General features: G+C 54.5%; 50 protein-coding genes, 1 tRNA gene and 1 other RNA gene (1 of these 52 running past the window's edge). 45 read left to right on the top strand and 7 right to left on the bottom strand.

The genetic code is table 11. The features are described from left to right. A protein-coding gene (locus ACY1JZ_RS19580; RefSeq protein ID WP_462630612.1) for a M1 family metallopeptidase crosses the window boundary here: on the bottom strand, positions 1 to 964 show its start. It extends 1112 nt beyond the left edge of the window; 964 of the gene's 2076 nt are visible here — the first part of the coding sequence; its start codon is at positions 962 to 964; its stop codon lies beyond the left edge, outside the window. 157 nt (positions 965 to 1121) lie between these two features. Here ACY1JZ_RS19580 and ACY1JZ_RS19575 point away from each other — a divergent pair, with 157 nt between their 5' ends. The 20 genes from ACY1JZ_RS19575 to ACY1JZ_RS19480 all read left to right on the top strand — a co-directional run bounded on the left by ACY1JZ_RS19575 (position 1122) and on the right by ACY1JZ_RS19480 (position 21410). After that, positions 1122 to 1634, top strand: a complete 513-nt coding sequence (locus ACY1JZ_RS19575; protein WP_462630610.1) for a YwhD family protein — start codon at positions 1122 to 1124, stop codon at positions 1632 to 1634. Positions 1635 to 1863: 229 nt separating this feature from the next. Continuing rightward, positions 1864 to 2517: a TetR/AcrR family transcriptional regulator gene (locus tag ACY1JZ_RS19570; protein WP_462630608.1), complete on the top strand. Its 654-nt coding sequence runs from the start codon at positions 1864 to 1866 to the stop codon at positions 2515 to 2517. Then, a complete protein-coding gene (locus ACY1JZ_RS19565; protein WP_462630606.1) occupies positions 2514 to 3320 on the top strand; it encodes a DUF4097 family beta strand repeat-containing protein in 807 nt (268 codons plus the stop codon). The genes ACY1JZ_RS19570 and ACY1JZ_RS19565 overlap by 4 nt, the downstream gene beginning before the upstream one ends. A gap of 27 nt (positions 3321 to 3347) precedes the next feature. Next, the gene (locus tag ACY1JZ_RS19560; protein ID WP_462630604.1) at positions 3348 to 3809 is read left to right on the top strand and encodes a ribosomal maturation YjgA family protein; all 462 of its coding nucleotides are present in this window, start codon (positions 3348 to 3350) and stop codon (positions 3807 to 3809) included. Positions 3810 to 3960: 151 nt separating this feature from the next. Further along, a tRNA-Leu gene (locus ACY1JZ_RS19555) sits at positions 3961 to 4047 on the top strand. Between the two features lie 198 nt (positions 4048 to 4245). Then, positions 4246 to 4956 (top strand): stalk domain-containing protein, encoded by a 711-nt coding sequence (locus ACY1JZ_RS19550; protein WP_462630602.1) that lies wholly within the window; start codon positions 4246 to 4248, stop codon positions 4954 to 4956. A 244-nt stretch (positions 4957 to 5200) separates the two neighbouring features. Further along, on the top strand, positions 5201 to 5896 hold the full coding sequence (locus ACY1JZ_RS19545; RefSeq protein ID WP_462630600.1) for a response regulator transcription factor: 696 nt from the start codon (positions 5201 to 5203) through the stop codon (positions 5894 to 5896). 3 nt (positions 5897 to 5899) lie between these two features. After that, entirely contained in the window at positions 5900 to 7144 is a 1245-nt protein-coding gene (locus tag ACY1JZ_RS19540) for a sensor histidine kinase (protein WP_462630598.1), read from the top strand. Positions 7145 to 7248: 104 nt separating this feature from the next. Beyond that, a complete protein-coding gene (locus ACY1JZ_RS19535) occupies positions 7249 to 7935 on the top strand; it encodes an ABC transporter ATP-binding protein (protein WP_462630596.1) in 687 nt (228 codons plus the stop codon). Further along, positions 7932 to 10589: an ABC transporter permease gene (locus ACY1JZ_RS19530; RefSeq protein ID WP_462630594.1), complete on the top strand. Its 2658-nt coding sequence runs from the start codon at positions 7932 to 7934 to the stop codon at positions 10587 to 10589. The genes ACY1JZ_RS19535 and ACY1JZ_RS19530 overlap by 4 nt, the downstream gene beginning before the upstream one ends. Before the next feature lie 64 nt (positions 10590 to 10653). After that, entirely contained in the window at positions 10654 to 11013 is a 360-nt protein-coding gene (locus ACY1JZ_RS19525) for a DUF4180 domain-containing protein (RefSeq protein WP_462630592.1), read from the top strand. A 488-nt stretch (positions 11014 to 11501) separates the two neighbouring features. Next, complete coding sequence (locus tag ACY1JZ_RS19520) at positions 11502 to 12740, top strand: stalk domain-containing protein (RefSeq protein WP_462630590.1); 1239 nt, start codon at positions 11502 to 11504, stop codon at positions 12738 to 12740. Positions 12741 to 12922: 182 nt separating this feature from the next. Next, positions 12923 to 13924 (top strand): beta-ketoacyl-ACP synthase III, encoded by a 1002-nt coding sequence (locus ACY1JZ_RS19515; protein ID WP_462630588.1) that lies wholly within the window; start codon positions 12923 to 12925, stop codon positions 13922 to 13924. Further along, positions 13914 to 15119 (top strand): ATP-grasp domain-containing protein, encoded by a 1206-nt coding sequence (locus ACY1JZ_RS19510; protein WP_462630586.1) that lies wholly within the window; start codon positions 13914 to 13916, stop codon positions 15117 to 15119. The genes ACY1JZ_RS19515 and ACY1JZ_RS19510 overlap by 11 nt, the downstream gene beginning before the upstream one ends. Then, the gene (locus ACY1JZ_RS19505) at positions 15116 to 16108 is read left to right on the top strand and encodes an NAD-dependent epimerase/dehydratase family protein (protein ID WP_462630584.1); all 993 of its coding nucleotides are present in this window, start codon (positions 15116 to 15118) and stop codon (positions 16106 to 16108) included. The genes ACY1JZ_RS19510 and ACY1JZ_RS19505 overlap by 4 nt, the downstream gene beginning before the upstream one ends. Then, positions 16105 to 16959 (top strand): MBL fold metallo-hydrolase, encoded by an 855-nt coding sequence (locus ACY1JZ_RS19500; protein WP_462630582.1) that lies wholly within the window; start codon positions 16105 to 16107, stop codon positions 16957 to 16959. Before ACY1JZ_RS19505 ends, ACY1JZ_RS19500 begins: the two co-directional genes overlap by 4 nt. After that, positions 16956 to 18281, top strand: a complete 1326-nt coding sequence (locus tag ACY1JZ_RS19495; protein ID WP_462630580.1) for a F390 synthetase-related protein — start codon at positions 16956 to 16958, stop codon at positions 18279 to 18281. Before ACY1JZ_RS19500 ends, ACY1JZ_RS19495 begins: the two co-directional genes overlap by 4 nt. Next, positions 18278 to 19630, top strand: a complete 1353-nt coding sequence (locus tag ACY1JZ_RS19490) for a GNAT family N-acetyltransferase (RefSeq protein WP_462630578.1) — start codon at positions 18278 to 18280, stop codon at positions 19628 to 19630. Before ACY1JZ_RS19495 ends, ACY1JZ_RS19490 begins: the two co-directional genes overlap by 4 nt. Positions 19631 to 19679: 49 nt before the next feature. Further along, positions 19680 to 20570: an SDR family oxidoreductase gene (locus ACY1JZ_RS19485; protein WP_462630576.1), complete on the top strand. Its 891-nt coding sequence runs from the start codon at positions 19680 to 19682 to the stop codon at positions 20568 to 20570. Between the two features lie 72 nt (positions 20571 to 20642). Beyond that, the gene (locus ACY1JZ_RS19480) at positions 20643 to 21410 is read left to right on the top strand and encodes a M50 family metallopeptidase (RefSeq protein WP_462630574.1); all 768 of its coding nucleotides are present in this window, start codon (positions 20643 to 20645) and stop codon (positions 21408 to 21410) included. A 162-nt stretch (positions 21411 to 21572) separates the two neighbouring features. Here ACY1JZ_RS19480 and ACY1JZ_RS19475 read toward each other — a convergent pair whose 3' ends face one another. The 3 genes from ACY1JZ_RS19475 to ACY1JZ_RS19465 are packed head-to-tail and all read right to left on the bottom strand — an operon-like array spanning position 21573 to position 26062. Further along, positions 21573 to 22625 (bottom strand): sugar ABC transporter substrate-binding protein, encoded by a 1053-nt coding sequence (locus ACY1JZ_RS19475; protein WP_462630572.1) that lies wholly within the window; start codon positions 22623 to 22625, stop codon positions 21573 to 21575. Next, a complete protein-coding gene (locus ACY1JZ_RS19470) occupies positions 22603 to 24246 on the bottom strand; it encodes a response regulator (protein WP_462630570.1) in 1644 nt (547 codons plus the stop codon). Before ACY1JZ_RS19470 ends, ACY1JZ_RS19475 begins: the two co-directional genes overlap by 23 nt. Beyond that, a complete protein-coding gene (locus tag ACY1JZ_RS19465) occupies positions 24221 to 26062 on the bottom strand; it encodes a cache domain-containing sensor histidine kinase (RefSeq protein ID WP_270167386.1) in 1842 nt (613 codons plus the stop codon). The genes ACY1JZ_RS19470 and ACY1JZ_RS19465 overlap by 26 nt, the downstream gene beginning before the upstream one ends. Before the next feature lie 357 nt (positions 26063 to 26419). Between ACY1JZ_RS19465 and ACY1JZ_RS19460 the strand changes: the two genes are divergently transcribed. The 5 genes from ACY1JZ_RS19460 to ACY1JZ_RS19440 all read left to right on the top strand — a co-directional run bounded on the left by ACY1JZ_RS19460 (position 26420) and on the right by ACY1JZ_RS19440 (position 32371). Then, complete coding sequence (locus ACY1JZ_RS19460) at positions 26420 to 27448, top strand: ABC transporter substrate-binding protein (protein ID WP_462630733.1); 1029 nt, start codon at positions 26420 to 26422, stop codon at positions 27446 to 27448. A 234-nt stretch (positions 27449 to 27682) separates the two neighbouring features. Next, positions 27683 to 29191, top strand: a complete 1509-nt coding sequence (locus ACY1JZ_RS19455; protein WP_270167388.1) for a sugar ABC transporter ATP-binding protein — start codon at positions 27683 to 27685, stop codon at positions 29189 to 29191. 3 nt (positions 29192 to 29194) lie between these two features. Next, positions 29195 to 30226 (top strand): ABC transporter permease, encoded by a 1032-nt coding sequence (locus ACY1JZ_RS19450; protein ID WP_270167390.1) that lies wholly within the window; start codon positions 29195 to 29197, stop codon positions 30224 to 30226. Further along, positions 30223 to 31203, top strand: a complete 981-nt coding sequence (gene yjfF, locus ACY1JZ_RS19445) for a galactofuranose ABC transporter, permease protein YjfF (protein WP_270167392.1) — start codon at positions 30223 to 30225, stop codon at positions 31201 to 31203. The genes ACY1JZ_RS19450 and yjfF overlap by 4 nt, the downstream gene beginning before the upstream one ends. Positions 31204 to 31327: 124 nt before the next feature. Then, on the top strand, positions 31328 to 32371 hold the full coding sequence (locus tag ACY1JZ_RS19440; protein ID WP_462630567.1) for an ABC transporter substrate-binding protein: 1044 nt from the start codon (positions 31328 to 31330) through the stop codon (positions 32369 to 32371). Between the two features lie 48 nt (positions 32372 to 32419). Here ACY1JZ_RS19440 and ACY1JZ_RS19435 read toward each other — a convergent pair whose 3' ends face one another. Further along, positions 32420 to 34528: a transglycosylase domain-containing protein gene (locus tag ACY1JZ_RS19435; RefSeq protein WP_462630565.1), complete on the bottom strand. Its 2109-nt coding sequence runs from the start codon at positions 34526 to 34528 to the stop codon at positions 32420 to 32422. Positions 34529 to 34775: 247 nt separating this feature from the next. Here ACY1JZ_RS19435 and speE point away from each other — a divergent pair, with 247 nt between their 5' ends. Both speE and speB read left to right on the top strand, forming a co-directional pair. Beyond that, positions 34776 to 35603 (top strand): polyamine aminopropyltransferase, encoded by an 828-nt coding sequence (gene speE, locus ACY1JZ_RS19430; protein WP_270167398.1) that lies wholly within the window; start codon positions 34776 to 34778, stop codon positions 35601 to 35603. A gap of 18 nt (positions 35604 to 35621) precedes the next feature. Further along, positions 35622 to 36491, top strand: coding sequence for an agmatinase (gene speB / locus ACY1JZ_RS19425; RefSeq protein ID WP_462630563.1), 870 nt, complete (start codon positions 35622 to 35624; stop codon positions 36489 to 36491). A 422-nt stretch (positions 36492 to 36913) separates the two neighbouring features. On the opposite strand, the gene ACY1JZ_RS19420 is transcribed toward speB, so the two are convergent. Further along, positions 36914 to 37756, bottom strand: a complete 843-nt coding sequence (locus tag ACY1JZ_RS19420; protein ID WP_462630561.1) for an AraC family transcriptional regulator — start codon at positions 37754 to 37756, stop codon at positions 36914 to 36916. A gap of 136 nt (positions 37757 to 37892) precedes the next feature. On the opposite strand from ACY1JZ_RS19420, the gene ACY1JZ_RS19415 reads away from it, so the two are divergent. Then, on the top strand, positions 37893 to 38333 hold the full coding sequence (locus tag ACY1JZ_RS19415; protein ID WP_462630559.1) for a YwiB family protein: 441 nt from the start codon (positions 37893 to 37895) through the stop codon (positions 38331 to 38333). Between the two features lie 2 nt (positions 38334 to 38335). Further along, a complete protein-coding gene (gene argS, locus ACY1JZ_RS19410) occupies positions 38336 to 40027 on the top strand; it encodes an arginine--tRNA ligase (protein ID WP_462630557.1) in 1692 nt (563 codons plus the stop codon). 53 nt (positions 40028 to 40080) lie between these two features. On the opposite strand, the gene ACY1JZ_RS19405 is transcribed toward argS, so the two are convergent. Beyond that, the gene (locus ACY1JZ_RS19405; protein WP_462630556.1) at positions 40081 to 41223 is read right to left on the bottom strand and encodes a S8 family peptidase; all 1143 of its coding nucleotides are present in this window, start codon (positions 41221 to 41223) and stop codon (positions 40081 to 40083) included. A gap of 556 nt (positions 41224 to 41779) precedes the next feature. Here ACY1JZ_RS19405 and rpoE point away from each other — a divergent pair. From rpoE to ACY1JZ_RS19325, 16 genes are all read left to right on the top strand, one after another. After that, positions 41780 to 42334 carry a DNA-directed RNA polymerase subunit delta gene (rpoE, locus tag ACY1JZ_RS19400; RefSeq protein ID WP_462630554.1) on the top strand — a complete coding sequence of 185 codons (555 nt, stop codon included), beginning with the start codon at positions 41780 to 41782 and terminating at the stop codon, positions 42332 to 42334. A gap of 692 nt (positions 42335 to 43026) precedes the next feature. Continuing rightward, positions 43027 to 44631, top strand: a complete 1605-nt coding sequence (pyrG, locus tag ACY1JZ_RS19395) for a CTP synthase (protein ID WP_270167413.1) — start codon at positions 43027 to 43029, stop codon at positions 44629 to 44631. Positions 44632 to 44940: 309 nt separating this feature from the next. Further along, entirely contained in the window at positions 44941 to 45339 is a 399-nt protein-coding gene (locus ACY1JZ_RS19390) for a response regulator (RefSeq protein ID WP_270167414.1), read from the top strand. A gap of 449 nt (positions 45340 to 45788) precedes the next feature. After that, on the top strand, positions 45789 to 46643 hold the full coding sequence (gene fba, locus ACY1JZ_RS19385; protein WP_462630552.1) for a class II fructose-1,6-bisphosphate aldolase: 855 nt from the start codon (positions 45789 to 45791) through the stop codon (positions 46641 to 46643). Positions 46644 to 46895: 252 nt separating this feature from the next. Continuing rightward, positions 46896 to 48149 carry a UDP-N-acetylglucosamine 1-carboxyvinyltransferase gene (murA, locus tag ACY1JZ_RS19380; RefSeq protein WP_270167419.1) on the top strand — a complete coding sequence of 418 codons (1254 nt, stop codon included), beginning with the start codon at positions 46896 to 46898 and terminating at the stop codon, positions 48147 to 48149. 52 nt (positions 48150 to 48201) lie between these two features. After that, positions 48202 to 49539: a transcription termination factor Rho gene (gene rho / locus ACY1JZ_RS19375; RefSeq protein ID WP_270167421.1), complete on the top strand. Its 1338-nt coding sequence runs from the start codon at positions 48202 to 48204 to the stop codon at positions 49537 to 49539. An 18-nt stretch (positions 49540 to 49557) separates the two neighbouring features. Continuing rightward, a complete protein-coding gene (locus ACY1JZ_RS19370) occupies positions 49558 to 50805 on the top strand; it encodes a radical SAM family protein (protein WP_270167423.1) in 1248 nt (415 codons plus the stop codon). Between the two features lie 122 nt (positions 50806 to 50927). Then, entirely contained in the window at positions 50928 to 51125 is a 198-nt protein-coding gene (gene rpmE / locus ACY1JZ_RS19365) for a 50S ribosomal protein L31 (RefSeq protein WP_270167425.1), read from the top strand. A 75-nt stretch (positions 51126 to 51200) separates the two neighbouring features. Further along, positions 51201 to 51608: a hypothetical protein gene (locus ACY1JZ_RS19360; protein ID WP_270167427.1), complete on the top strand. Its 408-nt coding sequence runs from the start codon at positions 51201 to 51203 to the stop codon at positions 51606 to 51608. 45 nt (positions 51609 to 51653) lie between these two features. Beyond that, positions 51654 to 51920, top strand: an RNA gene (gene ffs / locus ACY1JZ_RS19355) — signal recognition particle sRNA large type. Between the two features lie 186 nt (positions 51921 to 52106). Then, positions 52107 to 53585 carry an ATP-binding protein gene (locus tag ACY1JZ_RS19350; RefSeq protein WP_270167429.1) on the top strand — a complete coding sequence of 493 codons (1479 nt, stop codon included), beginning with the start codon at positions 52107 to 52109 and terminating at the stop codon, positions 53583 to 53585. A 220-nt stretch (positions 53586 to 53805) separates the two neighbouring features. After that, positions 53806 to 55584: a DNA polymerase III subunit gamma/tau gene (dnaX, locus tag ACY1JZ_RS19345; RefSeq protein WP_270167431.1), complete on the top strand. Its 1779-nt coding sequence runs from the start codon at positions 53806 to 53808 to the stop codon at positions 55582 to 55584. Positions 55585 to 55627: 43 nt separating this feature from the next. Next, complete coding sequence (locus ACY1JZ_RS19340; RefSeq protein ID WP_270167433.1) at positions 55628 to 55939, top strand: YbaB/EbfC family nucleoid-associated protein; 312 nt, start codon at positions 55628 to 55630, stop codon at positions 55937 to 55939. 15 nt (positions 55940 to 55954) lie between these two features. Further along, positions 55955 to 56554 carry a recombination mediator RecR gene (gene recR, locus ACY1JZ_RS19335; protein ID WP_270167435.1) on the top strand — a complete coding sequence of 200 codons (600 nt, stop codon included), beginning with the start codon at positions 55955 to 55957 and terminating at the stop codon, positions 56552 to 56554. 168 nt (positions 56555 to 56722) lie between these two features. Continuing rightward, entirely contained in the window at positions 56723 to 56998 is a 276-nt protein-coding gene (locus ACY1JZ_RS19330; RefSeq protein ID WP_270167437.1) for a DUF2508 family protein, read from the top strand. Beyond that, a complete protein-coding gene (locus ACY1JZ_RS19325) occupies positions 56995 to 57258 on the top strand; it encodes a pro-sigmaK processing inhibitor BofA family protein (protein WP_270167439.1) in 264 nt (87 codons plus the stop codon). Before ACY1JZ_RS19330 ends, ACY1JZ_RS19325 begins: the two co-directional genes overlap by 4 nt. Positions 57259 to 57671 lie beyond the last annotated feature (413 nt).

Genomic DNA, 57671 nt, shown 5'->3' with positions numbered 1-57671 from the left:
CATCTGCATAGAATTGGTAGGTTTTGGTCTTCCCGTCATCGGTCGCCGGCTGACTGGGAAATCCGGTGGCGGCCACGGTATAACCGGAAGGCACACTAATCTTGACGTTATAGATGCCAAAATCGCTATAAAACTCCGAATTGCCGTGATACTGATGAATATTCCAACCCTCTTGAGCGCGTCCGCGCGTACCGGCTGTCTCGAATTTGGCTAGCTTGGGGAACCATTGACCAGCCATAATGAAGTCGCCCGCATAGCCCATACGGGCAAAGACCTGCGGGAGCTTCACCTGAAAGCCAAGGCTCAGCGTAATGGAGGCGCCTGGAGGCACTGGCTCCGGCAGCCGCAGCTTCGCCAGGGTACGATCCTGCTCATTGCCATCGTCGGGCTGTACATAGTGAAGGCGGGGGAGCAGGCTCTCGCCCTCGGTCGTCGTCAGCGATTCCAGCTTCATGAAGCCATAGCTGCCAGCGGTTGCCTTGTCCTGCCGCAGCTTGCCGCCCGACTCGCGCATGAAGGTCGTTCGTGGAGATTCAAAGGCATTCGGATACAGATGGAAATACAGCTCGGACACCTCCCGCTTGCCCGGATTCGTCCAGGTGACGGTCTGCTGCCCATGCAGCAGCTTCTCATCGTTGTGCAAATGCACATTAATATGATACTCTGCAACGCGAGTGCTCAGCGGCTCCGGCTTGGGCGGGGGCACGGGCTGCTCGGTAACCGTGGCTTCAGCCATACGGGAGGCAGGTGGGGCAGGCTCCGGCTTGGCTGCGGCCGGGAGAAGCTCAGGCTTCGGGTGGAGCATGGTGCTGTCGGCAAGGCTTGAGGCGGGCGGGGCTGCGGGCGCGAAGGCATACGTATAGGCAGACTGCCAGGCGTCGCCAAACCCCTGCTGGAGTGAAGCTCCGATGAGTATGGCCATCAGGATGGCGGCTACTATTCCTTTGGTTCGGCGTGGGATCATTCGTCTATTACCTCCCGTTGACAAGCATCTACAGCATGTATATGTTGGCTTTTCACGGAATATTAGCTAAAATGGAATTATTGTGAGGACAGCCTGCGGCCTGGACATTCAGGAACCGCAGTGGCATATACAATGCAAGGGGAAGGGTGTGTCTGTTATGACGGAGCAAGGCAACCAGCCGGAGAAGAAGGAGAAGAAGTCACTGGCGCTCAATGTCGTCAGCAAGAAGGAGCATAAGGGCTTTGGCGCAGGCTCGATCGATCTGAATTCGGTATCCTGCATTATAATAGATGGCGATGAAGCTTACATCGATATTGGCGCGATGCATGCGAAGAGCAAGGTGGAGCGCGGCATCAAGTTCAGCACCAACCGTGAGGACGTTCCGAATGGACGGCAGTGCTGGATCGTCTGGGTAGCTGTTGATCGTACAGAAGAAGGCTCCTACTATGCCGGTGCGACTGCATGCGAGATGTGGATTGATTCCGAGGCGCGCCGCGGCTGGAAGATTCTCGCTGATCATGTCAATCGTCTCGACTATGCGATCAAGCGTCGCATTCTCGTGGATAACCTCGGCGATAAGGAGCAGGGACTGCTGCGTGATCTGCTGATGAAGCATAACGAGGAGTGGTGGAGCCGCTCTGCAGCGCTCCAGGAGGCGCTCGGGGGCTGATCAGCGTCATCATCTGCCAGATACGGCGGATGCACCGGGCTGAACACAGGTGATAGGACAGGCATAGCCGTGATAGCTGCCAGATGGCGGCGATCACGGCTTGTTTGACAGAAAGAGCAGACCCTGAGATGGCGTGCAGTCACCGCTCGTCGCACACCGGGTTGACATAGCGGCTGGGAATATGCAACTATTATTCATACCAACGGTCGGTATGAATGGGAGTGACGAGATGGCACGAAACAAGTTTCCGGAGCAGACGCTGGAGCACATCTTGGATGTGTCGGCAAGGCTATTTACGGAGAAGGGGTACGAGAAGACGAGTATACAGGATATTATCGCCGCGCTCGGCATGTCCAAGGGAGCGATCTACCATCACTTCAAGTCGAAGGAGGACTTGCTGGCGGCGGTCATGCAGCGGCAATTTGATGCTTCGGCGGCGCTGCTGGAGCAGCTTGTGCGCGAGCTTCAGGCTCCGACAGCACGTGAACGTATGGTGTTGCTGCTGGAGGGTCTGCTGGCCGACGACAAGACGCATGCGCTGGATGCGGTATTGGGCGCGCAGATTCATCAGCCTTCATTTGTTGTGTCCGGGATGAAGCAAGGCGTGATGCAGGATGCCCGGATTATCGCTGGGCTGATTGAAGAGGGGAATCGGGACGGCTCATTGCATTGCCCATTCCCGGAAGCATGTGCAGAGGTCTTCATGCTGCTGATGAATATATGGGCCAATCCGGTGCTGTTCCAACGACAGGAGCAGGATACCGAGCGGCGGCTTGTCTTCCTGCAGGAGCTGATGAAGGGGATGGGGGCTGATGTGATGAGCGATGCGCTGATCGCTCGCATGCTGGAGCGACATCGAGCTATGGGGGGATACGCCACATGAAGGATGCTGCACAGATGATACGCAAGGAATGCCGCTTCGAGCAGATCGACCAGTTGGAGCTGTCATGGCTGACAGGCGAAGTGTCCATCCTCCCAGCAGAGGGGGCATGTCTAGAGGTGGTGCAGCGAGCAGGGCGCGGATTCCCTGAGCGGCTGCTGCTGCGTTGCGAGGCGAGCGGGAGCCGTCTATCCATTATCGATGGCAGACAGCGGTTGCTGGGCGTCGGACTGCATATGCAACCGACGATGCTGGAGATTCATGTGCCGCGCCGTCAGCTCCGCGAGCTCGCGATCCAGTGCACAGGGAGCCGACTCCGCATCGAGTCATCGCAGGCCGATCAGTGTGAGCTGCACCTAAGATCGACCCGGGCAGAGCTGTCTGGCCATGCCGGGCGGCTGAATATTCGCGCGACTGGCGGACGAATCGAAGGCGAACGTCTTGACTGCGAACAGCTCGGATTGCAGGCCATCTCTACGAGCACCAGGCTGCAGGGCAGCTTTGCGGAGCTACAGCTCAACTGTACAGGACGCGGCGTCCTCGTTGGTTCCAATACCGCCCCTCGGCGAATGGAGATAACTGCGACTGGAGCCAAGGTAGAGGTAGCGATACCGGACAATGACGGATTCACGATTCATGCCGGCAAGCTGCCAGGGAAGCTTCATAGCGACTTTCCCCTGAAAGTGTCCGAGAGGGAGCAGGGGGTCAGTCCTTCGCGAGGAATAGGGCGCGTCTATATGAATGGCTCGCGAAGCTATATAATGAATGTACGCGGTGGACAGATCAGGCTTGTCCGAAAGCCATAGGCAATCTGTAGAAGAGAGGGCGAAGGGATGAAGGGGGAACGTGGTGAAGGTACGATGACGGTTCGTCAGGCAGCAGAGCGCGGCGAGCTGCAGCCGGGGATATGGAGAGCGCGTCTTCTCTATATGGTGGTCACCTTGCTCATCATGGCTGCAGGTCTTGCCTCCAGGCGGTTCAGTGCGCTGCTGCCCGATTGGCTGGCAAGCCATCTGGGCGATGCACTGTGGGCAGCGATGGTGTATTATGGTATCCGTTGCCTGCTGCCGCGACATCGACCAATATCCTGCCTGATGCTCGCCTTCTGCTTCAGTTATGCAATTGAGTTTAGCCAGCTATATCAAGCGGAGTGGATTCTGGCACTGAGGAGGACAACACTTGGCGCGCTTGTGCTGGGACATGGCTTTTTGGTGGCGGACCTTGTCCGTTATGCGGTGGGTATCCTGTGTGCTTATGCGGCCGACGTGATCGCAAGGCGGCTGAACGAAGGCTGAGACGGGCATCAGAGAGATGGACGGGGGTGAACCTTGCTCTTCCAAAATATTTTATGAAAAACCCTTGCTTTTTTTTCGTATATGCGGTATATTCTTTATTACGGTGATGCGATTCAATCGCCGAATGCTCTACAATATAGAGCACCTATATGCGGTCGTGGCGGAATTGGCAGACGCGCTGGATTCAGGTTCCAGTGGTAGCAATACCGTGGAGGTTCGAGTCCTCTCGACCGCACCACTTACAAATGAACGAGCTCTTGAATGGTCCATGTGACGGTTCAAGAGCTTTTTTGCATGCCTGGAATGTGCAAGGTGTTGCTAATGACCTGTGCAGATAAAACTTTTGAACTGTAATCATATATGATATTGTATATATAATTCTCTTATTTTACTTTTTTATGGGAATCAATTCACTCATATAAGGAGAGGTTGACTTTTGACGAAGAAATGTGCTCTGGTGGTTATTGCTGCTATGATTTTTGGTTTAACCGGTGCTGTTTATGCTGCCGATAGGATTACTATTTTAGTTCATGGAAAAAAAGTAAGCTCTGATGAAGTGAAAATTGAGAACGGAACAACATTTGTTCCGTTGCGGGTAATTGCGGAGAGCTTGGATCAAAATGTGACATGGGATTCAAAAACCAAAACAGTCACCATTGAAGAGAAAGAAAAGCAACAGTTTGTTGAACGTCTTGTTATTCAGAAAAATTGGGATATTTTTGTTGAGGAAAAGCCCGGAGACTCCGATGGAGCCAACCAAGCGCTTATTCATAATTTACAAACCATTTATGCCAAAGCATATAGGGGCTTTTTTGAAACATCTACGGGCGAACCTGAAATGAAAACCGAGGAAGACTTCAGCTTCATAAAGGAAAGCCTTGCAACAAAAGAAGGTTCAACTGATACGAATTTTAATTACGTGAGGCTCATTCAAAAACCATATATCCCCCAAACCGGTGAGAATGCTCCGCCACGAAAAGATTTAATCTTTTTCATTGATGTAACAAATCCAAAAGATCTCTATCTAGCTGTGCAACATCCTGAAAAGCTTAAGGAATGGAAGGTGTACCTGATCGAAGATTACGGCAACTGGTTTCAAAAAGAACTGGATACATACCTTTGGTCCACACGTGGATTTGTGTATTAGATTTAAGGAGAGCTCTTGAATGGTCCATGTGACGGTTCAGGAGCTTTTTTTGCATGTATATGTGTAGAATATCAATTAAGCATGCGACCTGATCGGAACGAGAGCTATGTGCTATGATCTGAGTAGAATTTCGCTATAATGATAGTGATGTCGGATGAATCGCCGATCAATCCCCCCATTCAACATATGCAAACGAATAGAAGCACACGATGCATGTAAAAATAATGAAAAGTCGAGGTGCATCATGAATCGAATATTACTTGTTGAAGATGATGAGCATTTGGTGTTTGGTATGGAATATACGTTAACGAATGAAGGATATACCACTATCGTTGCGGGTAGCGTAGCAGAAGCCGCTACAGCATTCAAGGAAAACGCCTTCGATCTTATTTTGCTAGATGTAAATCTGCCCGATGGTTCGGGGTATGACCTCTGCAGGGAAATCCGGAAATCGTCCCAAGTTCCTATCATTTTCTTGACGGCGCTGGATGAGGAGGCAAATGTGGTCGTAGGTCTGGATATGGGAGCAGATGATTATATGACCAAGCCGATTCGGACCAAGGAGCTTCTATCTAGAATGAAGGCTGTATTAAGGCGCAATCAAAAAACCAAAGACGAAGTAAATCGGTGGACAACAGGCGACATTGAGGTCCGGGTTCTTGAAGGCACTGTGTTCAAAGGCAAGCAAGAGATTCTGTTGACCGCGCTCGAATACCGACTGTTATTAATGTTAATCACTCACCCCAAACAAATCTGTAGCAGAAGCAGCCTGCTTCACAGTCTATGGGATGCGTCAGGAGAATTTATTGATGACAACACCCTTTCGGTTCACATCAGACGGCTAAGAGAGAAGGTCGAGGATGTTCCAGCTGTACCGAAATATATAACTACCATTCGAGGGGTCGGATACAAATGGAATGCAGATGTCATAGGACGATGAGCCATGATTGAAGTCGTTCGTAATCCAGAGTGGAAGTCGGTCGCCGGTAAAGTCATTGCACTACAAGTTGTGTTAGCTGTACTTGTGTTTATGTTTATGAGCCAGCAAGTCGGGCGGATCAATGAAGCCATCGTGAATCAGAATGCCGCGCTGATCGGGCGCGTTATGGAGAAGGAGCCGCAACTGGAGAATGAAATCATCCGCTTCATTACTCAGGGACCACAAGAAAGTGAAATCATAGCAGGCAAAAGGATGTTAGCACAATATGGGTACGACGACGCGATGTCAGTTGAAGACCAGCCCGCTCTTTCCGGTCGCTCATTGCCGATGATGACGACGGCTCTCGTATTGTTATTTGGTATCCCACTTATGTTGTTATTGCTTTGGGAATATCGCAAATTGTTCGGCAAGATCAGGACGGTCGCCGCCGCCGCGGAGGAGGTTGTCGAGCGTCAATTCGATAACCTGCTGCCTGAGAATGATGAGGGGGACTTTGGATATTTAGGCCGCAGCTTCAATACCATGGCGGAGAGGCTGCACAACAGCCTCGAACAATTGAAGCAGGAGAAGAGCTTTCTGCGCAACCTGCTCTCTGATATTTCACATCAGCTTAAAACACCGATCGCATCCCTCATTATCTATAATGAGAATTTACTGCATGATCCCCATATGAAGAAAGACATGCAATTGAAATTTCTAGAACGGAGCCAACAGCAGTTGGAGCGAATGGATTGGCTCATCATCAGTTTATTGAAGCTGGCTCGGGTCGAGGCGGGTGCAATCCTGTATCACAAGGAAGAGACTCGATTAAGAGAGCTGATTGAGGCTGCTGTACAGTCGTTGCGCCCGTTATCCGAGCAGAAGAGGCAGAGCATCAGTATCCGCGGCGGCGAGCAGACCGTCATACGGGCGGATGCGGAGTGGCTGACAGAAGCGTTTATTAATGTAATTAAAAATGCGCTGGAGCATACCCCGGAATACGGGGAGATCAGGATCGTCATGGAAGAAAACGCACCATTTGTTACGCTCAGCGTTCACGATAACGGAGAGGGTATTTCCCCGGAGGACTTACCTCATATTTTCAAACGATTTTATAGCGGGAGACGCACAACAAAGCCACAGAGCGTTGGCATCGGTCTGTCCTTAACCAAGTCCATAATTGAAGGTCAAGACGGTATCATAACGGTGGATAGTAAACCAGGAGATGGGACGGAATTCAAGATGGTGTTCATTAAAGGGAGCAGGTGAAGAGGAAGCTTACGGAAACGTAAGCTTCCTCTTCACTGTATCGTAAGCTTCGGCGCTTATAATAACAATCATAAACGAGAAACATAAGCTTGGGAGGGTTACAGGTGGAAATACTAAAAACGGTTAATTTATGCAAAACATATGGAAGCGCAGAAGCTAAGGTCGAGGCGTTAAGAAACGCAAATCTCTCCATTCAGAAAGGAGAATTTGTAGCTATCGTAGGGGCCAGTGGTTCGGGCAAGAGCACGTTAATGCATCTGCTGGGCGGGGTGGACCGACCGTCAAGCGGACAGGTCATCATCGATGGTACGGATCTTCATCATAAAAGTGAAGCGGAGCTGGCGATATTCCGAAGACGAAAGATCGGATTTATTTTTCAGTCTTATAATCTGATTCCGGTACTAACAGCAGAGGAGAATATCAAGTTGCCGATGTTATTGGAGAATAAGCAAGTAGATGAGACCTATACAGAGGAATTAATAGGGATATTAGGTCTCGCCAAGCGAAGGGGACATCTTCCATCCGAATTGTCAGGCGGACAACAGCAGAGAACGGCGATTGGACGTGCATTAATTAATAAGCCCTCGATTATCTTAGCGGACGAGCCGACAGGGAATCTGGATAGTAAGAGCAGCAAGGAGATTATGGACTTACTCACATTCTCCGTTAAGAAGTATCATCAAACATTGATTATGATTACGCATGACCTGAACATTGCCAAATCCGCAGATCGAGTCATCACCATCGGAGACGGCGTTCTTCGAGAGTCAAATGAGGTGAATGAACGTTGAAAAGCTATGCAGGTCTTACCGGAAAATATATCATGGGCCAGAAAAAAAGAGCGCTGCTCACGGTCATGGGTATTGTATTGTCGGTTACGCTGCTCACATCCATTGGAACCATCGGCCTCAGCTATTGGGATAAGTTAGTTAGACAAACGACCCAGGATTTTGGGGATTACCACGTTTCCATTAATGACATCACTGGAGAATTGGTCCCGAAGGTCATCCACAACGCTACCATAGCAAGCGCCGGCGTTGTCAGTAGAGAAGGCTATGCGGTCATTAGCGAAACCAAAGAGAAGGTACGGCAGGAAGACCCGTATGCTGCGCCCTACCGCTACTTGAATATCAAAGACTATGATGCGAATGCAATGACCATGCTACAGGTGCAGTTGGATTCGGGCAGGCTTCCAGAGACTTCCAAAGAAATCATCCTATCAACATCAAGTCTAGGTTACTTTCCTAATAAACCAAAGCTTGGGGACACGATTAAGCTTGATCTTGGAATCCGAGAGGTAGCCTCAACCGGAAAAGCCCTGAAGATTAACGGCCTTGGTGATTATGGCTGGAGTCTGGATGAGACCTTTCAAGCGCAATCAGAACGGGAATATACTGTTGTCGGCTTGATGGCGACACCGGCGACCGGGAATTGGTCTAGCAGATACATCTTCCCTGCGATCACTTTTGATGATAACACCACTATCGACAATCAGAATGCGTACTTTATTTACATCAAGATGAAATCGTTAGATGGGATCAAAGAAAAGACGGAAGGTCTGATGTCCACGTTAGCGCTGAGTCATGTTGAAGAAGACTCTGCCAAGCAGTTGGGCAGGGATTCTTCTTATGGAAATGTAAGAATTGAGTACAATAATGAGCTGCTCAAATTGTATGGCAAAAGCATCTATGAGGGTGTGAATAACAGCCTAACTCTGGTGCTCGTTGCAGTCATTGCGATTATTATGGTGTGTACGATTGCCGTCATCTATAATGCCTTTCATATTTCTGTACTGGAGCGGATTTCCCAGTTTGGGATGCTCAGATGTATTGGAGCAACGCCAAAGCAGATTCGTAAAATTGTGATGCAAGAGGGAGCTCTGTTGAGCTTAATCGGCATACCGATCGGTCTTCTCGCAGGAACCTTATTTATGAAGGTGCTGTTCTACAATATCAGCTTGTTAACCTTAGGCTTCTTAAACGATATGAGAATGGTCATCTCCATACCCATTCTGGTCGTTGCTAGTGTGCTCGGCTTGCTGAGCGTATACTTCTCTGCGATTGGGCCGGCCAAACAGGCTGCTCGCGTATCTCCTCTGGAAGCGATAAGAAACACGGGGAGCACGAAGGTTGAGCATATCAGACAGGTCAACAATTCCAGGCTTGTTAAAAGGCTGTTTGGCATCGCAGGGCAGTTTGCCAGCAGGAACTTGCGACGGAACAAGAAACGGTTCAGAATTACAGCCTTCTCCATGATTATCAGCATTGTTTTATTTATTGTCTTTAGCGGTGTGGCTGATGTCATGCGGCAAGCGACGCAGATTACCGGTGCCCAGTATTCCTACTCGCTGTTCTATGATAGTCCCACAGGAGGAATAGAGGATCCGGTGTACGAGCATATCGCTCAGCTTGATGCTGTTCAACAGGCTTACAAATTTTACAATAGCCAGCTGACAGCCATTATTCCTAAAGACAAGATTAATCCTAAATATTATGAGTTGAGTAAAAATCAATATACTGTGGCTGAAGAGGAGGGGTACCGAACGGATAATAACTTCCTTGTGTCTTACGGAAATAATGGTTTGGATGGTCTGAAATCCAAATTGAAGGCCGGGAAGATCGATAAGGAGACAATCAACCAAGAGAATGGTGTAATTGTTCAACAAAAGATAAGCATGACTACCGAAAGCGGCAAACAACTGATTATGGATCAAACCCAGTTTAAAGTCGGAGATCGTATCAGGATTGGCGTGATGGACGGAAAGCATAAAGAATCCCAGACGGTGACAGTGGTTGGAATCGTCGATGAGGATTTGCTGTCGAAGAAATATAATAGCAGTCAGGTTCTTACCTTCATCACGACTCCAGATGTATATTCTAAGATTACGGGGAGCGACGTATACTCCAGAATCTTCATTCTTGCAGATCCGAATGTATCCAACCTGCCTATCACGAATTATTTGAAATCATTAAATGAACAGGACGCCGGATTTAACTACCAAGATCGAGTGGCGGAGAATGCCAAGGCGCAAAACGACGCAATGACGTTCAGCATCCTGCTGTATGGCTTCATCGGGGTCATTGTTCTCATTGCGTTCTTGAACATCGTGAATACAGTCAGTACGAATCTGATTCTACGGACAAAAGAGTTTGGAGTTCTCAAGGCCATCGGCATGACTCAGCGAGAAGTAAGGAGAATGATTATTCTGGAAGGCGTATTTTATGGTTTATATGCCTCTGCGATCGGATTAATCATAGGAAATGCTCTTCATTATGGTTTACATTATCTATATTCCGGTACGATAGAGACGGCCTGGGAGATTCCGTGGTATAGTAATTGTATCGCTATGGCGGGTGCGATGATTACAACACTCGCTGCAACGATTTGGCCGATGCACAGGTTAAATAAAGTCAATATTGTCGAGGCATTTCGGCGGGAGAATTAGCACGCAGAGACGACCCTCAAGAGCCTATGGCTAGAAAGCAAGTAGAGGAAGAGGGAGGGCAGCCATGGAATACAAAGTCGTGAATCATGAAGGTGGAAGCTATGTGGAGGTGCTGTCGTCCCCAGTCCCGCTTCGTACCGAGCAGGATGCCGTGGATCTCGTTGCGTTGTGTATGGAGCATCAGGTAGACCTGCTGTTGCTGCATCGCAATGTTCTCGCGGAGGATTTCTATGCACTGCGGACGGGCATAGCGGGACAGATGATTCAGAAATGGATCAACTATCATGTGAAGACCGCGGCCGTCGCCCCGATCGAGCTGATACAGCAAGGCAAATTCAAGGAGATGGCAGCAGAGTCCAATAAGAGCAAGCACTTTGGCATCTTCGAATCGGAGCAAGAGGCAGAGCACTGGCTGATGCAATAGGCTCCTATTCAGGGGATGCTGCATCGGAAGGTATTGGCAATATAGAGTCGGATGTGTATACAGGGTCTTGCTACCCACATTGAAGCACCCCTAGGACTAGCGGGGTGCTTCTTTCTGTTTGGGCTGACTTCAGTCTAGCGTGATCCAACGGCGCTTTGCAGGATGTCCTCATCCAGCGCTGCCATTGCTTGTAGCATAGTGCCAGGCTTGCAATGGTCTTGTAGTCGGATGTTTTGCCTGCCGCTGGTATGGTTTCTATTGTTCTTGGGACACTTGCGCCACATTGATTATGGTTCTTTGGAACTTCATATACTAGGCATTAAGAATCAAAATCAATCGGATTTATGGTCATCTATTCCAGTCTATTTATAATAGAAGATACAAGGTAAGTACGGGGCAAGACACGACCAGGTGCCATGATGATGGAGCACAGCAGCAGATCTCTAGCAGACGCACAAAAATACGACCAGTATAGCGGGGAATCGTCCATGAAAAAAATCATCTACGCAATAATGAGCTTATTCATCCTGGCGGGGGCTGCAGCAGTGCCTGCTGTAGTGTCCGCTTCGCCGCAGGCTCTGTTGACGGCTGCTCCGGCAACGGTCACAGCGGATATATTGAATATTCGGGACGGAAGCAGCCTGGAGCATACGGTGGTTGCCAAGCTGGCGAGAGGCTCTGCTGTAACGGTGCTGGCAGTAGATGGAGACTGGTATATCGTTCGACTTCAGAATGGGAAGACCGGCTGGGCCTTCAGCGACTATGTGAGCATGTCGCAGCCTCTGAAGAGCACGGCGGGAACGGGGAATGCGCCGGGGAGCGGGCTGGGACAGTTCTATCGACTGACCTATAATGGCACCGAAATTTCCTTCCCTGATGCGCAACCATTTATGGATAGCCAAAGCCGGGCCTTGGTGCCGGTGCGATTTTTGGCAGAGCTGATGAATTTCGAGGTGAAATGGGCTGATCAGGGAGGCGTGAGCACCATTATCCTGGTAAGAGACGGCCTGCAGGTGGAGCTGGCACTTGGTGGGACGGCGGCTGTCGTCAACGGGACGGAGCGGTCGCTTGATGCGGGAGCCGTCATGATCAACAAGCGCACCTATGTGCCACTGCGGTTCATGTCGGAGCTGGCGGAAGTTCAGGTCGCCTGGGACGCTGCAACCAATACGGTAGCGCTGACCAGCAAGGCTACTACTGTCAAGCAGCAGCAGGATGCGGTACCTGCTGGAACCTGGTCGATCTTGTCTGCGCCTCGCGCAGGTGTGGATCAGGCCAAGGCATGGGCCAGGGCGAAGGGGGCCTCCGAGCTATTTGTGGACTTGGCTGATGTCGTCTGGAGCGAGGCCACTGCGGCAGGGGTAGACCCGCTGCTTGTCTACGCCCAGGCTGCCAAGGAGACCGGCTACGGCAAATTCGGCGGTGTGCTCGATGCCAGCTTCATGAACACCTCAGGGCTGAAGACCAATAACGGTGGCGCGGACAATGAGCAGTCGGCGCATCAGCGCTTCGACAGTTGGCAGGCTGGAGTTCAGGCTCAGGTGGATCATCTCGCGCTGTACGCGGGCGCTCCTGGCTATCCGAAGGCCAATTCGAACGACCCTCGCCATTTTCCTTATCTGCTGGGAGTGGCGACCACTGTCGAGCAGTTAGGGGCGAAATGGGCGATCAGTCCTACCTATGGTCTGGAAATTGTGCGTATGATGACGGAGGTTATAGAAGGCTAGCTATGATATACAGCTCCGAGGGCGATATGCTCTCGGAGCTTTGTTGTGTACACCGATGCTGGCTCCTGCCATCGATTGGCTGAGAAGACGGATAGGCAGGTGGGTGAATATGCAGTAAAATATAGGGACTATGAACATCAATACGATACACGCTCGGCTGTGATCGTTGGGAGAGGGCATGGATGCAGCTTAGAAAAGTGAAAATTATCGGCACGGGAAAATATTTGCCGGGGCGAATGGTAACCGATGAGGAGTTGGATCACAAGCTGAATGCTGCTGCGGGCTGGGTTGGCAGCATGACTGGCGTCGGGACAAGACATTATGCGGAGGATGGCGAGACGGCCTCTGCGATGGGAGCCCAAGCGGCAACCGCTGCACTGGAGGCGGCCGGTCTGGAGTTCGCGGACATCGACTGTCTCGTATGTGCGAGCGGCACGAAGGAGCAGCCGCTGCCCTGCACCGCCGCACTCATCCAGCAGGCGCTGGGCCAGGAGCATTCCGGCGTCCCTTGCCTGGACATCGACTCGACCTGTCTGAGCTTCATGGTCGGCATGGATGTGATGTCCTATATGATCGCGGCTGGACGTTACCGGCATGTGCTGATCGTCTCCTCCGAGATCGCTTCACGCGGACTCAACTGGGAGCACAAGGAGAGCGCGGCGCTGTTCGGCGATGGGGCTGCTGCAGTAGTGCTAGGCAGCGCTGCGGCATCGGAGCGCTCGGCCATTCTGCATACAGAGCTCAATACGTATAGCAGTGGGGCGCGGCTGTCTGAGATTCGCGGCGGTGGCTCTGCGCTACATGCCAAGCATCACACGGCTCTGACGGCTCCCGACTACCTGTTCCAGATGGACGGGCAGGGAATCTTCCGTATGGCGTCGCGGCTGCTTCCGCCCTTCGTGGACAAGCTGCTGGAGCGCTCGGGTACTGCGATGGAGGACTTCCAACTGGTCATCCCGCATCAGGGCAGTGCGATGGCGATGCGTCTGCTGCGCAAGAAGCTGGGCATCGGCGAGACGCAGATGATGGACATTACCCGCCATCATGGCAATACGATCTCCGCCTCCATCCCCATGGGATTGCATGAAGCGATCATCCAGGGAAGGATCAGCCGCGGTGACCGGCTGCTGTTGATCGGCACGGCAGCCGGTCTGACGCTGGGAGGAATGGTCATTGATTACTAAGCCGCTGCGGGTGCTTCTGACCGGAGGACGCGCTCCGGTCACGCTGGAGCTGGCACGGATGCTGCATGATGCAGGCTGCGAGGTCTATGTGGCCGAGAGCGCAGCCTATCATCTGTGCCGGGTGTCCTCCGCCGTCGCAGCCAGCTTCCGCGTGCCTTCGCCCCGCAGCGAGCGGGAGGGCTACATTGCGGCACTGACAGCGCTGATCGAGCGTTGTTGCATTCATCTCCTCGTCCCGATGTGTGAGGAGATTTTCTATATCGCCGAAGGGATAGCACGGCTTCCGCAGCATTGCCGGGTGCTGGCGGACAGGACGGAGCTGCTGGCGAAGCTGCATCACAAATACAGCTTCGCCTGCCTTGCGGAGCTTCACGGGTGCCGTGTGCCCAGCACTCGGCTTATCACCGGGGAGGCGCAGTGGCGGCATGCGGTGCGGGAAGCGCAGGATGGCGCGCTAGTGCTCAAGCCGGCCTACTCGCGGTTTGCAGCGCGGGTCATCATGCCACAGCAGCTCCGATGCTCTGCGGGGGGCAGACCCTGCCCTCCTGCTCCGCCGGGGCTGTCGCCCGCGCGAGCGTGGGTGGCGCAGCGCTATGTGCCGGGGAGGGCGATCTGCACGTTCTCGCTAGCAAGCGAAGGGCAACTGCTCGCTCATGCGGCCTATGAGAGCAAGTATAGGACAGGTGCTGTGGGCGCCAGTGTGCACTTCATGCAGTTGAATCATCCGAAGGCGCTGGCATGGGTTCGCCGTTTTGTGGAGGCGATCGGGCTGAGCGGGCATGTGGGCTTTGATTTCATCGATGGCGAGGACGGTGTACTGTATGCCATCGAATGCAATCCCCGGGCTACGAGCGGTCTGCATCTGTTTCGGCCGCTAGCTGAGCAATATACGGCGGCGATCCTGTCCGGGCAGCAGAGTGATGGGGGATTGCTGCAGCCTCCGCCGGGCAGCAAGGCGATGCTGACGCTGCCGATGGCTGCTTGCGGTCTCCGGCTCGCAGCACAGCCGCGTCAGTGGCGGGCTTGGCTTGACGCGTGGCGCGGCACGCCCGATGCCGTATATCGGCGTGGCGACTCGCGCCCGGCGTGGGAGCAACTGCGCATCGTAGCGGATGCGTGGCGACGCAGCCGGAGCAGCGGGCTGAGCATGACGGAAGTGTTAACGGACGACATAGAATGGAACGGTGAGCGATGACAGAAGTATTGGTAACCGGAGCGACCGGATTCTTGGGCGGGTATGTCGCCCGCAGGCTGGCGAAGCTGGGTTGGCGCGTCACAGGGATGGGACGGAGCTTGTCCGCAGGCCGCGACCTGGCTGAAGCGGGCATTGCCTTCGTCCCTGGCGATCTGCGTGATGCTGATGCTGTACACGCGGCGTGCAAAGGGCAGCGCTATGTCCTGCATTGCGGTGCACAATCCGCGCCATGGGGGGCGTATCGTGAATTTTACGGGTGCAATGTGGACGGGACACGCCATGTTGTAGATGGCTGCCACAGGCAGGGTGTCGAACGGATGGTGCATATCTCGACACCTAGCGTATATTTTGATTACCGTCCACGGCTCGATATTCGTGAATCGGACCCGCTGCCGCGCCGTCCTGTGAATCATTACGCGGCGACGAAGCTGCTGTCCGAGCAGTTGGCGCTGCAGGCACATGGCGAGAGACTGCAGACGGTTGTCCTCCGTCCGCGCGCGATCTTCGGGCCGGGCGACCAGACCTTGTTCCCGCGGCTGCTGAAGGTGAATAACGGCAGAGGCATTCCGCTGCTCAACAGGGGAGAGGCGTGGATTGACCCGACTTATGTCGGCAATGTGGCGGATGTGATGCTGCTCTGCTGCGCTGCTCCGGCTGCAGCGATGGGGCAGGTCTATCACATCTCGGGCGGGCAGCCGATGCTGTTCCGTGAGCTGCTGTCCGCATTGTTCGAACGGCTGGACATCCCGCTTCGCACTCGCTCCGTATCGTGGGAGGCTGTATATGCGGCAGCAGGGCTTCTGGAGCTGGCGCATCGGCTGATCCCGATGCTGGGCGAGCCGCTGTTAACCCGCTTCACAGCCGGTTCGGTCGCCGTCTCGCAGACGCTGGATAGCTCGCGGGCCCGCGAGCAGCTCGGCTATGAGCCCCAGGTGTCGACATTGGAAGGGCTGGAGCGCTTCGCCAGATGGTGGAGGGAGCAACGATGATCACCCGTCTTCCTGTCAAGCTGACGCTGCGGTCAGCCGGCTCCTGCCTCCATCCCGAGGCGCTAACCTTGCGCGGCGGTACACTGCGCCCTGTAGAGTTCCTGGCAGGCTATGCCTGTATCGAGCATCCATTGCATGGGCCGATTCTGTTCGACACTGGCTATAGCTCTCGCTTCTTCGCAGAGACGGCGCGGCTGCCAGCTTCGCTATATCGTCATATTACGCCTGTCCGCTATGAGGATCGGCAAGGCGCAGCCAGCCAGCTCCTCGCTGCTGGCATCGAACCGGAGCAAGTGCAGTATGTGGTGCTCTCACATTTCCATGCCGACCACATCGGCGGCGTTCGCGACTTTCCGCAGGCGCAATTCATCTATGCTTCCGCCGCTTATGAGGCAGTGCGCCAGCTTCGCGGGCTGCGCGCTGTACGTGCGGGATTTCTGCCTGGTCTGCTGCCGGATGATTTTGCTCGCCGCTCTCTTCCCTTCAGTGATGGAGAGGCTGTCGAATGCTTTGATGCAGACTTTCCCCTGCAGCGGGGCTGGGACCTGCTAGGAGATGGAAGCCTGCTTGCTGTCATGCTGCCTGGGCATGCGGCGGGCATGATCGGGCTATTCGTCTCCGATACGCAGCACGATTATCTGCTGTGTGCGGATGCGGTATGGTCCAGCCGCGCTTACCGGGAGCAGCGTCTGCCGCATCCGCTCGCAGGCCTGATCATGTCCAGTCGCAGGGACTATCAGCGCAGCTTCGCGCTGCTGACGGAGCTGCATCAGCGTTATCCACGGCTGCGCATTGTGCCTAGCCATTGCCGCGAGGCACTGGCGGCCTGGGGATCGGAGCAGAGCGAATGAGCGGAATCAGCAAGGCAACGATATTAAGCTATTATGCGCGCACGATGCTGCGCCGCCGCTGGAGCAGCCGCAGTGCGCTAGAGCAATGGCAGGAGCGACGCATCCTCCGCCATGTCGCCAAGGTGCGAGCGGCCTCCCCCTTCTACCGTGACTGGTGGAGCGGCATAAGGGACGAGGACTGGCGCAGCTTTCCTGTCATCGACAAGGCGATTATGATGGAGAACTTTGATCGGCTGAATACGGTGGGCATCCAGCGGGATGAGGCGCTGGAGCTGGCGCTGCGAGCGGAGCACACCCGCGACTTCCAGCCAACGCTGCGGGGCATCACCATCGGCCTGTCCTCGGGCACCTCGGGAAGCCGCGGGCTGTTCCTGGTGAGCCCACAGGAGCAGGCGGCCTGGACAGGCACGGTGCTCGCCAAGCTGCTGCCGCGCGGGGTCTGGCGTCAGGAGCGGCTTGCCTTCTTCCTGCGGGCGAACAGCAATCTTTACGAATCGGTTCGCAGCGGACGGCTGCAATTTGAATATTTTGATCTACTGGAGCCGCTTGAGCTTCATATCGAGCGGCTTCAGTCTTATCAAGCCGGGGTGTGGATTGCGCCGCCATCGATGCTGCGGCTGCTGGCGGATGCCAGGCGGCAGGGGCGGCTCACTGCCCGGCCACACCGACTGATCGGGGTGGCCGAGGTGCTGGACCCGCTCGACCGCGAGGTTATCGAGCAGGCATTTGCCCAGCCGGTGCATCAGGCTTACCAGTGTACAGAGGGCTTTCTGGGGGCGACCTGCAGCCATGGACGGCTGCATCTCAATGAGGATGTCGTCCATATCGAGAGGGAATACGTCGACCGTCAGCAGCGGAGGTTTGTGCCGATCGTGACCGATTTCTCGCGCTTCGCCCAGCCGATCATTCGCTATCGTCTGAACGATCTGCTCATCGAGGCGGAGCGGGCCTGCCCGTGCGGCTCGCCTTATCTCGCCCTGGAACAGATCGAGGGACGCTGTGACGATCTGCTCTATTTTCCTGAGGAGAACGGCACGCTGCTGCGTCCTGTATTTCCAGATTTCATCACGCGCGCGGTAATTGGCGCTTCTCCTGCGATCGAGCATTACCATGTCATCCAGCATCATCCGAAGAGTCTGGAGCTTCGGCTGCAAGTGCATCCCGAGAGCGCCGAGGAAGAGGTGCGAGCGCAGGTTGGCGTAGCATTATCGAGGCTGCTCGCGAGAATGGGCTGCTGCCTGCCGGTTATTCACTATTCGCCATACATGCCGATGGGCAGAGGAGCCAAGCTGCGCCGGGTGGAGAGGAGATTTCCGCTGTGACGGTTCAATGCACACTATATGACGAGCATACGATTGCGGATATGGTATGGCCGCAGACTGCATATGGAGCCTATGCCCGGGCCTATCTACTGCCGATGATCAGAGAAGCTTCGGCTTGCTATATTCATAATGTGGATACGCAACTGCTGATCCTGTCGGTAGACGGCATTCCGCTGCCTGTAACGGTCAATGACGGGCAATATGACAACTCATACGTCTGTTCACCGTATACTCATTATGTAAGCTATGCCCAGGAGGAATTGGCGTTGCTCGGCAGCAAGACAGCAGAGCGGGTGCTGTCCCGCCTACTGGATGGGGTAGGTGCGCTGATGCGGCGCGCGGGCTTCAATCGGGTCGTGCAGTTGAATAACTGGCTAGTATCGACCAACTTGTACCCGGCACTGTCGACGGAGCAGTGGATTGCCGCCGTCGATTGTCTGCGCGTCGCCTATCCGCGCCATACGCTGCTCATCCGTTCCTTGAATGAGCAGACGACTGGAGCCGAGCTGGCTGCGCTCAAGCAATACGGCTGTCGGCTGGTGCCGAGCCGTCAGATATACCTGCTCCGCCCGGAGGCTCCCCGAGGTACAGCTACCGGGGCTCGTTACACTGCAGGTAAAGGGGGCGATCTACTCACAGGGGAGAGAGCTGCCATGGGCAATGTATCAGGCTCCCCGATGCTGTCCGTTGATAGACGGCCTGCCGCAGGGCCAGCAGAACAGCAGTCCAAGGCTATTCATGCATCAGGCAAGCTCCAGCCCGGGGAGGTGACCCGCATACCGCTGCCAGATGCGAAGGCGCGGTGGCTGGTGAAGCGGGACACAGCCCTGATCGCCAGGCATGGCTATGAGATCGTCGGGCCGCAAGACATTGCAGAGCAGGATATACCGCGAATTGTGCAGTTGTACGACATGCTGTACATTGCGAAGTATTCGACGCATAATCCGCAGTTTACCGCTTCGTTCATCCGGCTGGCGCGGGAGCAGGGCATCCTCCAGCTCTACGGGCTGCGCAAGACGGGCAGACTCGATGCGGTGCTCGGATTCTTCAGCCGCGAGGGGGTCATGACGACGCCGCTGTTCGGCTACGATACAGGCGTGCCCCAGCAGATCGGACTGTACCGCATGCTGTCTGCTGTGCTGATTCGTCTGGCAGGCGAACGTGGGGAGCTGCTGCATGAGAGCTCGGGAGTGGGACAGTTCAAGCGCAACCGTGGAGCTGTCCCTGTATTGGAGGTTAGCGCAGTCTACGACCGACATATGCCGCTGGGCGTGCGGGCCAGTTGGTCGGTGCTGGAGCAACTGTTGAACCATGTCGGCGTGCCGCTTATTCGCAAGCTGAAGCTTTAAGCTCTAGGCTGTGATTGTTAATCGATGATAAGAGAAGGGGGAGAGCATGATGGGTGAAGCGGGACGCGTAAGCGATAAGGTAGCCGACAAGGTAGCGCTCATAACCGGAACCTCCAGCGGCTTCGGTCTGTTGTCCGCTCTGGAGCTGGCGAGTCGTGGCTACATGGTTATTGCCACGATGCGTGATGTCGCTCAGGGAGGGGAGCTGCTGCGGAGGGCGCGAGAGTCGCAGGTAGAGCGGCGGCTGCGGTGTATCGCGCTGGATGTTACGAATGAATCCCAGATTAGCGAGACTATTGGAGCGGTGCTGGCGGAATATGGCCGCATCGATGTATTGGTCAATAATGCCGGCTATGCCGTCGGAGGCTTCGTCGAGGAGGTGCCGCTTGCCGAGTGGCGACTTCAACTGGAGACGAACTTTTTCGGCCTCGTTGCGGTGACACAAGCGGTGCTGCCTGCTATGCGCGCGCGCCGCTCCGGGCTCATTATTAATGTGAGCAGTATAAGCGGCAGATCGGGCTTCCCCGGATATGGGCCCTATGCCGCCTCGAAGTTCGCTGTCGAGGGCTTCAGCGAGAGCCTACGTCATGAGATGTCAAGCTGGGGCGTGAAGGTGGTGCTGGTCGAGCCGGGCTCCTTCAAGACACCGATCTGGAACAAAGGGCTGCAGAATATGCATACTCGTCCCGGTTCGCCCTACAAGGAGCAATTGGATGCTGTCCTCACCTACTCTCGCCGCTCCGCTGACACAGCGCCTGATCCCATCGGAGTGGCAAGGCTGATCGGCCGCATTACCGCGATGCGCTCGCCCCGATTACGCTATGCGATCGGCCAGGGGTCGCGGCTGCTGCTATGGGGCAAGGCGCTGCTCCCGTGGAAATGGATGGAGTGGGCGATTGCTGCGGGCCTGAAGCAATCCCCTGGCAGCAGGAGGGGGTAGCTCCCCTCCCTGGACGGGGCGAGATTCACTCGTAGTAAGATTAGCGCGAAGCGACACGAAGGGAGCTGACCTATGAATAGTTGGTGGAGAATCATATTATTTCTGATTGGCTCGGCTGTGCTTACCCGCTTTATTCCGTTCTCCTCTTTCTTTCGCAATCTGAATACGTTGATTCATGAATTCGGACATGCGCTGGTCACGCTGCTGCTGTCTGGTCGTGTACTGCGTATCGATCTGAACCCGGATCATAGCGGCGTGACCTACTCCATGCTCCCCTCCTCCTCCTATTGGGGGATCATGTCTGTAAGCCTGGCAGGCTATATTTTGGCGGCGCTGATGTCGGTGCTGCTATTCTACCTGTATTACAAGAAGCTGGCGAAGGCGGGACTGTGGCTCCTTACCGTGATTGCTGTGATCAATGTGGTGTTTTTTGTACATGAGGGCTTCGGCTTCCAATGGCTGCTAGGTCTGATCGTACTGAATGCTGCGGTGCTGTTCATCGGCTCCAGACGGGGACGCGGAAGCTTCGGTGAACTGATGCTACGAGGCTACTATCTGCTTATCGCCTTCCTTATTCTTGAGGAATCTGCGCTCAGCCCGTTGGTGCTCGTCTTCTATTCCTTAACCGAGCCCTCCGCAGCCGGTGACGCTGCCAATCTGGCCGAGCTGACCTCTATCCCGGCATTGGTCTGGTCGCTGCTGTTCACGCTGGTCTCTGTCTATTGTGCGAAGTTATCGCTCGGATGGCTGGCAAGGAGCTGGCGCACTCGGCGCAGCGCAGGCTCGGCCGGGCCTGCTGAAGGCTATCCGTCCGAGCTGCTCCGGGGCCGCCGGATGTAGCAGTCAGCCTAAGCTGCAAACTGTCTGCTAAGGTTGAGAAGAGGGGACTTGAGTAATCGAGGTTCGAGAGTATCCTGGGGAAGAATAAGCACGCATAACAAGTCGGGCATAGACCTGTGTGGGGTCTGCCGGGCTTGCCATGCGTGCTTAACGTTGCGACAGTTATTCCAGCAGCAGCGCCTCAGCAGCGCTGCCCTTCTCATAGATGATCGTGCCTGTGTCGTGAAAGGACTCGATGGGCCCGCTCTGCGCGCTGAGCAGCAGCTCGACGATCCGGTGTCCCCACTCATACTCATTTTGCGATACGGCGGCGGTAACCTGACCATTGTGCAGTGCCTGCTGTATCTCCGGCGTCATGCCGAAGGTGAGCGCAGATCGGCTCAGTCCCTTGGCCTTCCAGATGAGGATGGCATTCGAGCTGGATATGATGTCGAGTGTAGCCAGCCCGTCAAAGTGGGGATGGTCATCAATCATCAACTCCATATCGCTCAGCGCCTTCTGATCGCGCCCCTCGTTGTACTGCACATCCAGCACCTGAATCCGCGTCTCCTCATTCAAATAATTAAGCATGCCCTCCAGCCGCTGGCGCATCGACAGCATCTCGCTCATGCCAGTCTCCACGAGCACCATTCCTTTGCCCTTGAGCAGCTTGTCCATATATTCACCCATCATACGGCCCGAGAGAATATTGTCTGAGCCGATATAGGCGAGCCGCTGACTCTCTGGAGCGTCCGACTCGAAGCAGATCACCTTGATACCCGCCTTGACCGCTTTGTTAATGACGGGTGTTAATGTCACCGGATCGACAGGGTCGATCGCGATGCCGTCCACCCCTTGCTTGATCAGATTCTCCATCATCCGAATCTGTTGCTCCAGGTTCGCCTCATCCGGGGCGCCGACGATGAGGCGAACACCTAGACGCTTCGCCGTCTCCTCGGCCTTGCGCGTGATCATCTCATAGAGACTATGCTGCATCGGATAGATGATGGCGAAGGTATGGCTGTATGAGCTGGCAGGCTGGGCCCGCCGTTCCACCTCATTGCTCCCGCTGGCGCCGCCACCGTAGATGGGCGGGGCTGTATTGTTGCTCGTGCAGGAGGTCAGCAGCAGGGCAAGGAGCAGTGGAATCGCGAGTGCCAGCATGCGGAGCCGCACAGGGCTCGCACAGGCCAGGCGGCTGCGCCCCGTCGTATTATTCCGAGACTGCCGATACATGAGGCCAGGCCCCGCTTTCCTGAGCGCTGCGTCCATCCTGCCCCTGCTTGCGGAAGTCTTTGGCGGTCATGCCGGTCGTTTTCTTGAACAGATGAGAGAAATAATGGGCGTCATTATAACCAACCATGCACGCAATCTCGTAGGTTTTGGCGTTCGTCGTCAGCAGCAGCTCCTTCGCATGACGAATGCGCGTCTGGGTCAAATATTCGATAAATGTCGTGCCCGTCTCCTGACCGAATATTTTGCTCAGATGGCTCGGGCTCACGCCCACATGGCTGGCAGCATCCTGCAAGGTCACATCGTCGCGGCTATACTGCTGGTGAATATACTCCTTCACCTTATCGATAATGACCGCGTACTTGCCTGCGGATTCATTGCGCAGCGAGATCAGCTCCTCCGCCAGTCGTCTCAGGAAGGTCGTCGCTTGCTCATAGCTGGCCACGTTGCGAATCTGCGCTTGCCACCGATGCAGCCGCTGCTCCAGGGTGTCCGGCTCCTTGAGCGTCTCATGGACGGCGTGAATCGATTCCAGCGTCAGATCGTTCAGCAGATAATAGCCATACAACGAGGAGCGCCAGTCCACCTGCCTCAGCGGTGCAGAGAAGGAGGTGATGAACTCGTCGCACTGCTGTAGTGTTCCGGTACGGAGAAAATGGAATAGTCGTCCGCGCTCGAGCATGACCGCTTGCGTCCACCCTCCACCATTGCGTTGCAGCTCCCGCTGGTTAATGCCGATCATCAGCAGGAAGGTTTTGTCCTCATCTGCCTCCATGTAGGAGACATGAATGCCCTGCAAGCGGCTGTGCACCTTGCCTCTGCCAAGCACGATCCAGCCTCCGGCCTTCTCCTCCACGACAGGGAGCACCTCGCTTCCCAGGCGCGACAGCAGGGTCTCTACCTGCAGGATCGACTCGCCCTGCACGATCCAGACCGCCTCCGTGCGACTACGCCGGAACACATGCACCAGATGATGATTCGGGATGGCAGCAGAGATAAACTCTTGGGCTTGCTGTACGGTCTCCGGGCTGACCGGATTGCCTGCCGGGTTATCAGGGCGAATATCCGTGATCGCGGCAGCGTAGTAAGGCGCGCTAAGCTTGAGTCCGACCGCATCCGCCTCATGGAGCGCATCCGCTGTGGACAGCATGCCGCAGCACAGGTCATTCATCAGTTTATCGAGCTTGAGCGAGAGGTGGCCGTTGACCATCTCCTCCATCTGCAGCAGCCGATCCTTCTGGATTCGCTCCTGGTCGATGCGCGCCGAGATGGTATGCAGCAGCGCGAGCAGATCAGCGGAGCTGACAGGCTTCAGGCAATATTCCTCTACGCCGAGTTGAATCGCCGTCTTGGCATAGGTGAACTCGTCATGACCGCTTAGAATGATAATCTTGACCTCGGGCATCCGTTGACGAACGATCCGGCACAGCTCGAGCCCATCCATGAACGGCATCTTGATGTCGGTAATCAGTATATCGGGCTGATGCTTCTCGATTAGCGGCAGCGCCATCTCTCCATCAGGCGCGTCTCCGCATAGATGAAAGCCCTCCTTCTCCCAGGGAATGCAGTCTCTGATGCTCTCTCGGATCAGAATCTCGTCATCCACTAGCAATATCTTTTTCATCCCAGTTCACCCCGTTCGAGATGGGCAGCCGCACGATAATGCGGGTTCCCTCTTGATATTGACTTTCTATCTCCAGTCCATACACTTCGCCATGGAACAGTCGCAGCCGCTGGTGTACGTTACGGAGTCCGAAGCCCGCGCCTTGATCCTCGCGGCCTGTCTCCTCGGAACCGGATTGCTGATGGAGTCCAGCCCGCACGATGGCTAGCCTCTCCGGCTGCATGCCCGGCCCATTGTCTTCGACATAGATCAGCAGCTCGCCGCGGCTGCCTGCCTGGCACCCGATGCGAATCAGCCCCATGCCTCTCCGGTTCTTGATGCCATGATAGATGGCATTCTCCACCAGAGGCTGCAGCGTCATCTTGAGGATCGGGACGCGGTGGACCGCGGCGGGCACATCAATCTCATATTGCAGAATATCACGGTAGCGCATCTGCTGGATCGTCAGATAGCTGCGAACATGCTCCAGCTCCTCCTGGAGTGTGATCCAGTCCTTCCCCTTATTCAGGCCGATGCGGAAGAACTGCGATAACGCCTGCACCAGCTTGATGACCTTGTCATTCTGACCGACCTCGGCCAGCCATAGGATGGAGTCAAGCGTATTGTACAAGAAATGCGGGTTAATCTGTGCTTGCAGCGTGCGCAGCTCCGACTTCTTAATCTGCTCCTGCTCGTGAATGCTCTGCGTCAGGAGCGCCTTAATCTTGCCGAGCATAATATTGAAGCTGTTGCCCAGATCGGCAATCTCGTCATAGCCTGTCGGAACGACCTTCGCCTCCAGATAGCCAGAGGCGGCATGGCGCATCTTGTTCTTCAGAATCTGAATCGGCTTCGTCAGCTTGGAGGTGATATAGAAGTAGAGCACGATAATAAATACAATGCTGAGCGTGACGCTCACAAAGATGAGACGGCGAATGCCAGCGGCTTCCTTCATGACCTCGTCCAGCGGTACCTGCCCGACAATCGTCCAGCCCGTCTCCTGTGAGGTGGTGAAGACGATGAATTGCGGCTTGCCTGGCGACGGGTCTACATATTGACCTTCGACTTCGTCCAGCCTCTGAGCCTGCGGGATGAGCGGCTGAGCCAATGTGCCGCTTGTCAGCCGATCCGGCTGAAAGATGAGCTGTCCATCCCCGTTCAGCACGTAGAAATAACCGGTGTCGCCAATCTGGACATTGTCGCAGAACTGCTCGATAATCGCATCATTCAAGTCAATCAGGATAAAGCCGATGACCTGATGGGTAATGGGCTGCTTGACGGTGGCTACAATCGTAATGACCTTGCGCCCGGCATAGTCCGAGCCATCGATGTTGGTTGTCGCCTCCTCTGCTCCCGGAGTCAGGTGCAGGATCCGCTCCGGGTTATTGTATAGATGATTAAAGCTGGATATTTTGAGCGGGTCTGTATCCAACTGGAAGACGCCCTTGCGTTCGCTGATGCCTTTGCCGTAAATATTGATCATCGTGACGTTGAGTACGCTTTCATTATACTTGTAGGTCTCACGATAGAGCTTATAAGCCTTCAGAATCTCTTTGGCATCCTCATATGTCTCACTTTGGGAAAACAGGAAATGGCGTACATTCTGATTGTTCTCCAGCTCGAGCAGCCGGCTCGTATCGCGAAACAGCACATCAATATCACGACTGAGCTGGTCGGCCACGAGGGCATTGGCGGCTTTGCTATGATCCGATATGATATGAAACGATTTCTGATAGGAGACGATCCCTACCGTAATGAGAGGAATTGACGTCAGGATGACGAACAGGACGAGCATCTTCGTTCGAAAGCTGGAATACAGACGGCGAAAAAGCTTCATAGTTTATACCGTCCTCTGCTGTGAGGTCATGCAAGGATAGCGATAGCAGCACAGACACAGGCCCATATACTGAGCTTCATGCGATGGGATGCACCTCACCTCCTTGCAAACGTGAGTGAACATGTTTACACCGTTACTATACCAAAAAAGCCTCCTATCAGCCAGAAGCAATGCTCCCCCATAAAAATTTACAGTTTTATCACAAAAAAACGAAGTAAACCATAGATAACGTTTTCATTTTCGCAAAAAAACCCATCAAACTCTTATCATCCTCCGTATCAAACGATTGAAAGCGATTTTATAATGAAAGCACACCAGTTGACGGTGAACACTAGGGAGGTTTTGGATGTGGTAAATATGAAAAAAGGCGGAATGATGCTTCTTTTAGCACTTGCAATGACAACTGTAGCAGCTTGCGGAAGCGGAGGCAGCACAGGCGGCAATGCGCCGTCCACAGGAGAAAAGCCAGCTACGACAACAGAGACAAAGAGCAATGAAGCAGCGGCTGACAAAAAGATCGTGCTGGGCTTCTCCCAGGTAGGTGCGGAGAGCGGCTGGCGTACAGCCAATACAGACTCCATCAAATCGGCTGCATCGGAAGCAGGCCTGGAGCTGAAATTCTCGGACGCGCAACAAAAACAAGAGAACCAGATTAAAGCGATCCGTTCGTTTATTCAACAAAAAGTAGACGTGATTGCATTCTCCCCTGTAGTTGAATCCGGCTGGGATACCGTATTGAAGGAAGCGAAGGATGCTGGCATTCCAGTCGTTCTGACGGACCGTTCGGTTGATTCCCAGGATGATTCCCTGTATGTAACCTTCATCGGCTCGGACTTCGTAGAGGAAGGCCGCAAAGCAGGCGAGTGGCTCGTAGAGAAAATGAAGGACGAAACCAATGTCAATATCGTAGAGCTGCAAGGAACAACAGGCTCCGCTCCGGCGATCGACCGCAAAACGGGCTTCGAAGAAATCATCTCCAAGGATTCCAAGTTTAAAGTTGTCGCTTCCCAAACCGGTGACTTCACTCGTGCCAAGGGTAAAGAAGTAATGCAAGCGTTCCTGAAAGCGCAAAAAGACATCGACGTCCTGTACGCTCACAATGATGACATGGCTCTGGGTGCCATCCAAGCGATCGAAGAAGCTGGACTGAAGCCAGGCGAGGACATCATCATCATCTCGATCGATGGCATCAAGGATGCATTCGTAGCGATGACCGAAGGCAAGATCAACCTGGTGGTTGAGTGTAACCCGCAATTCGGACCACAGCTGATGGACATCATCAAGGATGTCGTTGCTGGCAAAGAAGTGCCGAAGCGCATCGCAGTTGAAGAAGGCGTGTTCCCGATGGAAACGGCTGCAGAAGCACTGCCGAAAAGAACGTATTAAGATTAGCACTGCCAAGAATGCTGGCTCTTGCCTCTTATAACAGAGGCGGGGCGCACTCTTGCAAGCAGGCGGAAGATAAGCCGCATCGTGCATGCTCGGTCACGCGCGGGCGGCTTTTTTTGAAATTTCCACGCGGAATAGAGGTCAAGTCTTCCTTGGGGAAGAGGCCAGCCAATTGCGCGTGTATACGAGAGAAGCAGGACAGGCGGAGGTATGGAAAGGAGTGCAGAGAAAATGAAAGAAGCGAAGCCTCTATTATTAATGAAAGGCATCTGCAAGGAGTTCCCCGGTGTTAAGGCGCTGGACAATGTTAATTTCCGGCTGTTCCCTGGAGAGGTGCACGCACTGATGGGAGAGAACGGCGCCGGAAAATCGACGCTGATCAAGGTGCTGACCGGTGTATATGAGATTGATCAGGGGGATGTGACACTGGATGGTCAGGCCATCCATATCAGCAACCCGCTTGAAGCGCAGGAGGCTGGCATCAGCACGGTGTACCAGGAGGTTAACCTGTGTCCGAATCTCTCGGTCGCAGAGAATATCTTCATCGGTCGCGAGCCGCGCCGCTTCGGGGCGATCCGCTGGAAGGAGATGAATGTCCGCTCCAAGGAGCTGCTGAAGCGGATGCAGGTGGATATTGATGTGACCTTGCCTCTGCAGTCGTATTCGATTGCTATCCAGCAGTTGGTTGCGATCGCGCGTGCGCTGAATGTCTCGGCCAAGGTGCTCATACTGGATGAGCCAACGTCGAGCCTGGATGAGAAGGAGGTCGAGCAGCTATTCCAGGTGATGCGCAGGCTAAAGCAGGAGGGGATGGCGATTCTGTTCGTCTCGCACTTCCTTGACCAGATCTATAACATCTCCGACCGGCTGACCATTCTGCGGAACGGGCAACTGATCGGTGAATATGAGATCGACAAGCTGACACAGATTGAGCTGGTCACCAAGATGATCGGCAAGGATCTGGAGCAGCTCGATGATCTGCCGAAGAAGGACAGACAAGCGCTGGCCAAGGCTGAAACCTTCCTTACCGCCAAAGGGCTGGGAATGCAAGGGGCAATCGAGCCATTCGAGCTGGAGGTCAAGCGAGGCGAAGTGGTCGGATTGGCCGGATTGCTCGGCTCGGGGCGGACGGAGCTGGCTCGCCTGTTCTTCGGAGCAGACCGCGCAGACCGCGGAGAGCTGCATATCCGGGACAAGCGCACCCAGCTGAGCAATCCGCGCCAGGCGATCGCACAAAAAATCGCCTTCTGCTCGGAAAACCGCAAAACGGAAGGCATCGTCGAGGATCTGTCGGTGCGGGAGAATATTATATTGGCCATGCAGGCATCCAAGGGCTGGCTGCGCTCGATCCCGCGCAAGCGTCAAGATGAGATTGCTCTCGAATATATCAAATTGCTCAACATTAATCCGCCGAACCCGGATCAGTTGATCCGCAACCTAAGCGGAGGCAATCAGCAGAAGGTGCTGCTTGCCAGATGGCTGCTGACAGAGCCGGATCTGCTCATACTCGATGAGCCGACGCGCGGCATCGACGTAGGCGCCAAGACCGAAATTCAGAAGCTGGTGGTCAACCTGTCCGCCAAGGGAATGTCCTTCATCTTCATCTCTTCCGAGCTGGAGGAGGTGCTGCGGGTGAGCCACAAAATCGCGGTATTGCGTGACCGCCGCAAGGTGAGAGAGCTGGAGAACGAAGGGATTACCCAGCAGACGATAATGCACGCGATAGCAGGGGGGAACTAGACAATGACCAAATTAACCAAGCATCGGTTGTTCTGGCCGTTGGTCGTGCTTGCCATACTGCTGCTGATCAACGTCATGTTTACACCGGACTTTTTCTCCATCCGTATGCAGAACGGTCATTTATATGGAAGCTTGATTGATATTCTTCACTTTGGTGCGCCGCTCATTCTGGTTGCACTCGGTATGACGCTTGTTATCGCGACCAAGGGCATTGACCTGTCGGTAGGATCAATTGTCGCTATTACCGGAGCCGTCGCTTGTCTGGATATTAGCCGCAGCGCGGATCAGAATTCAGTGGTTGTCGTGCTGGCCGCTGTCGGCATTGCCCTGCTGCTGTCGATTGTACTGGGCGTATGGAACGGCTTCCTCGTCGCAGGGGTCGGCATTCAGCCGATCATTGCGACCTTGATTCTGATGGTCGCCGGTCGCGGGATTGCCCAGCTTGTAACAAGCGGGCAGATTCTGACCATCTCCAGCTCCCCCTATAAGCTGATCGGGGGCGGGTACTGGCTGACATTGCCCTTCTCCATCCTCATCGTAGCGGTGCTATTCGCAGCGACCGTGCTGCTGACGCGCAAGACAGCGCTGGGTCTGTTCATTGAGGCTGTAGGGTGCAACCCGTCCGCGAGCCGTCTGGCGGGCATTCGCTCCAAGCTGATGATCTCGCTGGTATATGTCGTCTGCGCATTGTTTGCCGGTGTGGCTGGCCTGATGCTGACCTCGAACGTATCGAGCGCCGACGGCAACAACGCGGGTCTATGGATCGAGTTGGACGCGATTTTGGCGGTTGTAATCGGCGGCACAGCATTGACAGGCGGACGCTTCTACCTGAGCGGCACGCTGGTGGGCGCGCTCATCATCCAGACGCTGACGACGACCATCTATACGGTCGGCGTACCACCTGAGATTACACTCGTGGTGAAGGCGTTTGTTGTAATGGCAGTATGTCTCATTCAATCCCCGGCTTTCCGGGAAAGGCTGGTTAAGCGCAAGTCCTCTCGTCAACAATCCAGCCGGAAAGGAGTTGCGGCATGATTCAACGTCTTATGCCCAAGCAGCAGTTTATACCGATTGCTGCAACTATTGCACTGTTTCTTGTCATGTTTGCAGCAGGCTCGTACCGTTATACCGGATTTTTCTCCTTGCAGGTCATACTGAATCTGTTCATTGATAATGCGTTCCTGATCGTGACGGCTGTTGGCATGACCTTCGTCATCCTCACTGGGGGCATCGATCTGTCGGTCGGCTCGGTCATCGCCTTGTCGACGATGATCTCGGCCAGCCTGGTGCAGCAGCAAGGCTGGCCGCCGGCTATCGTCATCCCGCTGGTGCTGTTCATCGGCTCCATGTTCGGATTTATTATGGGCGCAATCATCCATTATTTTAAGATTCAACCGTTCATCGTGACATTGGCCGGGATGTTTCTCGCCCGCGGCCTCTGCTATGTCATCAGCATCAATACAATCTCGATTAACCATCCGTTCTATACATGGGTCGCTCAGACGAAGGTTCCGCTGCCGGGTAACCACTTCATCTCCATCAGCGTTATCATTGCGCTGGTCGTCGTAGCCGCTGCCTTCTTTGTGGCGCACTACACCCGACTGGGCCGCAATATGTACGCATTGGGCGGCGGCGAGCAATCTGCGCTGCTCATGGGTCTTCCCGTTGCGCAGACGAAGATTGCTGTCTATACGATCAGCGGCTTCTGCTCCGCGCTGGCGGGCGTGATCTTCACCTTCTACATGCTGTCAGGCTATGGCCTGCATGCCGTTGGCATGGAGCTGGACACGATCGCTGCGGTGGTAATCGGCGGCACATTGCTGACGGGCGGCTTCGGCTATGTAATCGGTACGCTGTTCGGCGTGCTGATCCAGGGCATCATTCAGACGATGATTATGTTTGAGGGAACGCTCAGCTCCTGGTGGACGAAGATCGCGATCGGCGTCCTGTTGTTCCTGTTCATTCTGCTGCAACGCATCATCGTATCCAGGCGACAGACAGCCAAGTCATAGCTGGATTCGCTTGCAGGCTCTGCTATGTGAGGGAGCCTGCCGGACATGTCCGTAACAACCAGGTTGCGGGCATGTCCTTGTTTGCATTTGTAGGCTATAATAAGGTAACAGGAGGGAGATGAACGTGAGAAGAGCGTTGCGCTTCATTTTGTTTCCGCTTACATGTTTGTTGATATTTGTGTATTTAACTGGCTGCCAGTCTACGGCCGAGATAGCGCCGATGGAGGTGATGCCTGTCGTATCCGATCTGCCCTCTGGCGAGCTGCGGATGGAGGAGCAGGAGACGCGCCGGATCGTTGTCGGCTTCTCGCAATTAGGTACGGAAAGCTATTGGCGCATCGCGAACTCTCGCTCCATCCAGGAGGCGGCCAAGGAATATGGCATTGAACTGATCTACCGCAATGCGGAGCAGTCACAGGAGAAGCAGTTCGAGGCGATCCGCCAGTTCATGAAGGAGAAGGTAGATGTCATTGTATTCTCTCCTGTCGTTGAATATGGCTGGGAGCCGATTCTGAAGGAAGTGAAGCAGGCCGGCATTCCGGTCATTATCGTTGACCGATCGGTCGATGTCACGGACCATTCGTTATTTGTGACGCTGATGGGGTCCGATTTCTATGACGAGGGTCGTAAGGCAGGCAAATATCTGCTCGACAAGCTGATGGAGCAGGTCGGGCCGATCGGCATAGCGGAGCTCAAGGGGACAGTCGGCTCGACACCTTCCATCGAACGCAAGCGCGGCTTCGAGGACACGATTGCCGAGCGCCCTGATCTGAAGATCGTGAAGAGCGAATATGCGAATTTTACGGTGGAGGACGGCAAGCGGGTCATGGCGAAAATGCTGCTCGAGATGGGGCGCGACATTTCGGTGCTCTATGCCCATAATGACGACATGGCGCTTGGGGCGATCGAAGCGATCGAGGAATATGGCCTCAAGCCGGGCAAGGATATTATCATCATTAGCGTGGACGGCACCCGTGCTATTTTTGAGCTGATGGTCGAAGGCAAGGTGAACTGTGTGGTCGAGTGCAATCCGCTGCTGGGCCCGCAGTTGATGATGGCGGTCAAGGAGCTGATGGAGGGGCGCAGTCTGCCGAAGCGAATCGTCACCAAGGAAAGTGTCTATACCGAAGGAATGGCTGAGAAGGAGATTGCCGACCGCAAATACTAGCGCTCGGCAATCTCCCTAGAATGTGCGAAGCAGATGCTGCCGCTTCCCCTAGCTTTCCCACCACCGCTTCAGGTGCTGCCACCAGGAGCGGTTCTTCGGCATGTCTGCTGGCGCCCGCGGCTTCTGGGCTGGCTCCGGCTCGGCCTCCTCTGTCAGCGAGGCGCAATACTCCGTCGGCTCTGTCCCGGCCACGAACGCCTCCAGACGCTGCTGCTGCGAGCAGTCCTTGGTCGCCAGCTTGCCAGTCAGCGGGTCGATATAGACGCTGACGACCCCCTCCGGCACGGGGAACAGCTTGGGCGGCACCGCCTCGAGCGCGCCTTCGAGGAAGTCGGCGAAGATCGGCGCGGCCTTGTGCGCCTCCGCGGATGTGATGACACGCCCTTTGTCATAGCCCACCCATACCGCGGCGGCGAGCTCCGGGGTGTAGCCGACCAGCCAGGCATCCGCCGCAGTCGTTCCGGTTTTGCCCGCCACCGGCCGCTTGATCGCGGCCGCGACCCGGTTGCCTGTGCCGCCAGTCTCGAACACGCTCTCCAGCAGCGAAGTCATGACATAGGCCTGTGCCGGGGCAAGGACTTGCTTCCGGGTTGGCTTGGCCTCGTACAGCACTTCGCCACGCCCGTTCTCGATGCGCAGAATAGCGATCGGCTCGGTGTGCACGCCTTCGGCGGCCAGCGCGCTATAGGCGGAAGCCATCTCTAGCGGGCTTACCGGGAACGTGCCGAGCGCAAGCGAAGGGACAGGAGCGAGCTCACTCTCGATGCCAAGCCTGCGTGCGGTCGTAATTACTTTATCTGCTCCGACCGCCATCAGTGTGCTGACAGCATAGATATTGTCCGAGCTGGCGATAGCTGTTCGCATGTCGATCTCCCGTTCAAAGTAACGGTTATTGTAATTATGCGGCTCATAGGTGCGGCGTCCCTCGTCATAGGAGAATACGGTGGGCTCGCTGCGGAATCGGCTGACGGGAGTCATTCCCCCCTCCGCCAATGCCGTCACATAGACGAGCGGCTTGAAGGAGGAGCCCGGCTGTCTGGTTGTCGCGAGCGCGCGGTTATACTGGTTCGCCTTGTAATCTCGTCCGCCGACCATGGCCTTCACATAGCCGTTCCGGGGATCGATCGCAACCAGTGCGGCCTGCAGCTCGCCCTCGGCGGGCAGCCCCTTGGCAACGGCTGCCTCCGCCGCCCGCTGCGCGCTCTGATCGAGCGTCGTATAGATGCGGACGCCGCCCTCGTTCAGGAGCTGCTCGTCCACGCCGAGCTGCTGAACGGCTACCTGGCGGACATAATCGCGGAAGTAGGGGGCGAAGCCCTCGCTCATCCCCTCTTCGAGCGTGCGAAGCGCCAATAGCTCGGCATAGGCGCTCTTAGCCTGCTCCTCTGTAATGGAACCGTCCTCGGCGAGTATGGACAGCACCAGCCTCTGCCGATCCTTGGCCTTTTTCATATTGTTATACGGAGAGTAGTAAGTTGGACCCTTGGGTATCCCTGCAAGCAGAGCGCTCTCGGCCAGTGACAGCTCGCGCGCGGATTTGCCGAAGTAGAGCTGGCTGGCGGCCTCGATGCCGTAGGCTCCATGCCCATAGTAGATCTGGTTCAGATACATCTCCAGAATCTGATCCTTGGAATAGTTCATCTCAAGCTGAAGCGTGTAGACCGCTTCCTTCAGCTTGCGCTTCCAGGTACGCTCGTGAGAGAGGTACAGGTTGCGGGCTAGCTGCTGGGTGAGCGTGCTTGCCCCCTGCTTCTTGGAGCCGCTCTCCAGGTTCACGACGACTGCACGCGCCATCCCCTTGAGATCAAAGCCTGGATGGTCGTAGAAGCGTTGATCCTCCACCGCTACGGTAGCTTGCACCAGATAGGGCGAGACCGCGGAGAGCGGCACGGAGCGCCGGTTCTCACCCGCATGGAAGGTGTCGATGACATTGCCGTGCAGATCATACATTTGCGAGGACTGGCTGATGCTTGTTGCAGGCAGAGCCTGAGAGCGCAGGTAGAGGAGCAGCCCGCAGCCAGCGACCAGCCCTATGACGACAGTCAGTCCGATCAGCTTGGCTAGCCTGACAAGCCTGCGCTTTTGCGGGCGTTCCTTGGGAGCGAAGAGGCGCGATGGTCCGCGATGACCGCGGCTGAACAAGGACTTGCGTATCATGATCTGCTCCTTCCGTCTGACGAGGCGGCTGTGCAGGTTGCTTCGGCAGACCCTTCCTTTTATTCTATTAGTATGGAAAATCATGAGACTTCCTATTCATGTCCACGCTCTGTTCATAAGCAGCCATGAAGCCATGCTGATCCTGTACGCTGAATATTTGCAATTGTTCGGTTTCAGAGGTTGCTTTTTGCTGTCGTTTTACTATAATTACGGAAGACACAATGACGGAAGGAAGGGATCATTTCTTATGGAACTGTGGTATACCGAGAAGCAGACGGAGTCGTTCGGCATTACAGCCAAGGTCAAGGAAACCTATGTTAGCGAGCAGACGGAGTTTCAGAAGCTGGATATGATCGAGACCGAAGAGTTCGGCACGATGCTCGTTCTGGACGGCATGGTGATGACCACAGTCAAGGATGAGTTCGTCTATCATGAGATGGTTGCGCACCCTGTGCTGTTTACCCACCCAAGCCCGGAGCATGTGCTGGTAGTAGGTGGCGGCGACGGCGGCGTTATCCGCGAGATTATGAAGCATCCGAAGGTGAAGAAGGCTGTGCTGGTCGATATTGACGGCAAAGTAATCGAGTATTCGAAGAAATATTTGCCGATGATCGCCGGCGAGCTGGACAACCCTCGCGTCGAAGTGATCGTCAATGATGGCTTCATGCATATCCACGACCATAAGAATACCTATGATGTCATTATGGTAGACTCGACAGAGCCGGTCGGGCCTGCGGCCAATCTGTTCACGCGTGGCTTCTATCAAGGCATCTATGAAGCGCTCAAGGAAGACGGCATCTTCGTGGCGCAGACAGATAACCCATGGTTCAAGTCCGAGCTGATCCAGAGCGTGAACAAGGATGTCAAGGAAGTGTTCCCGATCGTGCGCGTGTATGGCGCGAACATCCCGACCTATCCGAGCGGCCTGTGGACCTTCACCTTGGGGAGCAAGAAGTACGACCCGCTCGAAGTGGACGAGTCCTCGATTCCCGACATTCAGACCCAATACTACTCTCCGCGTCTTCACAAGGCGGCGTTCGTGCTGCCCAAATTTGTTGAAGATCTCGTGAAGTAGCCAGAAGGAGAGACCGATATGAAACTTGATCAGCAATATTCAGGCAATGTATTCATCCTCAGCTCCGAGGATTATGAGGCTTCCAAGGCCGTCATCTATGGCATGCCGATGGACTATACCGTATCCTTCCGCCCAGGCTCCCGCTTTGGCCCGGCCCGCATCCGCGAGGTGTCGATCGGCCTGGAGGAATACAGCCCCTATCTCGACCGCAGTCTGGAGGACATCCGTTACTTCGACGCTGGCGATCTGCTGCTTCCGTTCGGCAATGCAGCGCGCAGCCTGGACATCATCGGCGAATTCGTGCGCGGGGTACTGGCTGATGGCAAGATGCCTGTCGGACTTGGCGGCGAGCATCTCGTCTCCTGGCCGATCTTCCAGGAGATGTATGCGAAATACCCGGACCTGGCGATCATCCACTTCGATGCGCACACTGACCTGCGCGAGCAGTATGAGGGGGAGCCGCTGTCGCACTCCACGCCGCTGCGCAAGGCGGCTGAGCTGATCGGCGGCAACAATATCTATCAATTCGGCATTCGCTCCGGGTCCCGTGAGGAATGGGCGTATGCGCGAGAGCATATTCATTTCCATCCGTTCGAGGTTGCCGAGCCGCTCAAGAAGGTGCTGCCATCGCTGGAGGGACGCCCAGTCTATCTGACGATTGACATCGATGTGCTAGATCCATCATGCGCTCCAGGCACCGGTACTGCTGAGGCGGGCGGAATCACCTCCAAGGAGCTGCTGGATGCTGTGCATGCCATTGCCCGTTCTGGTGTGAATGTGGTAGGCTGCGATCTGGTGGAGGTTGCTCCGGCCTACGACCCGACAGAGCAGACGCAGATTGTGGCGTCCAAGGTGATTCGGGAGATGCTGCTTGGCTTCATCAAGTAGATCGTTAAATTCTGTGCACTTCCGCCCTGTGTAGGTGCGATGCTCTTGCATTTTGCGAAAAATCGGGTAATATAAGTGCTAACATACATTGCAAGGCTATAGTGTGAACAGCAAGGAACGGGAGAGTATGCTGCAGCCGTCTGCACAAGCGAGCCGGGAGGGTGGAAGCCGGCGCAGAGCTCGGCATATGCGCACCCGGGAGTTGATGGCTTGAAAGGGAGCTGCGCCGTGATACCTGCTTGCGCATCAGCAGGCAACTATTGGCAGGCGCATCGTCTTCCCGCGTAGAGCGATCCGGTCATTCCGTTATCATGCTTGAGAGGATTGGCGCGTATACGCGCTGATGCCAGAAGAGTGGTACCGCGGTTAACCCCGTCTCTTTGACAGAGACGGGGTTTGTTTGTTTTACGTGGCTGTATCGGCTACAGGGCATGCAGATGAATGCTGCGGAACACTGTAGGCGTCAGCCCCTCCTGTCTCTTGAACAGCTTGATGAAGTAGCTGGGATGATCATAGCCGACCTGGACAGCGATCTCCTTAATCTCCGCCTGCGGATGCCGCAGCAGCAGCTCCTTGGCCTTGCGAATGCGCAGCCGGGTCAGATATTCGATCGGCCGCACGCCGAGCGCCCGCTGGAACAGCACACAAGTATGCTGCGGACTGACACCTAGCAGAGAGGCCAGCTCCTGTAACGTAATCGGACGGCTGTAGTGCTGCTCCATATAGTTGAGCACCGGGGTTAAGGTGTCCATCTGCTGATTGCGCGAGCGCAGCTCGCTGCGGGAGCCGTATCGGTACAGATCGAGCATCAGCGAGTAGAGCGAGGCCGAGACCTCCAGCCCGGTCGTCGGGTGAGGGTGTGTCAGCATCAGATTCATCTCCTGCAGATGCTTGAGAGTGACGTCCGGGTCGCTGAGGTAGAACACATCTGAGCGGTATAGCTCCAGATCCTGCAATATCTCGGAGGCACGATGACCAGAGAAGGTGACCCAGCGGATCGTCCACGGCTCCGCCACAGGACGGTACGCATGAGGCTCATTGGGCAGCAGCAGGAACCCCTGTCCCTGAGAGACGGTATACTCACGGCCTGGCAGCATCAGCTTGCCCTGTCCGCTCAGTGTCTGCAGCCACTGGTAGTGGGCATAGCCATCGGGGCGATCCATGGCCGCCTGGTTGATCCAGCCGCCGAGACTGGTGAGATACAGCGGCAGGCGGTGCTCGAGATCTGTGCGGATGGGAAACAGGTTGAAATTGATAGCAAGCACATCCCTTCTATAGCCTGGGTCGAAGACTGTAATATCATCATAGCGGGGAATCGTTCGGAATGCCAACCGATAAGCGATCAGGTGTGCGGTCAGGTATGTACTAGACGATTAGACGATAGAAAGCGGGAATGGATGAATGGCACGACAAAAGCAGCTCGTCCGTGTCCGGCTGGAGAGTCGGCAGGAGGATGAGCGGACGGTTCATGAGTATGACGGTGAATGGGTAGTCAAGGAGCGCTCCGGTTATCTGCTGTATGAGGAGCATGACGAGGGCGGGCATCCTGTGAAGACGACGATCCGTGTTCGCCCGGATGAGCTTAGTATTGTCCGCAGGGGCGCAGTTGTATCGGAGCAGCGGTATATTAAGGGGCTGCGCCAGGCTGGAGAATACAGCACGAAGGGATTGCGGTTCCGACTGGAGACGGTGACCGACCTGCTGACCATTACAAGTGCAAAGGCAGCGGACAGCGGGCTGCTTCCGCTCCCGCTGGATATTTCCTGGAGCTACACCTTATGGATGGATGAACAACATATCGGCCGGTTTGAGCTCCGGCTGTACATTGAGGAGGCTGATTAATCATGAGCGTAACTGGAAATCAAGGCGTATTAGAAGCAACCTATTCACGGCTGAAATCGGCGATCGGCAAGGCTGCTGTCGCTGCGGGGCTGGCGCAGCAGGAGGAGCTGCCGGCATTTGTGCTGGAGGTTCCCAAGGAGAAGGCACATGGCGACTTGGCTACGAATGCGGCGATGCAATTGACCAAGCTGGCGAAGAAAAATCCACGGGCCATCGCAGAGGCCATCATTGCTCATCTGGAATTTGCCGAAGCGGGGATCGTATCGGCGGAGATTGCCGGGCCGGGATTCATCAATTTCCGTCTGGACAAAAGCTTTCTCTATCCGATTATTCAGCAAGTACTGCAGGCTGGCGAGCAATATGGGCGGACAACGACGGGTACAGGACAGAGTGTCCAGATTGAATTCGTCAGTGCCAACCCGACAGGAAGTCTGCATCTGGGTCATGCCCGCGGTGCGGCTGTAGGCGATGCGCTGTGCAATGTGCTGGATTTCGCAGGCTTCCGCGTATCGCGCGAATATTACATTAACGATGCCGGCAATCAGATCAACAACCTGGCCTATTCGATCGAGGCCAGATATAAGCAGCAGCTTGGGCTGGAGGCGCAGATGCCGGAGGATGGCTATTACGGTGAAGATATAGTCGGATTTGCCAAGGAGCTGACCGAGCAGGAGGGAGATCGGCTGCTGGCGCTGCCGGACGAGGAGCGGTTCCATTACTTCCGCGAGTTTGGTCTGAAGCGGGAGCTGGACAAAATCAAGCGGGATCTGGAGCGGTTCCGCGTACCGTTCGATGTATGGTATAGCGAAACCTCGCTCTATACAAGCGGCCTGGTAGAGGATGCGCTAGTTGCACTGCGTGAGCGCGGCCAGGTGTTTGAGGAGGAAGGCGCGACGTGGCTGAGCACGATGCCGTTTGGCGACGACAAGAACCGTGTACTGGTCAAAAATGACGGCTCCTACACGTATCTGACGCCGGATATTGCGTACCACCGTACCAAATACGAGCGCGGCTTCGATTGGATCATTAATATATGGGGGGCAGACCATCATGGCTACATCCCGCGCATGAAGGCGGCGATGGAGGCGCTGGGGAATGACCCGAACCGTCTCATCGTGCTCGTCGCGCAGATGGTGAGCCTGTTCCAGAACGGTGAGAAGGTCAAAATGTCCAAGCGCACCGGCAAAGCCGTTACCGTCGAGGAGTTGATGGATGAGGTGGGCGTGGATGCGATGCGCTACTTCTTCACGATGCGCAGCATGGACTCCCATCTGGACTTTGACATGGATCTGGCGATCTCCAAGTCCAATGAGAACCCGGTCTTCTATGTGCAGTATGCCCATGCCAGAATCTGTAGCATCTTCCGCCAGGCGGACGAGCAGGGCGTGGATGTGTCGGCGCTCGACCAGGCCGATCTGGGCAGACTGGACAAGGAGGCGGAATATGATCTGATCCGCAAGATCGGAGAGCTGCCGCAGGAGATTGCGGAGGCAGCAGCTCAGTATGCGCCCCATCGGATGGTGCGCTATGTATATGAAGTGGCTTCCCAGTTGCATAGCTACTACAGGGCAGAGCGCGTCATTACCGAGGACGCGGCGCAGACACAGGCGCGGCTCGCGCTGCTGGCGGCTGTTCGCACGACCCTGGCGAATGTGCTTCGCTTGCTGGGGGTTTCTGCGCCCGAGCAGATGTAACCTTAATTCAGGATGGCTCGGCTGCCTGTGCTTCAGGCGGCCGGGCCTGTATCCTATGGACGTGCGGAGTGATCCGCAGCCCGCAGCATCTTCATAATGTCCAGCTCGCCGGTTACCTTAGGGGCTTTGCTGCCACGCAGGGGCTGCATCGCCTGCTTCAGAATTAACTTGATCTCCGAAGGCCCCAGCTCTGGATAGCGAGCCAGCAGCAGAGCGACAGCACCGCTTACATGTGACGTCGCCATCGAGGTGCCGCTCATCTCATGATATTTGCCGCGTAGCCAGGCAGATACAATCCGGTCTCCTGGCGCATAGATGTCGATATGACTGCCCCTATTGCTGAACGGAGCAATGCGCCGCAGGCGATTGGTTGCCCCGACAGAGATGGTCTGTGAATAGCGAGCCGGGTAGTCGATGGCTTTGCGCTTGCTGTCATTGCCTGACGACGCAACAATAATAACGCCTGAATGATAGGCATTGGCAACAGCGTTAAGAAGTGCCTTGCTCCGGGACTTCATCCCGAAGCTCATATTAATGATATGGATGCGATTACGGACACACCAGTCGATGCCCAAGATAATATCGGACACGTAGGCGCTGCCATTATGATCGAATGCCTTGACCGGAGAGATCGTCGACCGCGGGGCTACGCCAATCATACCCTTGGGCTGATTGGCCGCGGCGATCGTTCCGGCGATATGTGTGCCATGCCCGTTATCGTCATGCGGCAGCGTCGAGCGGTTGAGGAGATTGATGCCCCGTGTGAGCGATTGCCGCAGATCGGGATGGCTGAAGTCGACTCCGGTATCGATGACTCCGATGCGTATTCTATGTCCGGTCGTCTTGCTCCATGCTGCGGGCGCCTTCACCTGCTGGACACCCCATGGGATGCCGCCAGCGGGCTGAGGCGTCTTTTTGACGCTGGAGTGGACGGTAACCTCTTCGTCCTCCTCGACCCAGATCATGCTCGAATCGAGCTCAGGCGTGCGATCGGCCATACGGCAGGATAAGGCCTGAATAAGCGGCATGGGCTTAATTTGGTACAGTTGAGGATTCGACTTGGCGGACTCGGACAATATGCGGGTGCATTGCTCATACACAGCGGGATCATGGAAATGGATGATTTTCTGCCTGGCGGTATGGTTCTGTTCGACTGTGGCGGCCTGCAGCCAGTGGATAAATGCGGTTGAATCCAATTTGCAACCCTCCCGACGACCGTGCTGAGCTATTGTATGAGACATGGCTTACGTCGGAATGAGCAAGTAACCTGATTTCAAATAAATAGGCGCGCAGCCGTGTCAAATATCGGCTTCGGACATAGTATAAGAGTGAGAGTTTAGCCGGCCTCTCACCGGTACCGGAGCCGTGCAGATGCGTGTGCGCTTTCGGTAGGATACAGTCGAAGCGAAGGGGAAACCCTTCGCTTTTTTAATATATAAGCATGTGTACGTGCTGTTCGCCTTATATGTGCTTCTATATCTGCGCGAAACGAAGCGCACCTCCCAAGGACGGCGAGCGCCGTATCCGTCTGTTGTTCACTCGATCAAGGGGGAATACCTTGTTAAAGGCGGCCGTTATAGCGCCAAGGTCATGAAAGCAGCAGTTACATACGTCTGGAAATCATTTTTGCAGTGGGATCAGATGGAGCGGATAGGTGCTTGCATTTTAACAGGAAATAGGTTTTACTATAGTGTGATAATGGATAGGGCATGCGAAGAAGCTGAAGCATATAGCATGAGAGGATGGGTGGAAATGAGCAGTGAGTTAACCTTGAAAATTAGCTCCGAACGGATTCAGGAAATGCCGATGGTCGATCTGGCGTTTGAAGTGTTGAAGGCAGCCAATACGCCTTACTATTACAGGGATCTGATGCTTGAAATCGCTAAAATTAGAGGTCTGTCCCAGGATGAGATCAATCAGGTGATTGCACAGGTGTATACGGAGATCAATATTGATGGCCGCTTTGCCTGTGTTGGCAGCAATATGTGGGGCTTGAAGCGCTGGTACCCGGTAGAGCGCTCCGAAGATCCGGTCGGCAACGCGAAGCGTCCACGCATCATTAACGATGACGATGATGATGAGGAAGATATTTTCGTGGACGAGGAAGAGGAAACCTACGTGGCGGACGACGAGGATTACGATCTGTATAATGAGGATAGTGAGGACATCTTCGACGAATCGGAGGAGGAAGCTGAAGTCGACGGCGAGGGCATGATCGACGACGAGGAGATTGAGGAAGAATCCGAGGAAGAAGAAGAGTTCGGCGAAGAATCCGAGGAAGAGTCGAACGAGGAAGAAGACCGCTAGCGCTAGGCGCACAAGCGGCGTATCACGGCAGAGCTCGCTCCCGGCGTGGAATGACTGGCTGCATGGCGGTGGTCAGTCATCCAAGCCGGTGAGTGGATGTGGCGTCTATTCGCTGTACTGGCTGCGGGGGGACTGGGAAGCAGCCAGTTGCTAGGCAGCTTGCAGGGCATCATGATCATAGCCTAGGGGTCGTGATTTTGACCATGCCGCAGCGCTGTGCCCGTGACGTGCAGCACCCTTCTTACTATGCAAGCGTGGCGGCCAGATTTTCTCTGAATGGCGGCTGCCGTTAACCCTTGACAGAGCTGGTGCTACAGAGTAAACTATTGCATGGGCTACAGATTTGATTTTTAATATGATGGACAATTTTAAAAGTGCCCCGTGGCAGCGGGTGTCACTTTTTTTGTTTAATATATAAGGATTTATAAGCAAAACAGCTTATACCTCACTTATATATCTACGCGAAACGAAGCTTAGCCCGTCAAGGCCTCTAGAGGCCTGCGACAGCCGTTTACACGTGGTGTTTAGATGGATATACAAAACAGCTTGGCCGTCTTCCGGGACGGCGTTCGCCGTTTTGGCATGCAATATAGTTGTTTCTGTCAGGCCGGCGGTCCGCGCTTGCGGCTGTTTGACCATGCACAAAAATGGGCAACCCTAATATTAACATAACGCTTGGAGGGTATTATTTCGTGACAAAGTACATTTTCGTAACAGGCGGTGTCGTCTCCTCGTTGGGCAAGGGAATTACGGCTGCTTCGCTCGGCCGGCTCCTGAAGAACCGCGGACTGAAAGTAACGATTCAAAAATTCGATCCTTACATTAACGTTGACCCCGGAACAATGAGTCCTTACCAGCACGGCGAGGTGTTCGTCACGGATGATGGGGCGGAGACTGATCTTGATCTGGGACACTATGAGCGGTTCATTGATATTAATCTCTCCAAGAATAGCAATGTAACAACCGGTAAAATCTACTCCACCGTCATCAGCAAGGAGCGCCGTGGCGAATACCTCGGCGGTACGGTGCAGGTTATCCCGCATATTACCAATGAAATCAAGGAACGGGTCTTCCGTGCGGGCAAGGAAGCAGGCTCTGACGTCGTTATTACAGAGATTGGCGGCACTGTAGGAGATATTGAGAGCTTGCCGTTTCTGGAGGCTATCCGTCAGATCAAGAGCGATATTGGGCGCGACAACGTCATGTATATCCACGTTACGCTGATTCCTTACATTAAGGCTGCCGGCGAGGTGAAGACGAAGCCGACCCAGCATAGTGTTAAGGAGCTGCGTAGCATCGGCATTCAGCCGAATGTAATCGTATGCCGCACCGAGTATCCGATTGCCGAGGACTTGAAGCGTAAGATCGCCCTGTTCTGCGACATCGACGCCAATGCGGTAGTGGAGTGTGTCGACGCATCCAATCTATATGAAGTACCGCTCAACTTGCGCGAGCAAGGGCTGGACGACATTGTTGTCAATCACCTGAAGCTTGAGGCCGGGCAGCCAGACATGACCGAGTGGGAATCGCTCGTGCAGCGCGTGAAGTCGCTTGAGAAGACGACGGAGATCGCGATTGTCGGCAAGTACGTCGCGCTGCATGATGCCTATCTTAGTATTGTGGAATCACTCGGACATGCCGGCATTGATGCCAATTCGGATGTCAAGCTGCGCTGGGTGAATGCCGAGGAGCTTACCGACGACAATGTGGCTGAGGCGCTCTCTGGCGTTCATGGCATCCTCGTTCCGGGCGGCTTCGGCGATCGGGGCATCGAGGGCAAGATTGTTGCGATTCGTCATGCACGCGAGAATCAGGTACCCTTCTTCGGCATCTGTCTGGGGATGCAGGTGGCGGTTATCGAATACGCCCGCCATGTTGCTGGACTCAGAGGGGCGAACAGCTCGGAGATTGATTCCTCCACCTCATACCCGGTCATTGACCTGCTGCCGGAGCAAAAGGACATTGAGGATCTGGGCGGCACGATGCGCCTGGGCTTGTACCCGTGCAAGATCAGCGAAGACACGTTGGCGTGGCGCGCTTATGGCGATGAGCTGGTCTATGAGCGTCACCGCCATCGCTACGAATTCAACAACGAGTACAAGGAGCAGATTGAGAAGGCTGGCCTGAAGTTCTCTGGCACATCCCCTGACGGTCGCTTGGCGGAGATTGTGGAGCTGCCAGGGCATCCATGGTTCCTGGCTGTCCAGTTCCATCCAGAGTTCACTTCTCGCCCGAATCGTCCACAGCCGCTGTTCCGCGATTTTGTGCGTGCTGCGCTGAGCTACGCTGGTCAATAACATTCATAGCGCGGTTATCCGCGCTGTTCCCTGCATTTTAGAGGTTCGATTGGCGTTCGGAGCCAAGCAGCAGAGCTGCTGAGGGTCCGAACGCCTTTTTGTAATCTAGTGGAAATGGTTTTTTTTAGGCGAAGAAGGAGATTGGGTGATGGGGCGCGAATATAGTAACGATTATGGAAGAGTTGACATCTTCATGCGGCGCCGGATAAATTTGATCTCCATGCTTCACCGGTAACGCTGGCAAATCATGAGCGTCTAGGCTTGCTTGGGATTTGCACCTTGTGTCGCTCACTTGTAGGAGGGCTAAAGTTGGAAAAGAAGAAAGTGTTGATTGTGGACGATCAAAACGGCATTCGTGTGCTACTCGTGGAAGTTTTCAGCAGCGAGGGTTACCAGACCTTTCAGGCTTCCAACGGCAAGCTTGCATTGGAGATCGTAAGAACGGAGTCTCCGGATCTGGTGCTGCTGGATATGAAGATCCCGGGCATGGACGGCCTGGAAATTCTGAAGCATATCAAAGCCATCAACCGCGACATCAAGGTAATTATGATGACAGCATACGGCGAGCTGGATATGATTAAAGAAGCGACAGACCTGGGAGCGGTCATGCATTTTACCAAGCCGTTCGATATTGACGAGATGAGAGTGGCTGTCAATATGCAGTTGAGGGACGGAGAGTCGAACAACTGTTATGCGATGGGGTCCTAGCAGACCCCTGAAGTTTTGCTTCAGAACTATGGAAGTCGCCCTTAGTGAAACCGTCCTATAGGCTTGCCTCACACCCGATCCCCTTATGTAAGCACCACGCCTGCAATCGTATTCCCTACGTCCCAAGCCAATGGAAATTTGTGAAAATGAGAAAAAATTAAATATATGTGAACGTAGCAAGTGGGGTATAATGAAGGCGTTCTCACGGTGCATTTTGCCAGCAAAAGATATGCTTTTGCACTCAAGTATACGCTTACGTTCCTGATGACAGCATCGACGTCAATGACCGTAGTCACATGAGCGGCAAAGGCAGGTGATACCGAGGGTGCCGCAAGGGCAGTGACAACATGCTTCTCTTTACATAATCGCGTTACCTTGTGGTATAATGTCTCAGTATGACAAGTCTGTTCGGGCTTGAGTCAAAATGCATCTATAGGAGGAAGAGAACCATGCCATTGGTATCGATGAACGAATTTTTGCCAAAAGCAAAAGCCAACAAATTTGCAGTAGGTCAGTTCAACATGAATAACCTGGAGTTTGCTCAGGCTATCGTTGACGCTGCAATTGAAGAGAAAGCTCCATTTATTTACGGTGTTAGCGAAGGCGCACTGAAATATATGGGCATCGAGTTTACAGTTGCCATTGCGGAAGCGGCTGCGAAGAAATCCGGACTTCCAATTGCACTGCATCTCGACCACGGCAGCAGCTTTGAAGTAGCGATGAAATGTATCCGTGCGGGCTTCTCCTCGGTTATGTTTGACGGCTCCCACTATTCTCTGGAGGATAACATCCGCCTGACCAAAGAAGTGGTTAAAGCTGCACGCGCGATGGGCGTATCCGTTGAGGGCGAGCTGGGAACAATTGGCGGCGTTGAGGATGACATCAGCGTGGATGATGAGCATGCAAGCCTGGCGAAGCCGGAAGAAGCGATTCGCTTCTATGAAGAGACTGGCGTAGACTGTCTGGCAATCGCTGTAGGTACTGCTCACGGTATGTACAAGGGAGAGCCGAAAATCCATTATGATATTATCCAAAAAGTAGTCGACGCGATTCCAGTTCCTGTCGTACTGCATGGCGGATCCGGCGTGCCTGACGATGCAATTCGCCAAGCAATCCAAGCTGGCGTTGGCAAAATCAACGTAAATACTGAAAACCAAGTGGCTTGCACGAACGCTATTCGTGAAGTTCTGGCTGCCAATGCGACTGTATATGACCCACGTAAATATCTGACTCCTGCACGCAATGCAATGCAGGCTGTTGTTCAAGAGAAAATTCGTCTGTTCGGCAGCAGCAACCAAGCTTAATCGCTGTACTCCGACCTTGAACGGCACAACGGCTATTTCCGTCTACGGACGCCAATACGTTTCGTACAGTCCGATAAGCGATTAAAGGGCTGGCGTTACTTCCGAAACAAATGAAATCCCGTCTTTGCCTGAGCAGCTCGCAGTCCTCGGGTCTTCTGGATATGCTTTTCCGGGTGGATAAGGTACTGCCTGCGACGGGTCTAAGGCGGGTTTTCCTTTGTCTTCTTCTCAAGTGGGAGGATTATGAACGACATGGAAAAATTAATGATTCGAGGCGGTCGTCCGCTGCGCGGCACAGTTCAGATCAGTGGCGCGAAGAACAGTGCAGTTGCTCTGATCCCGGCAGCATTGCTGGCGGAGACAGAGGTTACTCTTGATAATTTGCCGCGCTTGAGCGATGTAGCCGTGTATAGCGAGATTCTTCAAGAGCTGGGCGGCAAGGTCGTCTGGGATGGCGCTACGATGAAGATTGATCCTTCTGCTCTGACATCCAAGCCGATGCCCAATGGCAAAGTTAAGCTGCTGCGTGCTTCCTATTACTTGATGGGCGCGCTGCTTGGGCGGTTTGGCGAGGCGACGATCGGATTGCCTGGGGGCTGTAATTTTGAGCCGCGGCCGATCGACCAGCATATCAAAGGCTTTGAAGCGCTCGGAGCTACGGTAACGAACGATCATGGCTCCATCCGAATCTCCGCGAAGGAGCTGCGGGGTGCGAAGATCTACCTGGATGTTGTTAGCGTCGGTGCTACCATTAATATTATGCTTGCGGCTTCCAGAGCTAAGGGCTCCACAATTATCGAAAATGCGGCAAAAGAGCCTGAAATTATAGATGTAGCCACCTTGCTTAGCGCGATGGGAGCCAAAATCAAGGGGGCTGGGACCGAAACGATCCGCATCGAAGGTGTCGATAGCCTGCACGGTTGCCGGCATTCGATTATTCCTGACCGGATTCAGGCCGGTACCTATATGATCGCAGCGGCTGCGACCCGAGGCGATGTACTGATTGATAATGTTATACCCAAGCATATGGAAGCTGTTACGGCCAAGCTGCAGGAGATGGGTGTCCAGGTCTATGAGCTGGATGAGGCCATCCGCATCGTCGGTCAGCCTGCCTATCATGCCATAGATGTAAAAGCACTTGTGTACCCCGGATTTGCTACAGACCTCCAATCCCCTATGACCAGCTTGCTTACGCAAGCCGCCGGCGTCAGTATTTTATCAGACTATGTGTACAGCAACCGATTCAAGCATGTCCCTGAGCTGATGCGTATGGGAGCCAATATACGTATTGAGGGGCGATCAGCGATTATTGAGGGTGGACCGCTCAATGGGGCGAAGGTTCGCGCTGCCGATCTGCGTGCGGGCGCTGCACTGACCGTTGCGGGGTTGACGGTGACCGATGGGGTAACAGAGATAACCGGAGTGGAATATATCGATCGCGGCTACGATTTCCTGGTCGATAATCTGCGTAATCTGGGTGCGGATGTTTGGCGCGAGAGCGAATAGAGTTGCATAAATCCGGCAAAGCTGGATGAAAATCAAATAAAGTGGTGAGAACATGACGGAACTGCAGATCGCAGATCTGGAAGAATTAAAGCTGACGGAGCTATATAAGCTCGCCAAGCAGTATCAAATTCCTTATTATGGGCAATTGAAGAAGAAAGAACTGATCTTTGCTATTCTCCGTGCCCAGGCTGAAAAGAGCGGCTTGATGTTCATGCAGGGCGTGCTCGAAATTTTGCCGGAGGGCTTCGGCTTCCTGAGGCCGATCAATTATCTTCCAAGCCCCGAGGACATCTATATCTCGGCTTCCCAGATTCGCAAGTTCGACCTGCGAACGGGAGACCTGGTATCCGGCAAGTGCCGGGCGCCTAAGGAGAATGAACGGTATTTCGGATTGCTGCAAGTCAATGCGGTCAATGGAGAGAACCCGACGCAGGCTGCTGAGCGGCTTCATTTCCCTGCCCTAACCCCGCTATTTCCTGAGAAGAAACTGGTTATGGAAACTGCCCCCAACAAACTGTCTACACGTATCATGGATCTGTTGGCTCCTGTTGGCCTGGGACAGCGCGGACTGATTGTTGCTCCGCCAAAGGCAGGCAAAACCTTGCTGTTGAAGGAGATTGCCAACAGTATCTCCACCAACCAACCGGATATTGAGCTGTTCGTTCTGCTGATTGATGAGCGGCCAGAGGAAGTGACCGACATGCAGCGCTCGGTGAAGGGCGAAGTGGTGGCGTCCACGTTTGATGAGCTTCCTGAGCATCATATCAAGGTAGCCGAGCTGGTGCTGGAGCGCGCGTTGCGTCTTGTAGAGCACAAGAAGGATGTTGTGATATTGCTGGACAGCATCACACGGCTGGCGCGGGCGTATAACCTCGTCATTCCACCATCGGGTCGCACGCTAAGCGGTGGTATTGATCCGGCAGCCTTCCATCGTCCGAAACGTTTCTTTGGCTCGGCGCGCAACGTGGAAGAGGGAGGCAGCTTGACCATTCTGGCAACCGCTCTGGTAGAGACTGGCTCCCGTATGGATGATGTCATCTATGAGGAATTCAAGGGAACCGGCAACATGGAGCTGCATCTGGATCGCAAGCTCGCGGAGAGAAGAATCTTCCCAGCACTGGATATTCGTCGTTCCGGGACACGGCGCGAGGAGATGCTGCTGACGAAGGAAGAGCTGGAAAAAGTATGGGCGATCCGCAAGTCGATGAATGATTCGCTCGAATTTGTAGACGGATTCCTCAAGAAGCTGGCGGACAGCAAGACCAATGCGGAGTTTCTGATGGCGCTCGACACGTCGAGCGTTGCAGAGAAGAGTACGCCTTCCCGTCCGTCTGCTGGAAGCAGCAGCTCGACTGGTCGCAGGCCGACTCGCTCCACTCCGGTATCTTAGGGAAGAAGGTTGGACAACATGAATCTGGTATACGCAGATGAGCAAGGCAATGTCTTTGACCATCCAGACTATCTGGCTCTTGGCCGGAGTGCGGAGATGGTCATCGAGCTGATGGAGGATGAGCTGATTCCGCTCCCTGATGGGGCGACTCTGGTGGGATTGCCATATACAAGACCTGTGGGGCTGAACATGCACACCGGCAAGATGGAGCTTCTTCCTGGCAAGCTGCAGGCTGTTGGCGCGCTGCTTCCGCAAGGATTTACGAGGCTGGCGCTGCCAGGCTACGTCAAGTCCGACAAGACGCAGAAGCTGCCGCTATTTGGCTACTCCGCTGTTGTCTGGAAGGAAGGGCGGTTCTATGTAGCTGCGGAGCAATCCGATGATCCCGAGCCATGGAATCCGCTGCATTGCGACCGCACGGAGCTGGGTGTGCAGGTGGAGAGGATCTTGGGGAAATACCCGGAGAATCGGCTGTTCCAGCATCTGTCCAATTGTGCGCTCGGCTACGAATGCCTGACGGCCTCCAATACGTTTTTGAACCGATTGGAGGGGGCGGTGCCTGTATCGTATTCCTGCAATGCGGGCTGCTTTGGCTGTATCTCGGAGCAGCCGGATGACAGCGGCTTTCCTGCTCCGCAGACACGGATGAACTTCAGGCCAACGGTAGAAGAAATTGTTGATATTATGCTAGAGCATCTTCAGGTGCCAGAGGCGATCATCAGCTTCGGCCAGGGCTGCGAAGGTGAGCCGTCTACGCAGGTGAAGCTCATCGTCGAGGCGATGCAGCGCGTGCGCAGCCAGACCTCGAACGGATACATTAACATTAATACCAATGCCGGACTGACAGATCATATCCGGGCCATCGTCGATGCCGGGTTGGATCTGATGCGTGTCAGCACGATCAGCGCACTGGACGAGCATTACAACGCCTACTATAAGCCGCGGGCCTATACGCTGGCTAATGTGGAGAAATCGCTGAAATATGCGACCTCCAAGGGCGTCTATACCTCCATCAATTATCTGATCTTCCCTGGCGTGACGGATCGCGAGGAGGAGATTGAAGCGATGATCGGGTTTGCCAAGCGAACAGGGCTGCGTCTCATTCAGATGCGTAATCTGAACATCGATCCCGAGAGCTATCTGGAGCTCATTCCGAAGGCACAAGGAGAAATCTATGGGATGAAGCAGGCGCTTGAGATTTTCAGATCCGAACTTCCAGATGTCGTAATTGGCTCTTACACCCATAAGCCGCCGGTAAAGGCGTAGCGCAGCAGGCGACCCGCGAAGAAATCATTGCAAGAGCTCGCCCACCTGTGATATAATCCCCTATGTTGTTAGATTGAACTCTGGGTCCACGAGTCGACTCAGGGCAGAAAGAGGTGAACGAGATGAAACAAGGTATTCATCCGACGTATCATGTTACAAATGTAACATGCGCATGCGGCAACAGCTTCGAGACTGGTTCGATCAAAGCGAACCTGCGCGTAGAGATTTGCTCTGTTTGCCACCCGTTCTTCACAGGAAAGCAGAAGTTTGTGGATGCTGGTGGACGCGTCGATCGTTTCAAGAAGAAATACGGCATTTAATGATCTGCCTCAATTTAGCAGAATACAAGAGCCTCCCTCAGCGCCATCCTATGGGTATCGAAGGGAGGCTTTTTTATGTTCATACGACGATCGCTTCGGCCTGTTGCTCTGCTGCTGCTTGCCACACTCCTTGCAGGTGTGCTGGGAACGGGATGCACAAGCTCTGGCAGAACGAAGAACGGTGTCAATACGTATGGTCATGACGGATACATGGGTTTGTCGAACAGCAATCCTAACCTGCCGCTCGGCAATTCCAATTATTACAGCTACAGCAATGATATCAAGTTCATGAAGGAGCAGCTATCCAGGCTGCCGGGCATTGAGCAGATGCGCTTCGTGATTCACGATCCACGGATTGAGGCGCGAATCAGGCCGCAACCTGGCATGAACGAGCAGGATGTGGAGCGGCTGCTTCAGGATGCGGAAGCGATCCTTCGGGAGAACATGCCCCGATACCAGATTCGGGTAGTACGTATGAAGTGAAGAAGTGGTTGCGTTGTGGACAAAGATCAGCTATACTTAGATTTACCGTGCTAGACGGGGAGGTAGCGGTGCCCTGTAACTCGCAATCCGCTGTAGCGAGGTTGAATTCCTGTCGTAGGTTTTGTTGATGTGGGGTTTGGTGCTTGTGAACAGTGTTGACGGTCGGGTCCTCCGCAATGGACACCTGTGAACCCGGTCAGGTCCGGAAGGAAGCAGCCGTAAGCAGTTTCGTTCATGTGCCGGGGGAGTGCCTGGCCTGAGCTGGAATCAAGAGTACCGCCTGGATCTCATTAATCGAGGGCAGGTGCACGGTATTACGATTCATATCGTGGCAGATTACACCTTTAGCGTTTTGAGCGCCCAGCGCTCGAATACGTTAGAGGTGTTTTTTCATTTATTTGAATCCATATGCTTTAGAAGGATTCTGTGTGCTTGAAATAGAATATAATGTAAGGTTTAACATGGATAAGACTTGTATCGGTAAGGGGGACCCACACGATGATTGACGAATCATTTGAACAAGCGATTCCGATAAGGCCGGAAGCGCTGGCCAAGCTATGGGATTCGCTGCTGTTTCCAGCAGCCGTTATGTTCAATGCTGACTTTGTCATCACCGAGCTGAACCGCCAATTTTTGGAGCAGACAGGACTGGCTTCAGATCAGGTTGTCGGACACCTGTTTGCGGATGTTTTTAATTGGGCGAGCCCTACCCCTCATCTGCCGGCGGGCCTGTCTGGGAATCGGGTATGGCTTACGGTGGCAGGACGAGAGGTTATGGAGTTTCAATGCTTTCTGTTTCGTCTCGATCTGGGAGAGGGCGGCGTAGCTAACCTGGCTCTACTCTCCGGGGGAGCTGTGAGGACGCGCAATTTATTACAGCAATTTGCACTGACCTTTCTCAAGGATGAGAACCTGGGTGTTATTCTGATGCAGCCGGATTTTCGGGTCAGCGACATCAGTCCATTGGCTTGCCGAGTGCTGGGCGTGTCACAGGAGGAGGTCATAGGCTACTCGATGGATGAGGTGTTCAGGGGAGCTCCCGGCGAGCACCAGATGCTTAAGCAAATGGTGATTGAGGAGATAGCGGTACATAACCATCCGCTGCGGCGGATGAGGGGAGATGAGCGGTGGGAGCTGCTGATGGACGCCAACCTGCTGCGGGATGAGCGGGAGAAGCTGTTGGGGGCTTATGTTATCTTTAAGGATGTATCGAATCTACGCTCGCTTGAGGAGCAGGTGCAGCGCAGCGATCGGTTATCGATGATTGGGCAGATTGCTGCGGGGACAGCGCATGAAATCCGTAATCCGCTGACAGCTATCAAGGGCTTTTTGCAAATGTTCAAAAAAACGCTGCGTGAGAAGCAACTCGATAAAGAATACGGCTACACAGAAATTATGCTGACCGAAATTGATCGAATCAATAATCTGGTCAGTGAGTTTCTGCTGCTCAGCAAACATAAGGATATCGTCTATGATCTTGTAGATCTAGGCGCTGTCTTGCGCGAGATCATGCCGATTGTTCGCAGCGAGGCGTTGCTGCATGGAGTTGTCCTGCAATTTGATGCGGAGTCTCCGTTGCCCAGAGTAGTGGCCGACCGGGAGATGCTGAAGCAGGTATTTTTGAACATATGCAAAAATGGAATCGAAGCGATGAAGCGTGGTGGAACGCTGGCGATCGGCAACCGGATTGAACGTGAAAACGGAAGTGGCAGATGGGTTCATGTCGATATTCATGATACTGGCTCCGGCTTGTCACCGTCTGTGGTGGACAAGATGTTCGATCCGTTCGTCACGACGAAGGAGGGCGGCACCGGACTCGGGCTTTCTGTATGTCAGCGGATTATTCATGATATGGGCGGGCATATCCGGGCAGTCCCAAGGGAGAAGGGAACCACATTCACCGTCAGCATTCCATGTCCGATGGAGGAACGAGTCGCAAAGGGGGATCGGGCAAGGCAGTATGCTGATGCTGACTAATGAAGAAATGAAGCTGGAGCGAGGAAATTATTGGCACTCTGATGGGAAGCCCGCGGGGCGATGTGGTCGCTTCAGGCTATGGCTGCGTAGGTAAGTGGCCGGACTGCTCATGTGCGGTTGCAGCGTAGAGGGTTCAAAAGCGGTTTTCGCATCAGTTGAGGATAGTGTATAATAGATTTATCGGACGTAAGTAGAGAAGCTGAGGAAAGGAAAGATTGGCGTGTCCCATATTGCTTTGTACCGCGCCTGGCGTCCCCAAACCTTCGGGGATATGGTAGGACAACGTCACATAATCCAGACGCTGCAGAATGCCATAGGGGAACGGCGTATTTCCCATGCTTATTTGTTTAACGGTCCTAGGGGCACAGGCAAGACGACTGCGGCCAAGGTGTTTGCCAAAGCGATCAACTGTCAGCATGGTCCGTCTGTGGAGCCCTGCAATGAGTGCGAGGCCTGTGTGGGCATTACGGCCGGCTCGATAATGGATGTCGTGGAGATCGATGCAGCCTCCAACCGGGGGATCGACGAAATTCGCGATATTCGCGACAAGGTTCGGTACGCGCCCTCCGAGGTCCGTTACAAGGTTTATATTATTGATGAAGTGCACATGCTGACTTCGGAAGCGTTTAACGCATTGCTGAAGACGCTGGAGGAGCCGCCGGGGCATGTCGTATTTATACTGGCTACAACCGAGCCTCACAAGCTGCCTGCCACGATTATCTCCAGATGCCAGCGCTTTGACTTCAGACAAGTAGCGCTGGAGGAGCAGACAAGCCGTCTTCAGCAGATATGCGACGAGGAAGGGCTGCAGGCGGAGGCGGAGGCGTTGTCCTATATTGCGCGCCTATCTGATGGCGGCATGCGCGATGCGATCAGCTTGCTCGAACAGGTGGCTGCGTTCTCCAAAGGGCATATGACGCTGGACGATGCGGTTGAAGTGACAGGCGGTGTTGCGGCTGAGCAATTCGCCAGCCTCGCGGAGGCGATCCTGCGTCGCGATGTCGCCGCACTGCTGCCATTAGTCGAAGGGTTGATGCAAGCGGGGAAAAGCCCGGATAAATGTATGGAGAATCTCGTCTATTACTTCCGTGATCTGCTGCTGCTCAAGCTGGTGCCAGAGGGAGTGCAATCCACCGAGCGGATCGTTCACACGGAGCGTTTTCGGGAGATGGCAGAGCAGTATGAGCGTGAACGGCTGTTCCAGATGATCGATATTCTTCATCAGTATCAGGTGGAGCTGAAGCATGCGGTACAGCCGCAGACGCTGCTTGAGGTAGCGCTGCTCAAGATCTGTACTGCAGGCAGCTCAGCTCCGGCGGGCGGAGCCAGCGCTCCACCGGCAGCCTCCTCTGGCGAGCTGGCGCGGCTGGAGCAGCAGGTGCGCCAGCTCGAGCAGAAGCTGGAGCAGGTGCTGCGCAGCGGCACGGGCGCGGGCGGCGGAGCCAGTGCTGCGGGCGCAGCGCCCGCGGTGCAGCCGGCCGGAGGTGGCGGGCGCCCCGGCTCCTTCGGCGCGCGCGCTGTAGGCGCCGGGGCGGGAGCGCGGCCGAAGGTGCGGCTGGAGCCGTATCTGGCTGCTCGCGGCAGCCAGGAGTTCCAGCAGATGCGTATGCAGTGGAATGAGGTGCTGCAGCGGGTCAAGGAAGCTGGCATCTCGATTCATGCTTGGCTCATCAACGGTGAGCCGGTATCGGCGTTGCCTGATTGTGTATTGATTGCGTTCAAGAATGAGATTCACAGGGAAACAACAGAGAAGCCGGCGAACCGTGAGCTGATCGAGCGGGTGCTGCAGGCCGTGATGAAGCGTGAGTTCAAATTTGCCACCATTATGCTGAAGGAATGGCAATCGGCTGTGGAACACCGCCCTGCCGCGGAGCCGGAGGAGTTCGTGATGGGCGAGCATCCTGCTGAAACTGCTGCGAGTCAGCCTTCAAGGCCGGAATGGGTGGAAGAGGCTGTCAAGCTGTTCGGTGAAGAGCTTGTGGTAATCTCTGACGAATAGCAAGGATTATGCATATCCAACTACTACTTATGAGGTGATAACAATGAATAACATGAACCAAATGATGAAGCAAGTGAAAAAAATGCAAGAGCAAATGCTGAAGGCGCAAGAGGCGCTGGGCCATAAAACGGTTGACGGTTCCTCTGGCGGCGGCGTGGTCTCCTGTACTGTGAATGGTCACAAGAAGCTGTTGAGCCTGACGATCAAGCCGGAGGCAGTTGACCCGGATGATGTCGAGATGCTGCAGGATCTGGTGCTCGCTGCGGTTAACGACGCGCTGGGCAAAGCGGAAGAAATGTCTAATGATGACATGAACAAATTCACCGGAGGCGTGAAAATTCCAGGGTTGTTCTAGAAGGAGCTGTACCTCTTGCATTATCCCGAACCGATAGCCAAGCTGATAGATTCTTTTTCCCGCCTGCCAGGGATTGGCCCGAAGACAGCCGCTCGTCTTGCGTTTCATGTGCTTCGAATGAAAGAGGATGATGTGATTGATTTTGCCAAAGCGCTGGTTAGCGTGAAGCGCAATCTGCACTATTGCTCGGTCTGCTGCAATATTACGGATGTCGATCCATGCCGTATCTGTCAGGACAAGACGCGGGATCAATCGGTCATCTGTGTGGTGCAGGAGGCCAAGGATCTGATCGCGATGGAGCGAACCAAGGAATTCATGGGTCAATACCATGTGCTGCAGGGGGCGATCTCGCCTATGGAGGGAATCGGTCCAGAGGAGATTCGGATTAGCGAACTGCTCACACGCCTCAGTGATGAGCGTGTACAGGAGCTGATTCTGGCAACGAATCCGAATATTGAAGGCGAGGCGACCGCGATGTATCTGTCGAGGCTCATCAAGCCGTTCGGTATACGAGTCACCCGAATCGCGCATGGGCTGCCAGTAGGCGGCGATCTCGAATACGCAGATGAGGTTACGCTCTCCAAGGCGCTTGAAGGCCGACGCGAGTTAGGTTGACTATGAAGCTAGCCGTATTCCCCAAGTTGGGAGTACGGCTATTTTCTATTGTATGAGTCATACCCAACGACCTTTCTTGCAGTCTTGCGGCTACTGTTCTAATCCGAGATTGGAGCTCATAGAGTAAGAGTGAGATTTGGGAAGAACGGGACAAGCGGGGGTGAGCTTATGAGCTGGTGGGAATCTTGGCGCAAGGGGAGGACAGGGGGGAGGGAGCTTGTCGAGCGGAGGCTGAAGTCAGACGAGCTGCTGCTGGAAATTCAGGAAGCGCACCGCGATTGGGTGAATGCTCAGCGTCATTTTGAATATGCGCTGGGCAAGGATCAGGTGGACTATGCTATTTTTGCCATTGAGGCTGCGGAGAAACGGTATGAGATGCTTCTGCGGCAAGCCAAAGGATTGAATCGTCCTCAAGTCGGAGAACAAGAGGAGGAAGCGGGATGAAAATGGTGTGGTTGACGATACTGGCAGGCTCGCTGGCGTTGCTGGTATTGATGTGGATTCGAAGTAGATTGTCTTGGTTGACGATTCAACGTTTTTTGCTGCATCTGGTGGCCGCAGCCCTTCTCCTGTATGTGCTTAATTTCTCCGGCTGGGTGTCGGGCTTCCACATCCCGCTGAATCCGCTGACGGTTGCGGTGGTCGTCATACTGGGCGTGCCAGGCATCTTGCTTATTCTGGCGTTGCAGTGGCTATTGCTGTAAAACAATTTCTAGCCTAATCTCTAAAAGTAGCTTTATTGCTTTTAGAGATTAGCTATGTCTAAGTGGGGTTCGCTTTATATCGTCATCTATATTGACGTAAACCGAAGGCTTGCTCCGTCCAGCACGGCGGAAGTCTTACAGTCCTGTGTATGAACAATCAGTGAGATAGCTCACATCAGGCCTTCTATATTCAAGCGGAACGCAGGTTAGTCCGTCAATAGGAAGGTGAGTCGAATGTCCTCGGTAGAGAGCAGTGGCAAGAATTGAAATAAATATATGGCCTACCGTTGACAACGATAGAAAGAGTATGTTATATTACTTCTTGCGCCTGAGAGAGCGAGATAATGAAAGAAAAAAGATTTAAAAAAAAGCTTGCAATCAACTAGGCGAATGTGTTATATTAATAAAGTCGC

It is taken from the genome of Paenibacillus sp. J5, assembly GCF_054955055.1.
Note: the sequence above shows the minus strand (reverse complement) of the source record. Positions and strands in the feature narration are given on the sequence as shown.

Excerpts from the sequence above, each read along its gene's own strand:
- ACY1JZ_RS19500 (WP_462630582.1), top strand. The coding sequence starts at position 16,105 with ATGATCACCCGTCTTCCTGTCAAGCTGACGCTGCGGTCAGCCGGCTCC.
- yjfF (WP_270167392.1), top strand. The coding sequence starts at position 30,223 with ATGATTCAACGTCTTATGCCCAAGCAGCAGTTTATACCGATTGCTGCA.
- ACY1JZ_RS19525 (WP_462630592.1), top strand. The coding sequence starts at position 10,654 with ATGGAATACAAAGTCGTGAATCATGAAGGTGGAAGCTATGTGGAGGTG.
- ACY1JZ_RS19475 (WP_462630572.1), bottom strand. The coding sequence starts at position 22,625 with ATGTATCGGCAGTCTCGGAATAATACGACGGGGCGCAGCCGCCTGGCC.
- ACY1JZ_RS19470 (WP_462630570.1), bottom strand. The coding sequence starts at position 24,246 with ATGAAAAAGATATTGCTAGTGGATGACGAGATTCTGATCCGAGAGAGC.
- argS (WP_462630557.1), top strand. The coding sequence starts at position 38,336 with ATGAGCGTAACTGGAAATCAAGGCGTATTAGAAGCAACCTATTCACGG.
- ACY1JZ_RS19520 (WP_462630590.1), top strand. The coding sequence starts at position 11,502 with ATGAAAAAAATCATCTACGCAATAATGAGCTTATTCATCCTGGCGGGG.
- ACY1JZ_RS19505 (WP_462630584.1), top strand. The coding sequence starts at position 15,116 with ATGACAGAAGTATTGGTAACCGGAGCGACCGGATTCTTGGGCGGGTAT.
- ACY1JZ_RS19325 (WP_270167439.1), top strand. The coding sequence starts at position 56,995 with ATGAAAATGGTGTGGTTGACGATACTGGCAGGCTCGCTGGCGTTGCTG.
- rho (WP_270167421.1), top strand. The coding sequence starts at position 48,202 with ATGACGGAACTGCAGATCGCAGATCTGGAAGAATTAAAGCTGACGGAG.
- ACY1JZ_RS19340 (WP_270167433.1), top strand. The coding sequence starts at position 55,628 with ATGAATAACATGAACCAAATGATGAAGCAAGTGAAAAAAATGCAAGAG.
- ACY1JZ_RS19435 (WP_462630565.1), bottom strand. The coding sequence starts at position 34,528 with ATGATACGCAAGTCCTTGTTCAGCCGCGGTCATCGCGGACCATCGCGC.
- rpoE (WP_462630554.1), top strand. The coding sequence starts at position 41,780 with ATGAGCAGTGAGTTAACCTTGAAAATTAGCTCCGAACGGATTCAGGAA.
- ACY1JZ_RS19560 (WP_462630604.1), top strand. The coding sequence starts at position 3,348 with ATGAAGGGGGAACGTGGTGAAGGTACGATGACGGTTCGTCAGGCAGCA.
- ACY1JZ_RS19480 (WP_462630574.1), top strand. The coding sequence starts at position 20,643 with ATGAATAGTTGGTGGAGAATCATATTATTTCTGATTGGCTCGGCTGTG.
- ACY1JZ_RS19575 (WP_462630610.1), top strand. The coding sequence starts at position 1,122 with ATGACGGAGCAAGGCAACCAGCCGGAGAAGAAGGAGAAGAAGTCACTG.
- ACY1JZ_RS19415 (WP_462630559.1), top strand. The coding sequence starts at position 37,893 with ATGGCACGACAAAAGCAGCTCGTCCGTGTCCGGCTGGAGAGTCGGCAG.
- ACY1JZ_RS19455 (WP_270167388.1), top strand. The coding sequence starts at position 27,683 with ATGAAAGAAGCGAAGCCTCTATTATTAATGAAAGGCATCTGCAAGGAG.
- ACY1JZ_RS19350 (WP_270167429.1), top strand. The coding sequence starts at position 52,107 with ATGATTGACGAATCATTTGAACAAGCGATTCCGATAAGGCCGGAAGCG.
- fba (WP_462630552.1), top strand. The coding sequence starts at position 45,789 with ATGCCATTGGTATCGATGAACGAATTTTTGCCAAAAGCAAAAGCCAAC.
- ACY1JZ_RS19540 (WP_462630598.1), top strand. The coding sequence starts at position 5,900 with ATGATTGAAGTCGTTCGTAATCCAGAGTGGAAGTCGGTCGCCGGTAAA.
- ACY1JZ_RS19515 (WP_462630588.1), top strand. The coding sequence starts at position 12,923 with ATGCAGCTTAGAAAAGTGAAAATTATCGGCACGGGAAAATATTTGCCG.
- rpmE (WP_270167425.1), top strand. The coding sequence starts at position 50,928 with ATGAAACAAGGTATTCATCCGACGTATCATGTTACAAATGTAACATGC.
- ACY1JZ_RS19565 (WP_462630606.1), top strand. The coding sequence starts at position 2,514 with ATGAAGGATGCTGCACAGATGATACGCAAGGAATGCCGCTTCGAGCAG.
- murA (WP_270167419.1), top strand. The coding sequence starts at position 46,896 with ATGGAAAAATTAATGATTCGAGGCGGTCGTCCGCTGCGCGGCACAGTT.
- ACY1JZ_RS19370 (WP_270167423.1), top strand. The coding sequence starts at position 49,558 with ATGAATCTGGTATACGCAGATGAGCAAGGCAATGTCTTTGACCATCCA.
- ACY1JZ_RS19495 (WP_462630580.1), top strand. The coding sequence starts at position 16,956 with ATGAGCGGAATCAGCAAGGCAACGATATTAAGCTATTATGCGCGCACG.
- speE (WP_270167398.1), top strand. The coding sequence starts at position 34,776 with ATGGAACTGTGGTATACCGAGAAGCAGACGGAGTCGTTCGGCATTACA.
- ACY1JZ_RS19570 (WP_462630608.1), top strand. The coding sequence starts at position 1,864 with ATGGCACGAAACAAGTTTCCGGAGCAGACGCTGGAGCACATCTTGGAT.
- speB (WP_462630563.1), top strand. The coding sequence starts at position 35,622 with ATGAAACTTGATCAGCAATATTCAGGCAATGTATTCATCCTCAGCTCC.
- ACY1JZ_RS19460 (WP_462630733.1), top strand. The coding sequence starts at position 26,420 with ATGAAAAAAGGCGGAATGATGCTTCTTTTAGCACTTGCAATGACAACT.
- ACY1JZ_RS19330 (WP_270167437.1), top strand. The coding sequence starts at position 56,723 with ATGAGCTGGTGGGAATCTTGGCGCAAGGGGAGGACAGGGGGGAGGGAG.
- ACY1JZ_RS19545 (WP_462630600.1), top strand. The coding sequence starts at position 5,201 with ATGAATCGAATATTACTTGTTGAAGATGATGAGCATTTGGTGTTTGGT.
- ACY1JZ_RS19360 (WP_270167427.1), top strand. The coding sequence starts at position 51,201 with ATGTTCATACGACGATCGCTTCGGCCTGTTGCTCTGCTGCTGCTTGCC.
- ACY1JZ_RS19465 (WP_270167386.1), bottom strand. The coding sequence starts at position 26,062 with ATGAAGCTTTTTCGCCGTCTGTATTCCAGCTTTCGAACGAAGATGCTC.
- ACY1JZ_RS19485 (WP_462630576.1), top strand. The coding sequence starts at position 19,680 with ATGGGTGAAGCGGGACGCGTAAGCGATAAGGTAGCCGACAAGGTAGCG.
- ACY1JZ_RS19450 (WP_270167390.1), top strand. The coding sequence starts at position 29,195 with ATGACCAAATTAACCAAGCATCGGTTGTTCTGGCCGTTGGTCGTGCTT.